This window comes from Actinomadura sp. KC345 (genome assembly GCF_004348515.1).
GTDB lineage: Bacteria > Actinomycetota > Actinomycetes > Streptosporangiales > Streptosporangiaceae > Spirillospora.
Genome location: NZ_SMKH01000002.1, coordinates 1 through 56,625 on the forward strand (window position 1 = coordinate 1; position 56,625 = coordinate 56,625).

A 56,625-nucleotide genomic window follows, 5' to 3' on the forward strand; every position below is an offset into this window, starting at 1 on the left:
GCTATTGCGTGGTGGGGGCGGGCGTGGCAGGCTATTACTGACCGAGCGATAAGTAATTGGGTCTCGGAGGGGACGATGACGACCGACGCGCTGGAGCCGGAGCTGGAGGAGCGGCTTCAGGCGGGGTTCGACGCGACCATCGCGCGGCACGATCGCATCGAGCCGCGGGACTGGATGCCGGACGCCTACCGGAAGACGCTCGTGCGGCAGATCGCGCAGCACGCGCATTCGGAGATCATCGGCATGCAGCCCGAAGGCGCCTGGATCGGGCGCGCTCCGTCCCTGCGGCGCAAGGCGATCCTGTTGGCCAAGGTGCAGGACGAGGCCGGGCACGGGCTCTACCTGTACTCGGCGTGCGAGACGCTCGGGGTCTCCCGTGGGGAGCTGACCGAGCTGCTGCTGTCCGGCAGGCAGAAGTACTCGTCGATCTTCAACTATCCGGCGCTGTCCTATGCCGACGTCGGCACGATCGGCTGGCTCGTCGACGGGGCCGCGATCGTCAATCAGGTGCCGCTCTGCCGGACGTCCTACGGGCCGTACGGGCGCGCCATGATCCGTATCTGCAAGGAGGAGTCCTTCCACCAGCGGCAGGGCTTCGAGTTGCTGATGACGATGATGCGCGGCACCGACGCCCAAAGGGAGATGGTGCAGGAGTCGGTCGATCGGTTCTGGTGGCCGTCGCTGATGATGTTCGGCCCGCCGGACGCCGAGTCGCCCAACAGCGCGCGGTCGATGGCGTGGGGCGTCAAGCGCAACTCCAACGACGAGCTCCGGCAGAAGTTCGTCGACATGACCGTTCCGCAGGCCGAAATGCTCGGGGTGACGCTGCCCGATCCCGGGCTGGCCTGGAACGAGGAGCGCGGCCACTACGACTTCGGCGAGCCGGACTGGGAGGAGTTCGCGGCGGTCGTCCGGGGGAACGGGCCGTGCAACGCGCAACGGCTCGCCCACCGCCAGGCCGTCCACGACGACGGCGCCTGGGTGCGGGAGGCCGCTTCGGCGTTCGCCGACCGGTCCGCTGAGGGAGGTGCCGAGTGAGCGCCGACAGGCGGGAATGGCCGCTCTACGAGGTGTTCGTCCGCGGCAAGCGCGGGCTCAACCACGTGCACGTCGGGTCGCTGCACGCCCCGGACGACGCGATGGCCCTGCGGCACGCGCGGGACGTCTACACGCGGCGCAACGAGGGTGTGAGCATCTGGGTCGTGCGGGCCGACGCGATCACCGCGTCCAGCCCGGACGATAAGGACCCCCTGTTCGCGCCGAGCGGTGACAAGGTCTACCGGCACCCGACGTTCTACGAGATCCCCGACGTCCCGCATATGTGAAGGGGATCAGCATGAGCGACGAGAGCATCTTCGAGGGGCTGATCGGGACCGGGGACGCCTCGCAGTGGGCGTTCGGCACCGACTTCGAGGACCCGCTCGCCGGCGTCGACACGACCGTGCCCGGCGGCGTCGACCACGCCGAACTCGCCATGTACTGCCTCATGCTCGGCGACGACGCCCTGATCATGTCGCAGCGCCTGTCGGAGTGGTGCAGCCGCGCGCCGGACCTCGAAGAGGACATCGCGTTGGCCAACATGGCTCTCGACCTGCTCGGGCAGGCGCGGCTGCTGCTGGCGCGGGCGGCCGCTGCCGATCCGGGCGTTGTGCCCGGTCTTCCGGAAGGTTCGCCGGTTCCTGCGGAGGACGCGCTCGCGTTCTTCCGTGACGCCGGGCAATTCCACAACGTGCGCCTGGTGGAGGTGGCGAACGGCGACTTCGCGCATGTCGTCGTCCGGCTGCTTCTGTTCTCGGTGGCCCGGCTCGCGTTGCTCGAACGGCTTCGCGCCAGCACCGACAGCGTGCTGTCTGCTGTGGCGTCCAAGGGCGTCAAGGAGGTCACCTACCACCGGGACTGGGCGGGACGCTGGTTCCTCACTCTGGCGCAGGGCACGGAGGAGTCGCGTCGCAGGCTCCTCTCGGCGCTAGAGGAGCTGTGGCCGCTCAAGCCTGAACTGGTCTCCACACACCCCCTGGAGCTTTCCCTTGCGAAGGCCGGTGTCGGTGTTGATCCTGCGTCCGTCCAAACCGACGTGGACGCCGTCCTTGACCAGGTGTTCGCCGTGAGCGGTGTCGAGCGTCCTGAGCGTCCGGCCCTTGCCGGTGTCGGCGGACGGACCGGGCGGCACGGCATGCACACCGAGGCCCTCAGCCTGCTCCTCGCCGAGATGCAGGTGGTGGCCCGCGCGCACCCGGGAGGTCGCTGGTGAACGTGAGGGAACGCGCCGCCGAGGCCGCCGGGCAGGTCCGCGACCCCGAGATGCCGATGCTCACCCTCGCCGACCTCGGCGTACTGCGCGACGTCAACGTGGAAGACGGGGTGGTCGTCGCCTCGATCACGCCCACCTACACAGGCTGCCCGGCCATGGCGACCATGCGGGACGACCTCGTCCACCGCCTGAACGACGCGGGCTTCCCCCGGGTCGAGGTGCGGGTCGTCCTCGATCCGCCCTGGTCGAGCGACTGGATCTCCGAGCGCGGCCGGGCCGCTCTGCATGACGCGGGCCTGTCGGCGCCCGGACCGGCGCCCGTGGGCGGCCCCGTGGGCCTCAACCTCGGGCCGACGCGGCGCGCCCCGGCCTGCCCGCGCTGCGGCTCGACGGCCACCCGGCTGACCTCCGAGTTCAGCGCCACCGCCTGCAAGGCCCTCTACCGCTGCACCGACTGCCTCGAACCGTTCGAGCACGTCAAGGAGATCTAGGATGACCACCCCGGCTCCAGCGCGGACCCGGCCGCCCGCCACCTTCCACACGCTGACCGTGGCGGCGGTCGACCACCTGTGCGAGGACGCCGCCGCGGTCACGTTCGACGTACCCGAGGAGCTGCGCGAGGCGTACGCCTTCCGCGCCGGGCAGTCGCTCACCCTGCGCCGGTTCGTCGACGGCGAGGAGCAGCGCCGGTCCTACTCCATCTGCGCCCCGGCCGGTTCCGCGCCCCGCATCGGTGTCCGCGAGATCCCGGACGGGCTGTTCTCCTCCTGGCTCGTCCGCGAGGTGGTGCCGGGGACGCGGATCGAGGTGCAGGCGCCGACCGGTTCCTGGCACGCCGACCCGACGCTCGGCGAGAGGCACCTGTGCATCGCCGCCGGGTCGGGGATCACGCCCATGCTGTCGGTCGCCTCGACCGTCCTGACCCACCCCGGCGCGCGGGTGTCGCTCGTGTACGGCAACCGGACGAGCCGCACCGTGATGTTCACCGAGGAGCTCGGCGACCTGAAGAACCGGTACGGCGCCCGGTTCCAGATGGTCCACGTGCTCTCCCGCGAGCCCCGCGACGTCGAGCTGTTCTCCGGCCGCCTCGACCGCGACCGGCTGCGCCGCCTGCTCACCGACCTCGTCCCCGCCGAGACGTTCGACCACGTGTGGCTCTGCGGCCCGCTGCGGATGATCGAGGACGCGCGAAACGTCCTCGCCGAACTCGCCGTCCCCGCGACCGTGCACGTCGAGCTGTTCTACGTCGATGAGCCCCCGCCGCAGCCACGACGCGACGCCGCCGCCCCTCCGGGCGCGACGACCGAGCTGACCATGGTGCTCGACGGCCTGCGCACCACCTCGACCGTCCCCCGGGACGCGACGATCCTCGAAGGCGCCCAGGCCACGCGCGCCGACCTGCCGTTCGCCTGCAAGGGCGGTGTCTGCGGGACGTGCCGCGCCGTCGTCCGCGAGGGCGAGGTGGACATGCGCCGCAACTACGCCCTGGAACCGTCCGAGCTGGACGCCGGTTTCGTCCTCACCTGCCAGTCCTTCCCGGTCGGCGAGAGCGTCACCATCGACTACGACGCCTGAGCCTCAACGTCTAGGCTTCGTGGCGGGCGAGGCCGTCGAAGGCCAGGGTGGTGATCGTGTCGGCGACGGTCGCCGGGTCGTACACGCCGTCCGCGCGGTACCACTCGACCAGCGAGTTCACCATGCCGAACAGCAGCCGGCTGACCAGCGCGGGCGGCACGTCGTCGCGCAGGGCGCCCTCCTTGACGGCGTCCGCGACGAGCGCGGCGAGCCGGTCGTCGAGCCAGCGGCGCCGCTCCAGCGCGGCCAGCTCGACCCCGCTGTTGCCCCGTACCCGCAGGAGCAGCGTGACGGACGGCTGGTGCGCCACGAGAACCTCGACGCTGTGCCGCACCACCTCGCGCAACCGCCGGTAGGCGGTCGCCCCTTCCCGCTCGCGAAGCGCCTCGGTCACGGTGGCGGTGAGTTCGTCGAGGGCGTCGTCCAAGGCCCGGCTGAGCAGCTGTTCCTTGCTCGTGACGTGGTGGTAGATGGCCGCTTTCGTCAGCCCTAGCTCCTTGGCCAGGTCTCCCATGCTGGTGGCGTCGTACCCCTTGCGGTTGAACAGCTCCACCGCCGTCCGCAGGATCGCCTCCTGGTCATACCCGGGCCGTCCCCGCCGCCTCCGCGGCGGCTCGTCGGACCCGGTCGTCGTCACCCTCGCAGCATCTCACGGCGGCCGAACGCTCACTTCAGCGTGACCGGGAGGTGGTCGACACCGGCGATGAAGCTGGACGTTATGCGCTTGACGTCGCCGTCGATGCGCAGGCGGGGGTGCCTGGTGAGCAGCTCGGTGAGCATGGTGGAGATCTCCAGTTTCGCCAGGCGCGAGCCCAGGCAGAAGTGCGGGCCGGTGCCGAACGCCAGATGGGGGTTCGGGTCCCGTGACAGGTCCGGGACGTGGGGGTCGGAGAACACGGCGGGGTCGCGGTTGGCGGCCGTGTACCAGAGGACGACCTTGTCTCCGGCGCGGATGTGCTGGCCGGCGAGTTCGGTGTGCCGGGTGGCGGTGCGCCGGAACTGCATGACGGGGGAGACGTGCCGCACCAGCTCGTCGGTGCCCGTGGCCAGGCGTTCGGGGGTGCGGGCCAGGTCGTCCCAGAGGCCGTGTTCCTGGAGCGCGATGACCGCACCCGACAGCGAGTTCCGGGTGGTCTCGTTGCCCGCGATGACGAGCAGGATCCAGAACATGGAGAACTCGTCGTCGGTGAGCCGCTCGCCGTCGACCTCGGCGTTGGCGATGGCGGACATGATGTCGTCCGCGGGGCGGGCACGGCGGTCCGCGGCGACCTGCTTGCCGTACTCGACGGTCTCGGCGAACATCGCCACCGCGGCGGACGGGTCGCCGGTCAGCTCGGCGTCCTCGAAGCCGATCATCCCGTCCGACCAGGTGACGATCAGGTGCCGGTCCTCCTCGGGCATCCCGAGCAGGTCCGCCAGGACGCGGGTCGGGAGCTCCTTCGAGACCGTTGTGACGAGGTCCACCGTCCCGGCGCCGGTGAGGTCGTCCGCGATCTCGCGGGCATGGCGGCCGACGGAGTCGCGGAGCGCCTCCACGGCGCGCGGCGTGAACGCGGGCGAGACGATCTTGCGGAGCCGGGAGTGGTCCGGCGGGTCCATGTTGAGCATCATCAGCCGCAGGCCCGCGAGGGTCAGCGCGTCGGCGGTGAACATCTGGGCGCCGCCGAGGTGGCTGGAGAACAGCCCCGGGTTCCGCGAGATCTCGTGCACCAGCGCGTGGCTCGTCACCGCCCAGAAACCGGGGGACGGCGGGGCGGGGAGGCCGCTCGACGCCTCGCTCGCCCGGAGCGCGACCGGGCGCTCGTCCTGCCAGGCGACGGGGGCCGCGGCACGCAGGACGTCGAAGGCGGCGTGCGGCGGGCCCGTCTCGTAGGTGCGGGGGTCGGACAGGTCGGCGCCGCACAGGTCCGCGACCCGGGCGGCCCCTTGCGGAGCGGTCTGTGGCTGCTGTACCTCGGGCAAGGGTCACCGCCGTTGTGCGCTTGTGAACAACCCTGCGACAATACACATTTACTCTTGTGTCTTGTCAAGGGTGGTCGATACGTTGGCCCGGTGCGCACACATGGATGGGGCGGCTCGCCTCCCGCCGGTGACGACGAGGCGGTCGCCCGGATCAAGGCGGCCACGCACCGCTGCGTCCGGGAGCTGGGCGGCGCCACCACCATCGCGCACGTCGCCGCCGACCTGGGGATCAGCCGCCAGACCGTGTACCGCTACTTCCCCGGCACCGACGCGATGCTGATCGCCGCCGCACTCGACGGCACCCACGACTTCCTGGCCCGCCTGTCGCGACGCCTGCGCAGCGTCACCGACCCGGGCGAAGCGCTGGTCGAGGCCGTGGCGTACACCATCCACGAGGTGCCCCACGAGCCGTACCTGCGGCTCCTGCTGGACGTCGAGGGCGGCAACTCCCTGCTGCGCAGCGTCACGTCCGACACCGCGCGGGCCATCGGCCGGTCCCTGCTGGACCAGAGCGCGGTGGACTGGGACGCGTCCGGCATCGGCCCCGCCCCGCGCGGCGACCTGATCGAGTGGACGCTGCGCACCGTGCAGTCCTTCCTCCTCGACCCGGGCGACCCGGCACGGACCCCGCACGAGCTGCGCGCCTTCCTCCGCCGCTGGCTCGCCCCCGCCGTCGCCGCCGCGTCCGGCCCGGCGCCCTCGCAGGCGGCCTCATGACCACCGGCGGCCGCTCGGCCACCGCGGACGGCACCGCGGCGCGCGAACCCGGAAAGCACGAGGCCGCCCTGTTCGAGCGGGACGGCTCCCGCGTCGTCCCGACGGACCGCGCACGCGGCCCCTGGCGCCGGGACGCCCTGCACGGCGGCGCCGTCGCGGCCCTGCTGGCGCACGCGGTCGACGTACCGGGCCGGACGCCCGCGCGCCTCACGATCGACCTGCTCGGCCCCGTCCCCGACGCCCCGCTGACCCTGGCGGTGACGGCGCCGGAGGGCGGCAAGCGCGTGGTGCGCCAGGAGATCACGCTGCTGGCGGACGGCGCACCGGTGGCCCGCGCCCACTGCGTCGCCGTCCGCCGGAGCGACCTCGACCTGCCCGAAGGCGCCACCGACCACCCGGACCCGTTCGCCGGCGCCCCCGTCCCCGACCTGAGCACCCCCACGCCGGGAGCCCGCGAAGCCGTCGGCTGGGACTGCTTCGACTCCAGCGCGATCCGCGTCCACGGGCTGGCCTCGCCCGACGTCGGGCAGGGGGCGGCCGGGCTGTGGGTCAACCTGCTGGTCCCCGTCATCGCCGGTGAGCCGACGCCCGCCATCGCGCGGGTCGCGGCGGCGGCCGACTACGCCTCCACCGCCACGAACATGCGGCTTGACCGGCGGCGATGGAGTTTCATGAACACCGAGCTCACCCTGCACCTGTCGCGCGAGCCGGCCGCCTCCTGGGTCGGCCTCGTCGCCGCCGGCGTGGTCCAGCCCGTCGGCGCCGGGCTCAGCGTCGCCACGATCTACGACTCCGCCGGGCGCCTGGGCCAGTCCGCCCAAGCCCTGGTCGTCGAAGCCCGCGAATCCCGCCCCTGACCGCCGGGCCGGTAGGGTCGGTGGTATGTCCGGTGCTTCGTGCGCGGCCGCTCCCGCCGCGGTGACGAGGGCGCTCCGCTAGCGGCGGGGCGTTCGTCTCACTTCCGTTGAACGTTCCGCCGCTCCGAGTTCGAACCGGAGCGGCACGTTCGTGCTGCTCGGAACCTTCTCTGAGCAACGGAGCGCTTGATGTCCTCGGGCATTCTCTCTTCGCGCCGGGGGTCCCCGGCGCGTGCGTGGCCGGTGCTGTGCTGCATGGCCATGCTGCAGTTCTTCATCGCGGTCGACGTGACCGTGGTCAACGTCGCCCTCCCCTCGATCGGCGCCGGCTTCGGTGCCGACGCGCACGAACTGACCTGGGCCGTGGTCGGGTACACGGTCACCGGGGGCGGGCTGCTCATGCTGGGCGGACGGCTGGGCGACGTGTTCGGCAGGCGCCCCGTCCTCCTGCTCGGCACGGCCGTCTTCGGCGCCGCGTCCCTGCTGGCGGGGCTCGCGCCGTCGTTCGGCGTGCTGGTGGCGGCGCGGCTGCTGCAGGGGGCCGGTGAGGCGATCGCGCTTCCGGCGGCGATGGCGGTGATCGTGCTCATGTTCCCCGAGGGCCCGCGCAGGTCGCGGGCGCTGAGCGTGTGGGCGGCCGTCGCGAGCTGCGGGCTCGTCCTCGGGTTCGTGCTCTCCGGGATCATCACCGAGCTGCTCGGCTGGCGGTGGGTCTTCCTGGTGTCGGTGCCGTTCATCCTGGTCGTGCTCGTCGCGGCGGTCTTCCTCGTGCCGGGTGAACGACCCGCCGAGCCCGCCCCGCTGGACCTTCCCGGTGCGTTCCTGCTGGTGGCGGCTCCGCTGCTGTTCACCCTCGGCGTCGTCGAGGCGGGAGAGGCGGACGGCGGGACGCCGTGGACGCCGCCGGTGGCGCTCGCCGGGGCGGTGGCGGCCGGAGCCCTGTTCATCAGGGTCGAGCGCCGTTCGCGGAACCCGCTCGTGCCGTTGCGGGTCCTCCGTAACCGACCGCGCGTCCTCGCCAACCTCGCCACCGCCCTGCTGAGCGCGGCGCTGTCCACCTCGTTCCTCCTGTTCACCTACTACCTGCAGGACCGGCTGGGTGCCGGCCCGCTCCAGGCCGGGATGACGATGCTGCCTCTGGCGGTCTCGCTGATCGTGGTCTCGGTGCTGGTCCCCCGGCTGCTCGGACGATGGGGCCCGCAGGTCTGCGTCCTGACCGGGATCGGCTTCACCGCGGCGGCGATGGCCGCCATCGCGCTGGTGGCCTCCGTCGGGGCGGCCGGTCCGGCGTTGATTCCGGCCATGGTGCTGATCGCCGCCGGGATGGGCTTCGGGCTCGTCGGGCTCCAGTACGTCGCGGTGACCGGCGTATCCGAGGACGACGCGGGCATCGCCTCCGGCGTCCAGCGAGCCGCCGACCAGCTCGGAGGTTCCACCGGGGTCACCGTCTACGTCGGCATCGGGTTCGCGCCCGCCCTGGACGGCGTCGACCCGTTCCTCGCCGGCAGTTGCCTGGCCATCGCCGGGCTCGCCGTGGCCGGAGTCGTCGCCGGGCGGATCTCCCTGCCCGCCGAGGGGGTGACGCGGACCGCCGGGCCGGAGCCGCGCCCGTCCGAGGAATAGGCCGGGCGCGGCTCTGGGCGGCGGCGCTGGTCAATCCACCAGGAGGTCCCGGGCGATGGAGCCGCCGGGAGCGCCGCCACCCGGGACCGCGAAGACGGCGCTGGACTCGTGCCGGATGAAGCGGGTCAGGCCGTCGGCGCCGTCGAGCTTGCGCTGCACCTGGATGAAGCCGGTCGTCGGGTCGGCCTGCCAGGCGACGAACAGCAGGCCCGCGTCGGGCGCGCCGTCCGGGCGGAGCCCGTCGTCGTAGGAGAAGCTCCGGCGCAGCATCGTCGCCCCGCCGTTGGACTCCGGCGCCGACACCCGGACGTGGGCGTCGCCCGCGATGGCGAGCGCCGCCCCGTCCGGGCCGACCGCCGAGAGGTCCGGACGCGTGGCCTCGGTGCCGCCCGACAGCGGGGCGCCGGTGTCCTTGCGGCGGCCGATCACCCGTTCCTGCTGGTGGCGGGGCAGCCGGTCCCAGTCGTCGAGCAGCATCCGGATCCGCCGGACGACCGCGTACGAGCCGCCGTTCATCCAGGCGTGCGGGCCCGTCCCGGCCTTGACGAAGACCTTGGCGTCGAAGCCGTCCTCGGACGGGCGCGGGTTGCCGCTGCCGTCGATCTGGCCCATCAGGTTGCGGACCGTCCTCGGCCGGTCGGCGGCTCCGCGGGCGCGGTTGAAGCCGCCCATCTGCCAGCGCACCGCCGCCGTGCCGGACGCGGCCTTCACCAGGACGCGCAGCGCGTGCGCGGTGACCAGGGGGTCGTCGGCGCCGATCTGTACCCACAGGTCGCCGTCGCTCCGGGACGGGTCCAGATCGTCGGCGGGGAACGGCGGCATCTCCACCAGCGCGGGCGGCATGCGGTCGCCGAGGCCGGTCTTCGCGAAGAAGGTCCGGCCGAACCCGAACGTCACGGTCAGCGAGGACGGTCCGGCGTCCAGCGCGACCTGGCCGTCGCCGGTGGGCGGACGTCCCGACGCCATCGCCTCGGCCGCCGCCGACCAGCGCCGCAGCAGTCCCGCCGCGGCACGGCGGTCCGCCTCGGGCCGCAGATCGAACGCGGCGAGCCGCCCGCACGCCTGGACCGGGGTGGTGATCCCTGCCTGGTGGCGGCCGTGGAACGGGACGGCCGTGGCGCCGACGGCGCTGAGCGGTTCCTCCCCGTCTCCCGCTCGGCCCCACGCGCTGCCGGTCAGGCCCCCGGCGGTCAGCCCGGCGGCCCCGGCGGCGCCCGCCATGCCGAACAGGCGCCGCCGCGAAAGGCCGGGACGCCCCTCACCCATGCTCGTGCTCCGTCCCGGGAGAGCCGGGCCGGTGGCCCGTCGGCTTGACCGGTGCCCGGACGGTCATGGGCGGCGACGTGGTGAAGCGCAGCGTGAACGTGACGGTGTCCCCGACCTTCGGCATGCGCTTCAGCCTCATCAGCATGAGGTGGTCGCCGCCCATGCTCAGCTCTAGGCGGCCCCGCGCGGGGACGGCCCACGACTCGACCTGCTTCATCTTCCCCTCAGGGGTTGTGGTGTGCAGCTGTACCTCACCGGAGATGTCGCTGGACGCCGCGACCAGCGTGTCGGCGTCCGTTCCGCTGTTGCGGACCGTGAGGTAGCCGGCCGCCATGTCCGGCATCGGCGGCTGCCGGACGTAGGCGCCGGTCACCGTGAGGCGGGGCCCGTCATCGTCCGCGTCCTGTGCGGAGCAGGCGGCGAGAGGGAGGAGGAAGGCCGCGAGGGCGGCGGCGGAGCGCTTCACTTCGCCCCCTTGACGAGCTCGGGCAGCGTGGCGTCGAACTCCTTGGCCGTCGCACCCGACGTGTAGACGGTGTGGACGCTGTCGTCGGCCGGGGAGAACGCCAGAACCTGCGCGCCGTGGTTGACGGTGACGCTCCCGTCGTCCTCCTTCACCGGCGCGTCCACGGAGATGCCGACGCTGCGCGCCGCCTTCTGGATCTTGTCGAAGTCGCCGGTGAGCCCGATGAAGCGCGGATCGAAGGCGGCGAGCCAGGTGTTCAGCCGCTTCGGGGTGTCACGTTCCGGGTCCGTGGTCACGAAGACGACGCGCAGCCGCTCCCGATCCGGTTCCGGCAGCTTCTTCACCGCGTTGGCGATGTCGGCCATCGTCGTCGGGCACACGTCGGGGCAGTGGGTGTAGCCGAAGTACATGAGCATCGGCTTGCCCGCCGTCCGATTCGTCAGGTCGAACGGGCGGCCCCGGTCGTCGGTGAGCGTCAGTCCGGGTTTCGCCAGCGGACGGTCCAGCCGGACGAAGTTGCCCGATGGGGACGACGACTCGGCCGCGGCGGGACGGTCGTCGGCCGGGGCCTCGCCGCAGGCGGCCGAGGCCAGGGAGATCGCCGCGACGGCGGCGGCCAGCCGGGCGGGGACGGACGTCCGGCGGGCGGGTCGTGTGTAGGCACGCGAAAGCACGCGCATGAAGCCTCCGAGAAGAGGACGCCGCGCGGGAACGCCCCGCGGGCGCAGAGGGAGGACGGACGGGGCGCTCCCGTCCGTCATGTCAGCTCAGGTGGCTTTCGGCGTGGGTGGCCCGCGACGGACCACGGCATGACCCAGCAGGACGATTCCCCGTTGCGGGACGTGGTCCCTGAAGTGGCGGGGCATGCGGATTCGCGGTCGCGCCGAGGGAAGCGCGGGCCGCGCGAGCATCACCGCCAGGAGCCCGGTGAGCGCCCCCGCACCGCGCAAGGCGGTTCGCACCGTCCGCCAGATGGCGCGCTCTCCCCGGTGTAGCACCCAGCCGAACAGGAACGCGGCGGCCAGGTGCACGGTGAACATGACCGGATCGGGCATGAGATGCGCGCCCGTGCCGTGGGCGTGGAAGCCCGGGGCCGCCGGAGCGGCGTGGAACCTGTCCCAGCGAGAACAGCGCGTGCAGGACCATCTGCCCGCACAGCAGGGTCGCGGTGATACCCGCACGGGAGCGCTCGCGCCCCGCCAGCGGCATCACCAGGAGCAGCGTCACGAACCAGCCGGCCGCGAGCGAACCCCAGGGCAGCCCGGCACCGGACACCAGCGCGTGACCGGACGCGGACACCGCGACGCAGACGGCCGAGAACGCCGCCGAGCGCAGCGTCCGCAGCCCGGCGTCGGCGCACGTCGCGTCGCCCGCCGCGTCCGTCATCCAGGGCCCCACATCTCCGGCGCGAATACTACAAGCGGTAGTACATCATCCCCGCGTCCGCCGCGGTGGGCGCCCCCGGCCGTAGGGCGGGGCTCAGCCGAGGGCCAGGATCTGCATGACCAGGCGGGCGGTGCGGCCGCCCTCCTCTTCCGCGATGGCGAGTGCGGCGGGGACGTCGAGGTCGTCGAGGAGCGCGCGTGTCGCCGCCGCCTCCGCTCCGGACGACGAGTCGGGACGCCCGGCGCCGAGATGGAGCGCGTCCAGGCGCGCCGCGGCGGTGTCGAGGACGTCCGGCGTGTAGTCCCAGTCGTCCCGCCAGGGGGCGGTCATGAGCATGAGCCGGACGGCAGCCGCGGGGTGGTCGCGGACCAGGTCCGAGACCAGGACCAGGTTGCCGGTGGACTTGGCCATCTTGACGCCGTCCCGCTGGACCATGCCCACGTGCAGCCATGCCCGGGAGAACGGCCGCACGCCGGTCAGCGCCTCGGCGAGGGCCGCCTCGTAGGCGTGGTGGGGGAAGCGCAGGTCGGCGCCTCCGGCGTGCAGGTCCAGCGCCGGGCCGAAGGTCGTCATGGCCATCGCGGCGCACTCGGCGTGCCAGCCGGGGCGGCCCGGACCCCACGGGCTCGGCCAGGCGGGCTCTCCGGAGTTCGAGGGCCGCCAGACCGCGATGTCGAACGGGTGCTCCTTGGCGTGGCTCTCGGGCTCGTCGCCGTACTCGGCCATGAGGTCGTACGCCTCCTGGTCGCCGACCCCCGCACGCCCCGGCACGTCGGCGCCGTGGAAGTAGACCGCCCCGTCCCGGAGGTAGGCGTGGCCGGACGCGAGGAGACCCTGGGCGAGCGCGACGACCTCCCTGACGTGGTTGTGCGCGCGTGGCTGGTGGTCGACGGCGTGGACGCCGAGCGTCTCCAGGTCGCGCTCGAAGTAGAACTGCTGGACGGCGGCGAAACTGTCGTACGGGCTGCCCGCCCGGTCCGCGGCCTGGTGCAGCACGTCGTCGACATCGGTGACGTTGCGGCACACGCGCAGATCGCCGCCCGCGTGCCGCAGGAGGCGGGCCGCGATGTCGGCCCACACGAACGTCCGCGCGTGGCCCAGATGCGTCGCGTCGTACGGAGTGATCCCGCAGACGTACATGCGTGCCGGTCCGACGACCGGTAGCCGGTGGCCACCGATCCGGAGCGTGTGGTCCGGTGCGTTGAGCTCCACGAGATCTCCCGTTCCTCCGGCCGCGCCGCCGTCAGTCCCTCCATACCCCGGTGCGCCGGGGAATGTGCGGGGGCCATCAGCCTGTCAGGCGGTCCCGCGCGGCGTCGATGGCGGTGGCGGGCATGTCGGAGTTCCCGGCCTACGAGCGCACGGCCCCGCTGCTCCAGCGGTTGGAGGACGAGGTCCGGCGGCGCCCCTGGTCGCGCTCCGTCCCGGCCGCGCCCTGACCGGCGCACCCCACCGGACTCGCCCGTCACGTTGCGTAAATAGACTCGCCGGGTGATGTGGACGAGGAAGCGCGAGAACTCACAGACGCGGGCCAGAAGGCGGGAACTCCTCGCTCAGCTGTCCGGGCCGGTGCGGCGCTTCCTGGCGACGGAGGTCGGCGGCGCGGGGCTGCTGCTGGCGGCGGTCGTGGTGGCCCTGGTCTGGGCCAACTCCCCGTGGTCGGACCAGTACGAGTCCCTGTGGGCGACGGAGGCGTCCGTGTCGATCGGGGACGCCGTGCTGTCGATGGACCTCGGGCACTGGGTGAGCGACGGCCTGATGGCCCTGTTCTTCTTCGTCATCGGCCTGGAGGTCCGGTACGAACTCTCCGTCGGCGAACTGAGGGAACGCCGCCGCGTCGCCATCCCCATCGTGGGCGCCATCGGCGGGATGGCGGTCCCGGCGCTCCTGTACCTGCTGATCGCGCCCGGGGGAGAGGCCGCGAACGGCTGGGGCGTGGTCATCGGCACCGACACGGCGTTCATGCTGGGCGCGCTCGCCGTCGTCGGGCCCACGTTCCAGACGCAGCTGCGGATCTTCCTGCTGGCGCTGACGGTCATCGACGACATCGTGGCCGTGAGCGTGATCGGCTTCGTCTACTCGGGTTCCATCCGCGTTCTGCCGCTCATCGGCATGTTCGTCCTCTGCACGGCGGCGGTGGTGCTGAGCCGGCGGGGCGTCTGGCGCGCGGCGCCGTACGTGGCCGTGGTCCTGGTGCTGTGGCTCGTCACCCTCCACGCGGGTCTGCACGCGTCCATCGCGGGCATGCTCGGCGGTCTCCTCGTCCCCGCGTACGCACCCGTGCGCGAGGCGGTCGAGAAGGCGGCCCGGAACGTCCGCGCGTTCCGGCAGTCGCCCATGGCCGACGTGGGGATGACCGCCCGTGTCGGGCTGACGCGTGCCGTGTCGGTCAACGAGCGGCTGCAGACGATCCTGCACCCCTGGAGCAGCTACTTCATCGTCCCGGTCTTCGCCCTGGCGAACGCCGGCGTCGACCTTCGCGGCGGCGTCCTCGGCCAGGCGCTCACCTCGCCCGTCACGTGGGCCGTGGTCGTCGGTCTCGTCCTCGGCAAGCCCGTGGGCGTCGGCCTGAGCGCCGTCCTCGCCACCCGGTTCGGCATCGGGCATCTGCCCCGGGGAGTCAGCGCGGAGCACGTGTTCGGCGGCGCCGCCCTCTCCGGCATCGGGTTCACGGTCTCGCTGCTGATCGCCCGGCTGGCCTTCGAGGACGAGATCCTCCGCGACGAGGCCATCGTCGGCGTGCTGCTGGCGGCCGTGCTGGCGACCCTCCTCGGGTGGGTGGTGTTCCACGCGGCGGCGGTCCTGCGCGGCCAGTCGGAGGCCGACCTCCCGCGCTTCCTCGACCGGCCGGTGGACCCGGAGGTGGACCACATCAAGGGCCCCGCCGACGCGCCGCTCACCCTGGTCGAGTACGCCGACTTCGAGTGCCCGTTCTGCGCCCGCGCCACGGGGACCGCGCTCGAACTGCGCAAGCGGTTCGGCGACGACCTGCGGTACGTCTTCCGCCACCTGCCGTTCCCGGACGTACACCCGTACGCCGAACTGGCGGCCCACGCGGCGGTCGCGGCCGACGCGCAGGGGCGGTTCTGGGAGATGCACGACCTCCTGTTCGCGCACCAGGACGAACTCCAGTACGAGGACCTCGCCGGCTACGCCGCCGACCTCGGCATGGACGTCGAGAAGTTCCTCCGCGATCTCGACGACGAGAAGACGTCCGCCCGGATCCGGGCCGACGTCCTCAGCGCCGAGGCCAGCGGCGCACGCGGCACCCCGACCTTCTTCGTCGACGGCCGCCGCCACACCGGCCCCTTCGACGCCGCGACCCTCGCCGCCGAACTCGAACGCTCCCGCACCGCCCCGACCACACCCGCCGACCGCAAGGAGCCGTGACGCCCGGCGGTTTCCCGCCTCGCGATCCCGTCCCGCCGGATACCGCGCCGCATCCGGCGGGACGAGCCTGGTGCGGGCAGGGTCAGCCGCCGAAAAGGGGGAGGCTGGCTCTGACGGTTTCGATCAGGCCGTAGGCCAGGGGGATGCCGACGATGAGCCAGGCGATGGTGAGGCGTGCCGGGGACGTGGTGGGCGCTGACTCCGGCTCGGGGGCCGGTTCGGGGTGCGTCATTGGTGACCCTCCGGTCAGGTCGCGGGGCTGGCGTCGGGGGTGCGGGGCTCCGCCGCGGGCATGTGGTGGCGTTCGGCGACCGGGCGGATGAGCAGGTTGGCGACGAAGCCGACCGCCAGGACGCCGACCATCGTGAACAGCGCGGGGCGGTAGTCGGCGGCCACGAGTCGGCCGGGCTCGCCCCGCGCGTCCAGGAAGCGGTTGACGATGAGCGGCCCGGCCACGCCCGCCGCCGACCACGCCGTCAGCAGCCGGCCGTGGATGGCGCCGACCTGGTAGGTGCCGAACAGGTCGCGCAGGTAGGCCGGGACGGTCGCGAACCCGCCGCCGTAGAAGGAGATGATCAGGGCGGCGAGGAAGACGAAGAACGCGGTGGAGGAGTCGCCGAGGACGGCGAGCAGGACGTAGGCGACCATCCCGATGCCGAGGTAGCCCACGTAGGTGGGCTTGCGGCCGATGTAGTCGGAGGTCGAGGACCAGGTGAAGCGCCCGGCCATGTTGAACAGCGACAGCAGCCCGACGAACCCGGCCGCCGCGGTCGCCGACACCGTGGTCGAACCGCCGTTCCGGAAGAAGTCGCTGATCATGGGCCCGGCCTGTTCGAGGATGCCGATCCCGGCGGTGACGTTGCAGAACAGCACCGTCCAGAGCAGCCAGAACTGCGGCGTCCTGATCGCGGAGCCGGCCGAGACGCTGTTCGCCGTGACCATGCTCCTGGACCGTTCCGCCGCGGGGTCGAAGCCCGCGGGCCGCCATCCCGGGGCCGGGACGCGGACGTTGAACACGCCGAACATCATCACCAGGAAGTAGGCGACGCCGAGCGTCGCGAACAGTTTGGCGACGGCCGCGCCGGACGGGACGCCCTCGCCGGAGTCGTAGAAGTCCAGCAAGGCGCGGGACAGCGGCGAGGCGATCAGCGCGCCGCCGCCGAAGCCCATGATGGCCATGCCGGTCGCCATCCCCGGCCGGTCCGGGAACCACTTGATCAGGGTGGACACCGGCGAGATGTAGCCGATGCCGAGACCGATCCCGCCGATGAACCCGTAGCCCAGGTAGACCAGCCACAGCTGCCCGGTGGCGATGCCGAGGGCTCCGACCAGGAATCCCGAGGCCCAGAAGCAGGCCGCGGTGAACATCGCGCGCCGCGGGCCGACCCGGTCCACCCAGGTCCCCATGACCGCCGACGCCACGCCGAGCATGACGATCGCGATGGAGAAGATGACGCCGATCGAGGTGAGGCTGACGTCGAAGTGCTCGACCAGGGCGGACTTGTACACGCTGGTGGCGTACGCCTGGCCGATGCACAGATGGACCGCCAGCGCGGCCGGCGGGATCAGCCAGCGGTTGTACCCGGGCGGTGCCACGGTGTGCCGCTGGTCGAGGAACGAGAACGCCACTGCGGACCTCCAAGCGCGGTGGTGGCGGGCTCCCCGATGGTGATGAACATAGACATGATCGTGACGTACGTCAAAGGTCTTGTGGGGCATGGCCGCGAAGGGCGCCGGTCGAATCTTGACTCGTTCAAGAAGATGAGCCAGTCTGTTCGACGTGGCAACACCCGTGGACTTCCGGCGGATGTTGCGCCGGACCGCCTTGCGCGTGACCCGTCCCCGGGTGGCGGTGCTGGCCGCGGTCCACGCGCATCCGCACGCCGACACCGACTCGATCATCGGCGCCGTGCGCCGGGAGATCCCGAAGGTGTCCCACCAGGCCGTTTACGACTCGCTGCACACGCTGACGGCGGCGGGGCTGGTGCGGCGCATCCAGCCGTCCGGCTCCGTCGCGCGCTACGAGGCGCGGGTCGGGGACAACCATCACCACGTCGTGTGCCGGTCCTGCGGCGCGATCGCGGACGTCGACTGCGCCGTCGGCGACGTCCCGTGCCTGACCGCCTCCGACGGCCACGGCTTCTCGATCGACGAGGCCGAGGTCGTCTACTGGGGCCTGTGCCCCCGCTGTTCCGCCGACGACAGCTCCTGATTCACCCATAGCCCGGGAAGGATTTCCATGTCGGAAAACAATGAGCAAGCCGTCACGAACACCGCGAGCGAAGGGGCGTGTCCCGTCGTCCACGGGCGTGCGCCGCACCCCACCCAGGGCGGCGGCAACCGGGGCTGGTGGCCGGACCGGCTCAACCTGAAGCTGCTCGCCAAGAACCCCGACGTCTCGGACCCGCACGACAAGGACTTCGACTACGCCGAGGCGTTCAAGAGCCTCGACCTCCCCGCCGTGAAGCGGGACATCGCGGAGATCCTCACCGACTCCAAGGACTGGTGGCCCGCCGACTTCGGCAACTACGGCCCGTTCATGATCCGGATGGCGTGGCACAGCGCGGGCACCTACCGCGTCAGCGACGGCCGCGGCGGCGCCGGGTCCGGCCAGCAGCGCTTCGCGCCGCTCAACAGCTGGCCCGACAACGGCGGCCTCGACAAGGCCCGCCGCCTGCTGTGGCCGGTCAAGAAGAAGTACGGCCAGCAGATCTCGTGGGCCGACCTGTTCATCCTCACCGGCAACGTCGCGCTGGAGACGATGGGCTTCAAGACCTTCGGGTTCGCCGGAGGCCGCGAGGACGTCTTCGAGCCGGAGGAGGACGTGTGGTGGGGCCCCGAGACCGAGTGGCTCGACGACCGGCGCTACAGCGGCGAGCGTGACCTCGAGAACCCCCTGGGCGCGGTCCAGATGGGGCTCATCTACGTCAACCCGGAGGGGCCGAACGGCAACCCGGACCCGGTCGCCGCGGCCCGCGACATCCGCGAGACGTTCCGCCGCATGGCGATGAACGACGAGGAGACCGTCGCCCTCATCGCCGGCGGCCACACGTTCGGCAAGACGCACGGCGCGGGCGACCCGGCGCACGTGGGCCCCGAGCCCGAGGGCGCGCCGCTGGAGCAGATGGGCCTCGGCTGGAAGAGCACGTTCGGCACCGGCAAGGGCGGCGACGCGATCGTCAGCGGCCTTGAGGGCATCTGGACCGACACCCCGACCGCGTGGGACAACAGCTTCTTCGAGATCCTGTTCGGGTACGAGTGGGAGCTGTTCAAGAGCCCCGCCGGCGCGTGGCAGTACCGGCCGAAGGACGGCGCCGGGGCCGACACCGTCCCCGACGCGCACGACCCGTCCAAGCGGACCCACCCGACCATGCTGACGACGGACCTGTCCCTCCGGTTCGACCCGGTCTACGAGCCGATCTCGCGCCGCTTCAAGGACAACCCGGAGGAGTTCGCGGACGCTTTCGCCCGCGCGTGGTTCAAGCTCACCCACCGCGACATGGGCCCGAGGGTGCGCTACCTCGGCCCGGAGGTCCCGGACGAGGTCCTCGTGTGGCAGGACCCCATCCCGGAGCGGACCTACGAGCTCGTCGACGCCGGCGACATCGCCACCCTCAAGGCGCAGATCCTCGCCTCGGGGCTGTCGACGGCCCAGCTCGTGTCCACCGCGTGGGCGTCGGCCGCGTCCTTCCGCGGCTCCGACAAGCGCGGCGGCGCCAACGGCGCCCGCATCCGCCTCGCTCCGCAGAACGGCTGGAAGGTCAACGAGCCCGACGAGCTGGCGCGGGTGCTGAGCACCCTGGAGGGCATCCAGGAGTCGTTCAACAGCGCCCAGTCCGGCGGCAAGCGGGTCTCGATGGCCGACCTGATCGTGCTCGGCGGGTGCGCCGCGGTCGAGCTGGCGGCCAAGACGGCCGGCCACGACACCGAGGTCCCCTTCACCCCGGGACGGACGGACGCCTCCCAGGAGGAGACCGACGTCGAGTCCTTCGCCGAGATGGAGCCGACCTCGGACGGGTTCCGCAACTACCTCGGCAAGGGCAACCCGCTCTCGGCCGAGTACTCGCTGGTCGACCGGGCGAACCTGCTCACGCTGAGCGCGCCCGAGATGACGGTCCTCGTCGGCGGCCTCCGGGTCCTGGGCGCGAACCACCAGCAGTCGGACCTCGGCGTCCTGACCGAGACCCCCGGGGCGCTGACCACCGACTTCTTCGTGAACCTGACCGACATGGGCATCACCTGGCGGCCCACGTCCGAGGAGGCGGAGACCTACGAGGGCGTCGACGCCTCGGGCGCGGTGAGGTGGACCGGCAGCCGCGTCGACCTGCTGTTCGGGTCGAACTCCGAGCTGCGCGCCATCACGGAGGTCTACGCGTCCGACGACGCGTGGGAGAAGTTCGCCCGCGACTTCGTCGCCGCGTGGGACAAGGTGATGAACCTCGACCGTTTCGAGATCGCCTGATCCGGTGACCCGACGTCAGGGCCGGCCCGCACGGGCCGGCCCTGACGCTTTCCAGCCGGGCGTTCTCAGCCGGACGTTCAGCCGGTCGTCGCCACCGGGCGGCACTGCGGGCACAGGCCCCAGAAGGTGACGTCGGCCTCGTCGACCAGGTAGCCGGCCTCGTCCACCGGCTCCAGGCAGGGCGGGTGCCCCACGGCGCAGTCGACGTCCTTGACCGCCCCGCAGCTCCGGCACACCAGGTGGTGGTGGTTGTCGCCGACGCGTCCCTCGAACCGGGCGGGGCTGTCGCCGGGCTCGATGCGGCGCACGAGCCCCACCGCCGTCAGCGCGTGGAGCGCCTCGTAGACGGCTTGGAGAGAGATGTGGCCGACGCGGTCGCGGACCCCGGAGGCGATCGCCTCGACACCGAGGTGGTCGCCGTCCCGGACGGTCTCCAGCAGCGCGACGCGGGCGGCCGTCACCCGCAGGCCGGCACCGCGCAGCTCCTCGGCCGTGGTCGGGGTCTGGGATGCGGTCATGCGCCGGACCTACCTTCATAAAGCGCGAGCGATTTACGTCAACCGTTGCTCCCAGTCTAGTCCGATGTGGTATATACCCGTCCGTCAAGGTCAACACGGCACGCCGGCCATTCCGGAGCGGTCCCCGCGGTGCGGGAACGCCGAGGCCACGGCCGACTTCCGGGCTGATCGATGAGTTTCCGCGGCGGTCCCGGTCTGACCCGGCATGAACCTTGCACCTGATTCCGCAGACCTGAAGAAGGGCCCCGGGACGGCGGCCCCCGGCACCGCCCCCGGCCGCGGGACGCCCGCCGTGATCCGGTTGCTCGTCCTCGCGACGTTCGTGGTCATCCTCAATGAGACGATCATGATCAACGCGATCCCGCGGCTGATGACCGACCTGCACATCACCGAGCAGGCGGCGCAGTGGCTCTCGACGGCGTTCATGCTGACGATGGCCGCGGTGATCCCGGTGACCGGCTGGTTCCTGCAGCGGGTCACCACCCGCCGGGCCTACGCGATCGCGATGGGCGTCTTCCTCGGCGGGACGGCGCTGGCCGCGGTCGCGCCGGTCTTCGAGGTTCTGCTGCTCGCGCGGATCGTCCAGGCGTCCGGCACGGCGGTGATGATGCCGCTGCTCATGACGACGCTGATGACCGTCGTGCCCGAGCGGGACCGCGGGAGGGTGATGGGCACCGTGACGATGGCGATCTCGGTCGCGCCGGCGATGGGCCCGGCGGTGTCGGGGCTGATCCTGCAGCTCGGCTCGTGGCGGCTGCTGTTCGTGGCGGTGCTGCCGATCGCGGGCCTGATCACCTGGCGCGGCCTGGCCCGGCTGGAGAACGTCGGGGAGCCGCAGGCCTCGACCGTCGACTGGTTCAGCGTCGCCGCCGCGGCGGGCGGGTTCGGGTCCCTGGTGTACGGGCTGAGCCGGTTCGGCGAGGGCGGGACGGCGGTGCCCGCGGTGATCGTCGCCGCCGGGGCCGTCCTGATCGCCGTCTTCGTGATCCGCCAGCTCGCGCTCCAGCGCCGCGACGTCCCGCTCATGGACCTGCGCGTCCTGCGGCACCGTACCTACGCCCTCTCCCTGCTGCTGATGGCGCTGGGGTTCATGGCGATGCTGGGCGCGATGATCCTGCTGCCGATCTACCTGCAGAACCTGCGCGGCCTCAGCCCGCTGGAGACCGGGCTGCTGGTGATGCCCGGCGGTCTCGCCATGGGGCTGCTCGGACCGGTCGTGGGCCGGGTCTTCGACCGCTTCGGCGCCCGCGTGCTGGTCGTCCCCGGGGCGGCGGGCGTCGTGCTCGCGCTGGCCGGGTTCACCCAGATCTCGATGACGATGCCGTACTGGCAGGTGCTCGGCCTGCACACGCTGCTCACGGCCTCGCTGGCCGCGGCGTTCACGCCCGTGTTCACGCTCGGGCTCGGTGCGCTCCCGTCGCACCTGTACTCCCACGGCAGCTCGATGCTGGGCACCCTCCAGCAGGTCGCCGCCGCCTTCGGGACCGCGCTCGTCGTCACCGTGATGGCCGGCCGCGCCGAGACCCGGATCGCCGACGGCGTCACCCAGGCCGTCGCCCAGCTCGACGGGATGCGGCTGGCGTTCGTGATCAGCGCCGCGCTGTCGGTGGTGATGGTCGGGATCGCCCTCCTGCTGCCGAAGCGGGCGACGCCCCCCGCCGAGGTGCCCGAGCCGGTCCCCGCCCCGAAGGCCGACGAGCGGCAGACGTCCGACGACCTGTGCCTTGAGCCGGTCGGCTGAGCCGTCCCACGGCGGCGGCCGGAACCCGCCGCCGGCCCCCCGGTGCGCTCACCGGGGGGCTTTGACGGCCAGGTGGACGAATTCGGCGACGTTGTAGCCGAGGAGGCTCGCCGTGTCGGCCACCCCGGGCGTGCTCAGGAGCATGTTGGCCTCGACCGGGCTGAGGCTGCGATGCCAGCGGGTGTCCGCCCTGGGCTTGTCGTCGTTCCAGTACGCCCGCGCGTGCTCCACGAACGCCTCCGCCTCGGCGCGCCCGTCTCCGTCGAGCCGCTCGATGTGCTGGGCCAGCTGCTCTTCGCCCACGTAGGGCACGAACGAGCTCCAGTTGCCGCCCGTGTCGTGGAGCCTGGTGCCGTCCGGCTCGGCGTCGAGCGGCAGGCGCAGGAAGGCGGCCAGGCGCTTCAGGGAACGCTCTGGGCGCGCCATGTGGTCCTCGTAGCGGATCACCATGTGCGGGAGCCCGAACGTGTTGGCCGTGCGGAGGGCGTCGACGTAGGTGTCGCGCCAGATGTTCGCTCCCTGCCACAGCGGTTCCCCCGTCCGGTTCCGGTGGCTGGTCGCGAAGGCGACGGGGTTGCGGGCGGTGACGATCACGTACAGGGGGGAGCGGTCCGCCCGATCGGGGCTCATCTGCTGGACGGCATGCCGGAGCCAGGCGACGTACTTGCTCCCGTCGATGATCGCCGACGCGCCCAGTGACCGCGCGAGCCGGCCGTGCAGGCCGAGGATGTCCTCGTGGGTCGCGTGCTCCCGGAGGTCGTCGGTGAAGTGGGGGCAGTGCCTGCCGAGCAGGGAGCAGGGCCCGCAGCGCCGGCCGGACGTCGGATGGCTCATGCCGGGGATCTGCGTGAAGTTGTTCAGCTCGCCGGCATAGTGGGCGTTCCTGATGCGGGTGGTCATGTCGCGCCCGATGAGGGTCGACCCCGAGAACAAGGTGCCGACGACGAAGACCGATGTCGGATGCCGATCCGGCGCGTCCACGCAATCCCCCCCGAGATATCTCTTTCACCGGCCGGTAGAACGAGACGGCCGTGCCGGACATTGTGCCCGCTACCAGTGGGTCAGGTGACCAACGAGGACCGCCGGGCGCGCGAGAACCGCCGGGCGCGCGAAAGGGCCGGGCGCGCGAAAGGGCCGGGCGCGCGAAAGGGCCGGGCACCGTCGCCGGTGCCCGGCCCCTTGCGCGACCTAGCGGTTCGCCCGGAGGCGTCCGGTCAGGTCAGTCGAAGTAGTTCGGCTGGGTCTGGGCGTTGAGCATGTCGAGCTTGACGCGCTTGGCCCTGTCGGTGCGACGGTCCCGGATGTCGATGACGTCCAGGCCCATCTGGATGTCGCTGGAGTAGATGAAGCCGTTGTAGTAGTAGGCGGACCAGCTCCCGGCGATGCCCAGCACGTCCGACCACGGGCCGCGGTCGAACCAGGCGATCTCCTTGGGCTTGCGGGAGTTGGTGAAGTCCATGACCGAGATGCCGCCCTGGTACCAGGCCTGGACCATGATGTCCTTGCCCTTCACCGGGATCAGCGAGCCGTTGTGGGCCACGCAGTTCTCGGTCTCGGCGTTGTGGCGCGGGATCTTGTAGTAGCTGCGGAACTTCAGCTTGGCGCGCTTGCCCTTGCCGACGATGTCGTAGATGGCGTTGGCGCCCTTCTCCGGCCCGACCTCCGCGTTGCAGGTGGCTGCGCCGCCACCGCCCAGCTCGTCGGTGAAGACGACCTTGCTGGCGCGGTTGTTGAACGTCGCCGAGTGCCAGAACGCGAAGTTCTCGTCGTCGCGCACGCTGGTGATGGTGCGCGGCTTGAGCGGGTCGGAGATGTCGAACAGCACGCCGTCGCCCATGCAGGCGCCGGCCATCAGGTCCTTCTCGGGGTACGCCGTCAGGTCGTGGCAGCCCGAGGTGGCGCTGGTGCCGTTGGGCCATTCGGTGTCCGGCGGGTCACCGGGGTTGCCGCCGTCCGGGAACAGCACCGGCTCGGCCGCCACGTGCGCCGCGGCCGGGTTGTTCAGCGGGACCTTCACGATCGAGATGAGGTCGTGCGGGGGCTGGCAGTCAGGGAAGGTGCCGTCCGGCCTGTACGAGGACACGTAGATGTAGGCCGTGCCGCGCTTGCCCGGCACGAGGGTGTTGGTGTGCGAGCCGCACTTGGTCTCGACGGCCTTGACGTAGCGCGGGTTGCGCACGTCGCTGATGTCGAAGATCTTGATGCCCTCCCACGCCGACTTGTCGGTCGCGGGCTTGGACACCGACTGGCACGAGTCGTCGCTCCGCGAACTGTCCGTCGACAGGAACAGCAGGTTCCCCTCGATCGACACGTCGTTCTGGGAGCCCGGGCAGTGCACCACGGTGACGACCTTCGGGCGCGACGGCCGGCTGATGTCGTAGACCGTGAAGCCCTCGTAGTTGCCGCCGAAGGCGTACTTGCCCTTGAAGGCCCAGTCCGAGTTGAGGGCGTCGGGTCCGGCGAGCGGCCCCTGCTTGGGGATGTTCGCCAGGTGGTGCATGTTGGGGGTCTTGGAGATGCCGTCGTCCGGTCCGCCGTCGGCCGAGGCCGACGGAACGTACAGGGCCGACATCACGAGCACGATGCCTGAGACGATGCTTACCAGGGTCCTGCGTCTGGTTCTTCGCTTGGAAACGGGCGCCACCCTTGACTCCTTTGTCTGCATGCCCCCCGGCGAACATGTTCCGATCTTCAGGAGTATGAAGGCTTCCAGGGTGGATGCCTAGATCTGAACACATATGTGAGCGTCTCGATATCAAAAGACCCTTTTGTGGCATCCCGCTCCGCGGATACGGTCCGAGGTGGGTGACCGGATGGACTGGGAGGCTCGATGCTGCACCGGATCGCGGTGACGGGGGCGGCGGCCGTGGTGGCCGCCGGCGTCCTTGCAGGGTGCGGCGGCGGTGACGAACCCGAGGCGGCCCCGTCGCGGTCCGTGCTGGTTCCGGGGCGTCCGGGCGAGCCCAACAAGACCGAGCTCAAGGGCCCGCGCAAGCCCTCGGAGCCCACCGCGGCCGAGGTGCGGTTCATGCAGATGATGATCCCGCACCACGCGCAGGCGCTGGAGATGTCCCGGCTGGCCCCGGAGCGCGCGTCCGACGAGCAGGTACGCGCGCTGGCGGACCGCATCGACACGGCGCAGAAGGTCGAGATCGCGGCGATGAAGTCGTGGCTGGAGAAGAACCCCAAGGCCGTCCTGAAGGCGCACGGCGAGAACCACGGGGGGCACCAGGGCGGCATGGCGGGAATGGCCACGCCGGAGCAGCTCAAGCAGCTCCGGGAGGCGCGCGGCGCCGCGTTCGACAAGCTCTACCTGACGCTGATGATCACTCACCACCAGGGCGCGCTCACCATGGTGAAGGACGTCGTGGACAAGGGCTCCGACGTCACCGTCCAGCAGATGGCCCGGGACGTCGAGTCCGGCCAGTCGGCCGAGATCGGCCGCATGCGGGCACTGCTGGAAGGCTGACCGCCGCGTCCTGGCGGCGCGGGATTACCGGCACTGGCCGCGCGTTTCGGCGCGCGACGCGGCCAGTGCCGGAGACTCGTCCCGGGCGGTCGCCCGTTGCCGGCTCCTCGTCGGTCGACGAGGGCGGGCCGACCCTTGCGTGGTGGCCCTGGTCGAGACACTACAGCCTTATTGGCGCTGCGCCAATAGCTGCCCGCGCAAAGGCGGAAAGCGGGAGGGGACCGGCCCGTGGCCGGTCCCCTCTTGCTCAGGTGTCCGCGGTCAGCCCAGGCGGGACTCGATGGCCTCGATGATCCGCGGGCGCATCTCCGCGGCGCTGATGACGGCGTCCACGGAACCGACCTCGACCGCGCGCCGGATGTCGTGCACGCGGTCGAACTCCGCGGCCACCTCGCCGAGCTTCTCCGCGCGGACCGACGCCCGGAGCTCGTCCAGCTCCGCGGTCAGCGCGGCGCGGTCGGCGCCGGTGGCCGGCGCGACGCGGGCCTCCAGGTCGCGCACGCGCGGGTCCGCCGCGGTGCGGGCGTCGACGTCGCGGGCGAACACCACCGCGGCGGCGGGGGCGCCGCCGAGCACCGACGCGAACGAGCCCTCCAGCGCGAGGACGGTCATGTACGGGTTCAGCGCCTTGGAGAACACCACGAACGCGCCGCCGTGGTACCGCGAGATCACGCAGAACACGATCGGCCCGCGGAAGTTCACGATCGCGCGCCCGATCTCGGCGCCGTACTCCAGTTGGAGCTTGCGCATCGACTCGGGCGAGCCGTCGAAGCCCGACAGGTTCGCCAGCACCACCAGCGGCCGGTTGCCGCTGGCCGCGTTGATCGCCCGCGCGGCCTTCTTCGACGACTGCGGGAACAGCGTGCCCGCGGTGTAGGCGTCGGGGCCGTCGGTGGGCGGGAAGCCGCGCCGCGGCAGCGCCCGCGACTCGATGCCGAGCAGGCACACCGGCATGCCGCCGAGGTGGACGTCCTGCACCGCCGCGGTCTCCGCGTCGGCCATGCCCGCCCAGCGTTCCAGCACCGGGTGGTCCTGGTCGGACAGCGCCCGCATCACGGTCCGGATGTCGAACGGCTTCTTGCGGTCCGGGTTCGCCTCGGCGGAGAAGATCTCGCCGACCGTGGTGAAGTCGCTGCCCTCCACGGCATGCGGGAAGGCCGAGATGTCGCGGTCGGCGGGGTCGCTCGTCCAGGCGCGGCGCGGTGCCTCCTCGCCGGGGGCAACGTACGTGTGGTCGTAGTGCGACATCAGCACGTCCCGCGCGGCGGCCAGGTTCGGGGCCCAGTACTGCGCCTGCCCGTTCGGGCCCATCACCCGGTCGTAGCCGCCGATGCCGAAGTTGTCCTCGGCCGACACGCCGCCGGAGAAGTCGAGCGACTGCTTGCCGGTCAGCACCATCGCCGACTCCGGCGTCATCACCAGGATGCCCTTGGTGTGCATGAGCATCGTCGCCTCGGCGTTCCAGTACGGCTGCGCGCCGACGTTGATGCCCGCGACCACGATGTTGATCTCGCCGCCGTCCTGGGTGAACTCGACGATCCGCTTGAGCGCCGCGGCCACCCAGTCCATGTTCTCCGTGCCGGAGTCCATGGAGATCCGCGCGCCGGCCGACAGCGCGTACCACTCCACCGGCACCCGCATCCGCTCGGCCAGGTCGAGCGCCGCGATCACGCGGCGGCACTCCGGCTCCGACAGCGCGCCGAGCGCCTTGGTCGGGTCGCCGAGCAGCACGACCCGGGTGATGCCCAGCGGATGCCGCCGGGTCGTCGTGGTCACCACGCCCGCGACGATCGCCGCGGTGTTGCGTCCCGGCGGCCGCTCGACCGGCACCAGCGCGTGGCCGCCCGCCCCGTCCTCTTCGAGGTCGTGTTCGGCGAAGTCGCCGAGCATGCGGGTCAGCTCGTACGGGTAGACGGTGTTGCGGCTGCTCGCCCGCAGCACCTTCTGCCGGTAGCCGTCGAGCGGCTCGACCGGTGCGTCGGACGGCTCGCCGACCGTCAGCCTCGTCCCGCCGGCGGCGTCGAACGCGATGCGCACGGCGATCTTGCGCAGCTCGCCGGTCGCCGTGTCGCGCTGCCGCCCGATGATCAGCAGCTCCTCCAGCCCGGCGCCCGCGGTGGTCGGCACGACGCGCCTGGCCAGCGTCTCCAGCTCCGCGCGGGTCAGCTCGCTCGGCGGCCAGACGTAGACCACGATCCGGTTGGTGGGGAACCGGTTCTTCGGCGGCCGCAGCGTCCGCGCCCGGCGGATCGAGTCGACGCAGGTGGCGATCGTGTACTCGGCGGTCGGCAGGGTGAGCAGCCTGCCGTCGTGGTCGCGCAGCTCGGTCAGGTCGCGCACCTGCGCGAACGCGACGAGGCGGTCGTCGGACGGGTTCTCCCGCGCCACGCACCGGTAGAGGTAGACCTCCTCGTCCGAGGACGGCAGCCGGGTGAGGTCGAACCCGCTCAGCCGCTCCATCTGCATCCGCTGCGCGATGTACGGGTGCAGGCCGCGGATCAGCCGCTCCTCCGCCATCCCGGTGGCCGACGGGCGGAACGTGAAGTGGTGGTGCATCACCGCGCCGTCCCGGGCCGCCACGGTGGCGGTGAGCCTGCGGATCTGCTCCGGCAGCGGGCGCGCGTTGACGGCCTCGTGCAGGGCGGCGGCCATCGCGTCGAAGTCCTCCGGCTGGTTCTCCCAGGCGAGGTAGATGTCGGCGTCGACGGCGTTCACGCCGTCCGCCAGCTCCGCGAGGCCCCGCAGCGCGCCGTCCAGCGCGTCGTAGCCGACCGCGGCGGACACCAGGTGCGACCCGGCGCGCTCGGCGACCACGAACCCGCAGCCCGCGACCTCGCTCGTGCGGACGCCGGTGAGGCCCTTGTTGCCGTAGTACCGCCGGGTCAGCACCTCCAGCATGACCGCGTTGTCCCGGTCGTCGCGGATGAGTCGCTGGCCGAGCAGCCGCACCAGCGGCTCGGTGCTGCGCACCATCTCGGCGATGCGCTCCGCGCGGTCCGGCGCGTCCGGGTGGGCGTCCAGGTGGCGGAGGTGCCTGCGGACGTTGGCGTAGACGCGGGCCCGGTTGCGGCGCAGCAGCGGCTGGGCGTACCAGGCGAACACCACGCCCGCCGCGAGGTCGTAGACCACGGGGAAGCGGACCTGCGTCGCGGCGATCAGCCGCTCCAGCGCGAGACCGGCGGGCTCGCGCAGCTCCTCGTCCGGCGGCGGCTCCCGCAGCCACGCGCGCAGCAGCGCCGTGACGACCGAGGCGTCGGCGGACGCGCGCTGCTGGGCGAGGAAGATCCGGAACACCGCGGCTTCGAGTTCGGGGGAGCGCTCCAGCTCGGTGACGCCGTAGTGCCCGAGCGCCTTGGCGAGCTTGGCCTGGAACGCCTCCGGCAGCGCCGCCCGCTCGATGTCGAGGCTCTGCAGATAGCTGTGGAAGTGCTCACGGGCGCTGTGGACGTGGCTCTCACCGCCGCCGTCCCCCGCGCCGTCCTCGCCCGCCGGCCGGTTGCGGCTCAGCTCGGCGAGGTCGGCGAACACGTCGAGAAGCTCGACCTCCTGCGCCAGCGTCCGGTGGCCCTGCTCGGCCGCCGCCCGCCGCGCGGCGAGGTAGTCGTCGAGGACCCGGTGCCCGTCGTGCGGGTCGGCGTCGAAGCCCAGCAGCAGGCTGCGCAGGCCCGCCTGCCCGCGCGCGGCGCGCTCCCGCGCCGGGACCTCCGCGGGCGCGGCGGGCAGGTCCAGCTCGACGGCCCCGGCCGCCGGGGCGCCGGTCCCGTCGCCGACCCCGTCGTCCCCGGAGTCGTCGGCGAGCGGCTCCAGCCGCAGCAGCGGTGCGCCGGTCTCCACCTGGCTGCCCACCGCGACGACGCATTCCTTCAGCCGCGCCTTGAACGGCGCCCGCAGCACCGTCTCCATCTTCATGCTCTCCAGCACCAGGACGGGCGCGCCCGCCTCGACCTCGGCGCCGACCTTCAGCGGCGTGTCGACGACCAGCGCGGGCGCGGGGGAGCGGACGACGCCGCCCTCGTCGCGGCTGATCCGGTGGGTCACGCCGTCCACCTCGACCAGGTGGACGGGCCCGTGCGTGCCGGTGAGCAGGTGGTACCGGGCGCCGTTGACGACGATCTGCCCGGTGTGCCGGTCGAAGCGTTCGAGCTCGACGTCGGCGGTCCGGACCCCGTCCCCCGTGCCGTCCCCCGCCTCGACGCCGACGCGGAACAGGTGCGCGCCGGTCCGCGCGACGCGCACGCGGTAGGCGGCGCCGCGCAGCTTGAGCTCCAGCGGCCGGCCGCTCTCGTGCTGCACCTGCGGGCGCCCGCCGAACGCCGTGGACAGCAGCCGCTGCCGCTCGGCGCGCTCCTCCTCCTCGTACGCCTCGATGGCGGCCGCCGCCAGCGCGACGGCCGAGTGCCGGTGCGAGACGAGCCGGCCCTCGCCGCGGACGCGGTCGATCCAGCCGGTGTCCGCGCTCGCGTCGATCACCTCTGGCTGGTCGAGCAGGTCGAGCACGAAGCTCTTGTTCGTCGCCCCGCCCTCGATGATCACCGAGGTCTGCGCCATCGCCCGGCGCAGCCGTCCGAGCGCCTCGTCCCGGTCCCGCCCGTAGGCGATGATCTTCGCGATCATCGAGTCGAAGTCGGCGGGGATCACGTCGCCCTCCCGGACGCCGGTGTCCACGCGGATGCCGGGCCCGGCGGGCAGGTCCAGCCGGGCGATGCGGCCCGGGGCGGGCGCGAAGTCGCGGTCCGGGTCCTCGGCGTTCAGCCGGGCCTCGATCGCGTGCCCGCGCTCGGCCGGCGGCGCGCCTTCGTGTTCCCGCTCCCCGAGCTTTCCGCCGGACGCGACGTGCAGCTGCGCCTTGACCAGGTCGAACCCGGTGGTGGACTCGGTGATCGGGTGCTCGACCTGGAGCCGGGTGTTGACCTCCAGAAAGGCGAACAGCTGGTCGCCGGGGTGGTAGAGGAACTCGACGGTCGCCGCGCCCCGGTAGCCGACCGCGACGGCCAGCCGCTCGGCGGACGCCTTGAGCTCGGCCGCCTGCCCGGGGCCGAGCACCGGCGACGCCGACTCCTCGATGACCTTCTGGTTGCGCCGCTGCACCGAGCAGTCGCGGACGCCGAGCGCCCATGCGGTCTCGCCGTCCGCGATCACCTGGACCTCGACGTGCCGGGCACCGGTCACCAGGCGCTCCAGGAACACGACGCCGCTGCCGAACGCCCGCGCGGCCTCCTGGCTGGTGCGCTCGTAGGCGTCGGCCAGCTCGGCCTCGTTCGTGATCACGCGGATGCCGCGTCCGCCGCCGCCCGCGGTCGCCTTCAGCATCAGCGGGTAGCCGACCTCGGCGCCCGCCGCCAGCGCGGCGTCCAGCGTCTCGACCGCGCCGCGGCTCCACGGCGCCACGGGCACGCCGACCTCCTCGGCGAGGAGCTTCGCGCCGATCTTGTCACCGAGCCTGCGCATCGCCTCCGCGCTCGGCCCGACGAAGGTGACGCCGACCCTCGCGCACAGCTCCGCGAACGCCGGGTCCTCGGCGACGAAGCCCCAGCCGACCCACGCCGCGTCGGCCCCGGTCTCCACCAGCGCGCGTTCCAGCACCTCCAGGTCCAGGTACGGCCGCGCGGCCGCGGGACCGAGGTCGTAGGCGGCGTCCGCCTCGCGCACGAACGTGGCGGTGCGGTCGACGTCGGTGTGCAGGGCGACGGTCTCGATCCGCGTCCCGGTCTCCGCGGCGATGTCCCGTACGGCGTGGATGAGGCGCATGGCGGCCTCACCACGGTTGACGATGGCGACACGACTGAACACCCGGCCGAACCCTCCTGTAACCGACACTGTCCCGTGACAGACATTGCGCAGGCCGCGAGACGGCGGCCGACCGTGTTCACCTTTCCCTCTACCGGCCCGTAGCGCCATGTCGGTGACAGAGCACGCTGAGCGCCCCCAGTTGTGGGAAACCTGCAAAAGCCCCAGCCGCCCGCGCGCGGTGCGGGCGGGCGGTCAGCGGGGGGTGAACGTGCCGTAGGCGCCCTGATGGAACAAGAGCGGGGTGTCGCCGTCGCCCGGCTGCAGGTGGGTGACCCGGCCCACGACGATGTGGCGGTCTCCGGCGTCGTGGAGCTGCTCGGTGACGCAGTCGATCCAGGCGACGGCACCATCGATGATCGGGTTGCCGGCGGGGGAGGGGGACCAGCCGATGTCGTGGAACTTGTCGGTCCTGCGCATCGCCACGGCGCGGCAGACGTCCTCCTGCCCGGCGGACAGGACGTTCACGCAGAAGCGTTCGCCCGACTCGCGCAGCGCACGCCATGAGCTGGAGTTCTTGTCGGGCAGGAAGGCCACGAGCGGCGGGTCGAGCGAGACCGACATGAACGAGCCGACCGTCATGCCGATGGCCGTGCCGGCCGGGTCGAGCGCGGTCACCACGACGATGCCGGTCGGGTAGTGGCCCAGCACCTGCCGGAAGCGCGCCGGGTCGATGGCCGGCGGGCAGGCCCCGTTGGCTGTCAGGGACATGACAGGAACTCCTCCCTGTAGCGATCACTACAGTGAATGCCATGCGAAACCCCGAGGTGACAACCGTCTCTTTCGCGCCGGGCGCTCAGCCGGCGTCCGCGACCGCCTGGTCGACGATGGCCACGACGATCGCGATGAAGTCGTCCGGGTCCCAGTCGTCGTGGATCTGGTGGGTCAGGAAGAGCCCGTCGGTCGAGGCGAGGACGACGCGGGCCAGGTCCATCGCCAGCTCGGGGTGCCGGGCCTGCAACTCGGGGCCGAAGTACGAGGTGAACCAGGCCGCGATGCTGCCCGCCACCGCGTCGCGGGTGGCGAGGAAGTACTGGCGTGCCTCCGCCTCCACCTCCCGCGACTCCAGCAGCAGCATGTGGCCGATGCGGAGGAAGTCGGGCGCGTCCGGCAGGGTCCGCACCGACCGCGCGAGGATCGCGTGCAGCCCCTCCGCCAGCGGGCGCTCGTCGCGCGGATCGCGCTCCCAGCGCGGCTGCGCGGCGATCCACCGCTCGAAGCTGTGCCGGACGACCTCGGCGATGAGGTGGTCCTTGTCCCGGAAGAACCAGTAGACGGAGCTGGCCGGCAGGCCGGAGCGCTTGGTGACCCGGGAGATCGTCGTGCCCTCGTAGCCGCACTCCGAGGCGATCTCGGCCGCCGCCGTCAGGATGCGGACCCGGGAGACCTCCCGGTCGTCGGCGGAGCGGGACGCGGACGCCATCGTGCTCACGCCGCCTCACCGAGCCAGCTCATCGCCTGCGCGTGCACCCCGGCCGCGATCAGGTCGACGAGCCGCTCCAGGTTCCAGTTCCGGCCCGAGTGGACGCCGATGTAGAGCCCGTCCATGACCGCGAGGTGGAACCGCGACAGCCGGTCGGCGACCTCCCGCGCCCGCTCCGGCGAGTCGGCCGGGAGCACCTGCTCCCACCAGTCCCGGATGGCGGCGCGGGTCTCGGCGCGCACCTCGATGTAGCGGCGCCGCGCGGCCGGCTCCTTCGGGCGGTTCGCCAGGCCGAGCATCAGCCCCAGCCGCCAGAACTCCGGCCGGACGGTGATCGCGCGCGAGGCCCGCTGGAGCCGGTCGCGGATCTCCTCGGCGGGGTCGGACATCCCGACCCGCTCCTGCCAGGTCGGCGCGGTCTCGCGCCAGCGCCGGTAGCTGAACTCCAGGGTCTCGGCGAGCAGTTCGTCCTTGTTGCGGAAGTGCCAGTAGACGGAGCTGGCCGGCAGCCCGGTGGCCTCCGTCACCGCGGCGATCGAGGTGCCGTCGTAGCCGCGCTCGGCGGCGATGGCGAGGGTCGCCTCAAGGATCCGAAGCCTGGACTCCTCGCCCTGCTGATGGCGTCGCGCAGTCTTCCGCATCCGCACATTATCCTCTGGCCTTCAGCGACCCGGCTCCAGCGGGGCTCGTGCCGACCATCCCATCACGAGCGGTGTTCCTTCACGTCCATGGAGTGCTCACTCTATTCAGTGTAGTGATCGCTATAGAGTTCGTTGCGGAGTCACGGCCGGGCCCGGGTGCACGAATGAGGTTGCACGGTGCGGGGTGATCTAGAAGGGTCTCCCGGGTGGAGCCCCTCACCCCCTCCGATCCCGCCCGGATCGCCTCGTACGAGTTGCTGGCGCGGCTCGGTGCCGGTGGGATGGGGCTGGTCTACCTGGCCCGCTCGCCCGGGGGACGGCTCGTCGCGGTCAAGGTCATCCACACGCACCTGACCGACGACCCGAGCTTCCTGCAGCGCTTCCGGAGCGAGGTCCGCGCCGCCAGGGCGGTCAGCGGCTTCTTCACCGCTCCGGTCATCGACGCCGACACCGACAGCCGCCCGGCCTGGCTGGCGACCGCGTACGTCACCGGCCCCGACCTCGGCGCCCTCGTCACGTCCCGCGGACCGCTGCCGGGGACGTCGGTCACCGCTCTCGCGGCCGCGCTCGCCGAAGCGCTCAAGGCCGTCCACGCCTCCGGGGTGGTCCACCGGGATCTCAAACCGTCCAACATCCTGCTCGCCCAGGACGGGCCACGGGTGATCGACTTCGGGATCGTGCACGCGCTCGACGGTCCCGCGACGCTCGGCGGGCTGGTCGGGACGCCAGGCTACATGTCGCCGGAACAGGCCGGGGGCGGAGAGATCGAACCGGCGAACGACGTGTTCGCGCTGGGCGGCGTGCTGTACTTCGCCTCCACGGGCCGTCCGCCGTTCGGAACCGGCGACCTTCCCGTGATCCTGCATCGCGTCGTCCACGAGGAGCCCGATCTGGCCCTGGTCCCGCCGGCGCAGCGGGATCTGGTGGCCCGCTGCATGGCCAAGCGGCCGTCCGAGCGCCCCAGCCCGGACCAGCTCCTGGACGCGCTGGCGGCCTCGATCGCGGCGGCGGACCACGTGGACTGGGCCGGGCTGTACGGCACGGTGATCGACGCGTACGCCACCGAGACCGCGGCCTACACGAGTGTCGAGCCTGCTCCTGCTGTGGATCCCGAGCCCGGCTCGGAGCCGGATCCCGATCCGGAGCCGAGGCGGACGGTCCGACTGGAACCGGATGAGACGGTACAGCCGGAATCAGCGCGCAAGCCCGATCCTCGGCCGCCCGCCTCGCCCGCGGGCCCCCGTCCGCGTTCCCGCAGGCGGCGCTGGGCGTTGCTGCCGGTCGTCGGGTCAGTGGTCGCGGTCGCGATCGCCCTGGCCTCGGGGGACGCGGGACAGGGCGCGGGCTTCAGGCCGTGGTCCGTCGATGACGTGCGCGGACGTGCCGTCGTGTCCGATGGGCTGGTGTACGTGGGCAAGGCGGACGGCTCGGCCGCCTATGACGCGCGGACCGGCCGTCAGCGCTGGGAGTCCAAGACCGGTGCGGAGGAGGCGGCGGGGGGAGTGCACGGCGGCGTGCTCTTCGTCCGGAGTGCCCGACGGCTGAGCGCCCTCGACGCGCGCTCGGGGAGGCGGCGCTGGCAGGCCCCGCTGAGCGAGGACGGCTGCCTGACGGAATCACCGGACCCCGCGGGCCGCGTCATGGTGGCGGAGAAGATCGACCGGGGGAACGCGCCCGATCGGCTGCGACTCTCCGCCTTCGGGTCGGCCGCCGGGAAGCCGCTCTGGAGCAGGACGCTGGGGCGGAGTCACTGCGGAGGCGACCTGACCGTCGGCGGTGGCCGTGTCAGCCTGGTCGAGCGCCGCGCGAGCGGATCGGAGGAGGAGCACCTGGTCTCCATCGCGATCGGCTCTGGCGAAAGCTGGAGCGTCCCCACGGAGCGCGTCCAGGCGATGGCGGCCGACGACACGAACGTCTACACGGTCGTCCGCGGCGGTGACGAGCGGTACCGGGTCCACGCGTACGAGGCCGGCACCGGGCGTTCGCGGTGGGACGTCCGGCTCCCGGGATCGGGCCTCGAAATGTACGTTGCGGGCTCCCGCCTCTACGTGCTCGGCAACGACGGGTTCTACGCCCTGGACGCCGAGGACGGACGTCGGCGCTGGACGTCCACCCTCAAGACGGAGGGCTCCGGAGAATTCCTCGTCATGGGGAGCACCGCCTACGTGTGGTGGGACGACACCGAGCACGGCCCTTTCCGCACCAAGGTGCGGACCGCGATGTCGGCGATCGACCTCACGAACGGCCACCGCCGGTGGTGGAAGCGAACCGACTCGCGCGCGGACATCGCCTGGGCCGACGACCGCACCGTCTATATCGCCTCCTTCAGGGAACGCCGCTTCCGGCCGGACGACAACGCGCTCATCGCCCTCCACACGCGAACCGGCGGCGAACGCTGGCGCCGGGACATGGACGTCGACGACGTCGTCGTCGCTTCGTCCGGAGTCCTCTACGTCCGCGACGGCCATACCCTGGAGGCCATCGACGCGGCGACCGGCGAGGGCCCCTGAACCGGCCCGGTTCCGTACCCGTCCGGGCCGGGCAGGGACCTCGGGCACCGCTGCCTGTCGGCGGGCCGCTTCGGAATTCGAAGAAATGCGGGAGGGCTCCATGGAGCGGTATCTGACGTCACTCGGCGAGATCCACCGGTCGGTCGGCCACCGGAAGATCGCCAGAGGAGAGGGCCGCAGCGCCGTGGTGCGACGGCACTACAGGACGCCGATCGAGGACGTCTGGCGGGCCTGCACCGAGCCGGGCCGGGTCAGCCGCTGGCTCGCCGGGCCCGAGGGCGACCTGAGGGAGGGCGGTACGTATGTTCTGCCGGGGCACGCGCATGGAGGAATCCTGCGGTGCCACGCCCCGCGCACCCTCACGCTGAGCTGGATCTACGAGGACTACCCGGCCGACGAGCTGGAACTGCGGCTCAGTCCTGCCGACGGCGGCGGCACGATTCTCGAAGTGGAACACACGACGGTCGACGAGCCCGCGGCGCTGGCCGAAAGCCTGACGCAGGTGGGCGTCGGCTGGGAGAACGGCACAGACCATCTAGAGGAGTACCTGCGCGGGGATCTCCCGGACGCGCCCCGGCAGGCGAAGCAGGAGCCCGGCGAAGACGAGGCGCTCCGGATCACCGAAAGCGACCGGCTGTGGCGGGAGGTCATCGCCTCCGCCCTGGTCTCCGGCGGCTAGTGCGATGACGAGCCGCCTGGCGCCGCGTCCGCCATGGCCCGACGTGAGGGCAGTCGGAGGCCGAAGCGGAGAGCCCGGCCCATCCGCCCGGCGAGCCGGGACGGTCAGCGCTCCGGGTGTCGCTTGACCTGCTCGATCAGGCTGGCGAACTCCGCAATGGACAGGGTGAGGCGCCCGCCGTCCGGGTTCTTGCTGTCTCGCACCCCGATACCGGCCCCTGGCGCAAGTCGCCCCAGCTCAACGCAGTGCTCGTCGTCCGCTCCGCCACTATGGGTGCTCTTGCGCCACTGCACGATCATTCGTAGCTCTCCAAGTACCGCTTGATGATCTCGCGGGAAGCCTCAAGGGAGGCCGCCTTCGCGCCGATACGATCGAACTTAACCGACAATTCGCGTACCTCGCCAGGCGTTTCGATCAAGCGGCCACCGTTCTGGGCGCCCGAATAGGCGATGTCGCGGCTCTCCAGGCTGAGGATCTGCAGCGACCCGTCAACACCCAGGTGAGCGCCCGACTTGAACGGGACGATGCGTAGGCTGACCTGCGGCAGGTCGGCCATGGCGAGCAGGTGCTCCAACTGCGCCTTGTGCACTTCCGGGCTGCCGACTTCCCGTGCCAGCACACTCTCATCGACCGTGGCCCACATCTCGATCTCTGTCCCCCGCTCGAAGAAGGACTTCTTCCGAGCGACACGCCTCTCCATCGCGGCCTCGAAGTCCTTCGGTGTGCCGGACTGGACATAGGCCCAGGTGTATTCGTCGGTCTGGAGGGCTAGCGGGATGACCTGACCGTGGTAGGTCTTGATCAGATTCGCCTCCTGCTCGTACTTGACGAGCTGCTTTCCCCAGTTGGGGTCGTGGGCCATTCGGGCAAACCAGAGCAAGAGCTGAAATAGCAGACCCGTCCCGAAGTGTCGGTCGAGTGCCCGGACATGGTCGTCCTGCAGGCGCCGCCGACCCGCCTCGAAGTTGGATACAGTTCCCCGCGTTACCCCCATGACCTCCCCGCATTGAGTCAGCGACAGACCCATTTTCTCCCGCCAAAATCGCAGGTAGAAGGCCAGGAAGTACCACATGGAGATCTTGGGGTCGAGCGGCTCGCGAACGAGTGGCATTGCTTCCTCCCTGTATTCATCTTCGGTGACTACAGGAAAAACATAGAACGCTCGGTGATCCTTGTCACAGAAATTCGGAATCTCGGGCAAGGACGGGACGATGGCGATGACGGCGACCGAAGAGTCGGTCATGCCCCTTATGGGGACACCGGCCGCAGTGGGGCTTGCGCGCACCTTTGTGGATACACGAATCCGCAAATGGGACTATTTCCACATTCTCGACGGCGCGCTTCTCGTCGTCTCGGAGCTCGTGACCAACGCGGCCCGTCAGACGCCGCGCGAGGAGATCCGCCTCCAGCTCAGCAGGGACGCGTACGGCGTCATCATCGCCGTCTGGGACGCGGCCCACGAACTGCCCCAGGCCAAGCCGATGACCGAACTCACCCTCGAAGACCTCGACCTGTCCGAGGAAGCCTTCGACGACAACGGTGGCTGGGGCCTCCACATCGTCCAGGCCCTGTCCTCCGATTGCGGCGTCGTCCGCGACCCCGCCGGAGGCAAGTGGATCTGGTGTCGAATGCGTCCGTAGCGGTGGGCGCAGACAGGCGACACGATCGGCGCGGCCAACGCCCCGGCGGGCGCCGCCGAAACGACGACGACATCGCCTTCGTCGATCTCGGGTCGCATGGCGGTGAGGTCGCCGGGGTGGGCGTTTCCCAGAACGGCTCCTTGCAGCGCGTCCGGGCGGACGCCGTCGTGCTGGCCGCGGACGGCTTCGCGGCCGATCGCGGCGCCCTGGCCGCGTCGCTGAGCGGGACGGCCGAGGAGACCGAGCGCGCCCTGGCTCCGCTGCCGGGCCGCCGCCCCCTCACCGCGCCCTATCACTTCGCGTGGGTCACCCACGGGCTGCTCGCCACGCAGGGCGGCCTGGAGATCGACCCGTCCGGCCGCGTCCTGGACGGTGCCGGCGCACCGATCCCGCGGCTGTTCGCGGGCGGCGGCACCGCCTGCGGCTGGCCGGCCCGCACTCGGACGGCTAGCTGTCCGGCAACGGCCTCCTGTCCGCGTTCGGCATGGGCTGGATCGTCGGCAACGCCTTGGCCGCCGGCTGAGGACACGCGCTCCGGCACGTTCCGGCAGGTCAAGGCCCTTGATGTCCTGTTTGCAATCTCTTGGGGCTTTGGTACCGTCTGCCGGGATTTGCAACGCCGAGTCCGCGACCAGCGCGGAACCGGGGAACCAGCGCGAGCGTCGTCCAGGCCGATCCGCCTGTGGCGCCTCGCAGGGGTGAATCGACGCCTCCTTGCCACGTGAGGAATGTCGTAGGGCGACTTCCACGCCCGAATCCGTCAGCTAACCCGGTAGGCGGCATGGAAGGAGCAGATGCCGTGATAGGTCGGCATGCCAAGAAGAAGACCAACCCCGCGCCGGTCATGGGCGTCGTCCTGGCGGGACTGTTCGCCGGGTCCCTCGCCCTGGCGCCGCTGGACGGAGGTTCCGGGGGCTCGGAGGCCTCGGGAGGCTCCAGCGGCCCCGACCGGACGAAGGTCTCGGCGGACCGCGCCGAACCGTCCCCCTCCCGGAAGGCCGAGAAGGCGCCGAGCAAGCCGCCGGACGACTGCGAGCCCTCAGAGGCCACGGACCACGGGTATTCCAACGGCCGGATCCCGACCAAGGAACTCTGCCCACTGCCCCAGGACGACGAGTTCCTGCGGGCCGACGCCGCGGTGGCCTTCTACAAGCTCAACGTCGCCTACGAGGAGCGCTTCGGCGAGCAGATGTGCGTCCGCAGCTCCTACCGCAGCTACGAGAAGCAGGAGGAGCTGTACGAGAGCATGCCGTCCGGCATGGCGGCGGCGCCCGGCAACAGCAAGCACGGCATCGGCATCGCCGTCGACCTGTGCGACGGCGTCCAGGACGACGACTCGCCCCGGTTCGCGTGGCTGGAGGACAACGCCGAGAAGTACGACTGGCTCCACCCGGACTGGGCCTACAGCAGCCCGTACGAGCCGTGGCACTGGGAGTTCGACGTCGGCCAGGACTAGCACGCCGCGATTCACCGGGTGCGTTGACTTGCGGCGTGTTGTTGTTATGAGCGCGTCGAAAACAACAACACGCCGCAAGTCAACGAGATGTGGCTCGGTCCTCGGTGACTAGGGGCGAGTGCGGCGGGACAGGGCCGCGGCCTGTCCCCGGCTGCGCAGCCCGAGTTTCCTGCTGACGTGGGATTTGACGGTGTGCTCGGAGACGACGAGCCGCTCCGCGATCTCGCTGTTGCTCAGGCCGTCCCCGATCAGGTGCAGGACGTCGTGCTCGCGCGGCGTGAGGTCGTGCAGGCGGGCCAGGTCGGCGGGGTCCGCCCGCCTGGCCCGCCGGTGGGCCGCGTAGCCGTCGATGACCCGGCGGGCGACGCTGGGACTCAGCGCGCCGTCGCCGCCGGCGGCGGCGCGCACGGCGGCCAGCAGCTCCTCGTACGAACTGCTCTTCAGCAGGAAGCCGCTGGCCCCCTGGGTCAGCGCCTCGTCGATGTACTCGTCGAGGTCGAAGGTGGTCAGCATCAGGACGCGGGTGCGGTCCAGGGCGCCGGCGCGGGCGAGGCGGCCGAGCGTCCACAGGCCGTCGTGCCCGGGCATGCGCACGTCGAGCAGCAGCACGTCCGGCCGCAGGTCGCGGCAGAGCCGCAGGGCGTGGTCGCCGTCCCCGGCCGTGCCGGTCACGGCGATGTCGTCCTGGGTTTCGAGGATGGCGCGCAGCCCGTCGCGGACGACGCTCTCGTCGTCGGCGATCACGACGCTGACGGGGCCGTCACCGGGCGGCATCGCGGGTCCCCTCGACGCTGCGCGGAAGGGTGGCGCCGAGACGGAACCCGCCGTCCGGTGCCGGTCCGGCGTCCAGGTCGCCGCCGAGCGCGGCGACGCGTTCGGTGAGCCCCGCCAGGCCGAGCCTGGGGCCGGGTCCCGCCTGCGCCGGGCGGGGCGGCGGGCCGGAGGTGATCTCCAGGTCGACGACGTCCGCTCTGACGTCCAGGCGGACGGTGGCCTCTGCTCCCGGCGCGTGCCGGCGCGCGTTGGACAGGCTCTCCTGGACGATCCGGTATCCGGCGAGCTGGACGGGGCGGGGCAGCTCGACCACCGGGAGGCCGCGCTGGACGACACGAAGCGCATCGTGCCTCTCGTCCTGCTCGCGGTCACGCTGATCCTCTGCCTGCTGCTCCGGTCGATCCTCGCACCGCTGATGCTGCTCGCCACGGTGGTGCTGTCCTTCGCCGCGTCGCTGGGCGTCTCCGCCCTGGTCTTCACCCACCTGTTCGACTTCGGCGGCGTGGCGGCCGACCTGTTCATCTACATATTCGTCTTCCTCGTCGCCCTGGGCGTGGACTACAACATCTTCCTCATGGAACGCGTCCGCGAGGAGAGCCGCCGCGTTCCGACCGCCGAGGCCGTCCGCCGCGGGCTCGCCGCCACCGGCGGCGTCATCACCGCCGCGGGGCTCGTCCTCGCCGGCACCTTCGCCGCGCTCGCCCAGATCCCCGACGTGACCGTCGCCCAGGTCGGCATCGCCGTCGGCACCGGGGTCCTGATCGACACCTTCCTGGTCCGCGCCCTCCAGGTCCCGGCGCTGGCCACGCTGCTCGGCGACCGCACCTGGTGGCCCGCCCGGCGGGCAAAGAACCTGCATCCACCTATTGAATATAACCAATAGGTGTCTTAGGTTCGTTGTCACGCCTCCGCACACCCTGGAGTCCACCGAATGTCCTTTCTTCACCGCCCCCACGACAGGCGTCCCGCCAAGCTCACCGCGCTCGCGGCCACCGCGGCGCTGGCCCTGACGGCCCTCGCCGGCTGCGGCTCCGGCGAGGGCGAGGTCTCCGCCGACGGCGTGGCGAAGGTGAAGCTCGGCGTCATTCCCATCATCGACATCGCCCCGGTGGAACTGGGGATCAAGAAGGGCGTGTTCAAGCGCCACAAGCTGGAGGTCACCACGCAGGCCGCCCAGGGCGGCGCCGCCATCGTCCCCGCCGTGGTCAGCGGCGACTTCCAGTTCGGCTACTCCAACATCGTCAGCCTGCTCATCGCCAAGGAGAAGGGCGTCCCGGTCTCGATGGTCTCGGTGGGGGCCCGCGCCTCCGACGACGAGATGGACGACGGATCCGGGCAGCTGATGACCGCCGACCCCGCGATCACGAAGGTCGCCGACCTCAAGGGCAAGAAGATCGCGGTCAACACCCTCAAGGGCATCAACGAGGTCGCGGTGGCCTCCAGCCTCAAGAAGCACGGGGTGCGGCGCGGTGACGTTCAGCTGGTGGAGGTGCCGATCCCCAACATGCCCGCCGCCCTCAAGGACGGCCAGGTGGACGCCATCATGGTCAGCGAGCCGTTCATCTCGATGGCCGCGAAGCAGGGCGCCGAGCCGCTGCCCGTCAGCTACGCCAGCATGGGCAAGAAGCTGCCCTTCGCCGCCTGGTTCGCCGCCGAGCCGTACGCGGCCAAGAACCCGAAGGTCGTCGAGCGCTTCACCGCCGCGCTGAAGGAGTCCCTGACCTACGCCGAGAACCACCCGGACGAGGCCCGCGCGGCGCTGAACGGCTACCTGAAACTGGACGCCGGCCTCAGCGAGGAGGTGACCCTGCCCGGCTGGAACCCCGAGGCCGGGCAGGCCGACATCGCCCCACTCGCCCAGCTCACCGTCGACTCCGGCCTCATCAAGAGCACCGATCCGCTGAAGGAGCTGCTCGACCGGTGACCAGGAGGGAAGGCAAGGAGGGCGACGTCTTCGCCGGCACGCTGGCGGAGCTGACCTGGCACGAGGTCGACGAGGCCGCCCGGACCGGCGCGGTGCTGCTCTGGGCCTTCGGCGTGATCGAGCAGCACGGGCCGCACCTGCCGACGGGCACCGACGTCTACCTCCCCGGCGCCCGGCTGCGCGCCGTCCGGGCGCTGCTGGCCGACCGCGGCGTGGAGGCGCTGATCGTCCCGCCCTACTACTGGGGCGTCAACGTCGTGTCCGGGTCCTTTCCCGCGTCCTACAGCGTGCGGCCCGAGCTGATCCGGGAGGTCATGGTAGACCTGCTCGGCGGCATGGCGCGCGACGGCTTCCGGCACGTGTTCTGCTTCTCCGGCCACGGCGACGCGCTCCACAACCGCACGGTGCACGACGGGATACGGTCGGCCTGCGAACGCACGGACGCGGACGCGAGCTTCGTGACCGAACCGGCGCTGGCCCGGCGCATCGGCCTCGACCTGGACGACCCGTACCTGACGCTGTCCGGGCCGGACGAGCCGCCGCCGGACGGCCCGGCCGACGTCCACGCCGGCAACTGGGAGACGTCCCTGATGATGCACACCCACCCGGAGCTGGTGCGCGAGGAGGTCCGCGTCCGGCTCGCGCCCAGCGGCCTGGGCCCCCGCGAACTGACCGTCTGGCGCCAGGGCCACGAGCACGCCCGCCGCGTCACCCCCGACGGCTACCTCGGCGACCCGGCCGCCGCCGACGCCGCCGAGGGGCGCCGCATCAACGCCTCCACCGCCGAACAGGCCGCCGACGCCATCGTCCATCGACTACGGGGAGCCGCATGACCTCGCAGACCGCTCTGCTCGTCATCGACATGCAGAACGACTACTGCCATCCCGACGGCGTGTTCGCCCAGGCCGGGCTCCGCGTCACCGGCCTGGACGCCCTGGTCGGGCAGGTCAACACCCTCGCCGCCGCGGCACGCTCCGCCGGCCGCCCCGTCATCTGGGTGCGGATGGAGTGGACGGAGGACGCCGAGGTCGGCCTCCTCGCCGAGCGGAGCCCGTTCCTGCGGGCCCGGGGCCTGCGGCGCGGAACGTGGGGAAGCGAACTGCTCGGCGGCCTCGACCGGGCGCCGGGCGACCATGAGATCGTCAAGTCCCGCTTCGACGCGTTCCACGGCACCGGGCTCGACGAGCTGCTGCGCGGCCTCGGCGTCGGCACGCTGGTGATGGCCGGAGTGCGCACCGACTTCTGCGTCGAGTCGACCGTCCGCGCCGCGTTCTTCCGCGACCTGCGCGCGATAGTGGCGCGAGAGGCCGTCGCCGGATATGTGGCGGACCTGCACACGGCCAGCCTGCGCCTGATGAACACCGTCTTCGCCGAGGTCGTCCCTGTCGGGGAGGCGGTCGCGCGGCTCAGCCCGGCGCGGCCGGGAACAGTCCCGGATTCTCCAGATCGGCGCTGATGTCGGCGGGGATCCCCCCGTCGATGCGGCGGGCGTCCCAGTCGCTGTTCAAGGCGTCGGGGGAGCCGCCCCATTTCCCGTCCAGCCGGACGTCGTCGCCCGAGCGCTCGATGGCGAACCTGACCTGCCCTGTGGCCTCGGTGCCTTCACCTTCCGTATAGGACGCGTGGATGGATGAGCCGTCCCCCTGGATGGCGCCGTGGATGCGGCTCTTGCCCCGGAACCGGTAGATCATCCACACCTCCTCGCCGTCGACGCGGACGTACATGTCGCCGTAGCTGCTCGTGTAGTGCCCGTCGAGGTAGGAGTGATCGGTCCCCAGCAGGCGCGGGACGGCGAATGCGGCGATCACGGCCGCGAGCGCGACACCGGCGGCGATCACCCCGAACAGGACGGCGCGGCGCCGCGGGCGCGGGGCGGGGACGTCGACCCGCGTACCGGCGGGCAGGGTCGGCGCGGCCCCGCCCTGGCCGCCCGCCACCGGGCTCGGCCCGTCCGGCCGATGCTGGGACGGCGGCAGGCCGCCGACGTGCCGCGGAGGCGGTGCCGGGGGCGGCAGCCGCCCCGGCGGCGTCCCTGGAGGCGAAGTCCCTGGAGGCGAAGTCCCTGGAGGCTGGGGCGGCTCGGCGGCATACGGCCACGCCCCCGCGTCCGCCGCGGTGCGCGGGGTGCCGCTCCCGCCCGCGGCGGCCGCGGGGTCGCCGCCCGCGACGCCGAGCCGGGAGAGCAGGTCGCGCGCCGTGGGACGCCGGGCGGGGTCCTTCTCCAGCGCCGCGACGATGACCTCGCGCAGCGCGCCCTCGATACCGTCCAGGTCGGGTTCGCGGTGCACGATCCGGTACGCGATGGCCGGGACCGGGCCGACCCCGAAGGGGCCGCGGCCTGTCGTGGCGAAGGCCATGACGGCGCCCCAGGCGAACACGTCGCCGGCCTCGCCCGCGCTCGCACCCTCGAACAGCTCGGGTGCCATGTACGCGGGCGTCCCGACGAGCTGACCGGTCTCGGTGAGACCGAGCGTGGTGTCCAGGGCGCTGGCGATGCCGAAGTCGATCACGCGCGGGCCCATCCGGCTCAGCAGCACGTTGCCGGGCTTCAGATCGCGGTGGACCACCCCGGCGCCGTGGATGGCCGCCAGCGCGGCGGCCATGCTGACGCCCAGCTGCTCGACCTCGGCGCGGCGCAGCGGGCCGCCCTCCTCGATCGCCTCGCCCAGCGTGGGGCCGTCGATGTACTCGGTGACCAGGTAGGGGTTCGCGGCGTCCGGGTCGGCGTCCAGCACCTCGGCGGTGCAGAACCGCGGGACCTTGAGCGCGTGCGCGGCCTCGTGCCGGAACCGTTCGCGGAAGGCGCCGTGCCGGGCGTGGTCGGAGCGGACGACCTTGATCGCCACCAGCCCGCCGCCCGGACCGGGCCCGCGTCCGAGATAGACCGACCCCATTCCGCCCTCTCCCAGGAACCCGGCCACCTCGTACTCGCCGATGCGTTCCGGATCCCCGGCCCGCCGGGGGACGGCCTTGGAAGGCAGGGAGCTCGCGGACGACGGGTCTTCGGACATTGGTGCTCCTGGACCGGGGGGTAAGGCAAGTGTCCAGTATTCCGAACCGGACTCCCTGACGCGGCCACCGGTCGCCATGCGGTCCAAACGATTCCCCCGCGACCGGCACGAATGCGACGCTGAAGCCATGGACGAAAGGCGCCTGGTGGATGCGGCCAGGCTGGCGGTCGCCGAAGGTTCCCGGCAGGAGCGGTACGAGGCGCTCGGCGCTCTCTCCGATCTGCTGAGAGGAGCCGCCTTCACCCAGGATTCGGCCGAACGGGTGGCGGCTTTCCTCGTGGAGGTCGCGCTGACCTCCCGATACGAGGACGATCGTGAAGAGGCCCTCCACGCCCTGGGAGATGCCGGCTATGCCTGGCCCTACCAGTTGGTGAAGCCCTTGGCCGACGCCGTACCTCCGATGGGCGGCGCCGAGTCGGATCATGTCCAGGCGATCCTGGAGAACGCCGAGCACGAAGACGCCGGCGGATCAGCGGGCTCTTAGGTCTGCCCGAGGCGCCGGCCGGGCACCCGGTGGTCGTGGGTGAGGGCGTGGAGACGGGTCAGGTCGTCGAGGGCCGGTCTGCGCGGCGACCTCGGTGTCGAGCCGGGGCTCGAGCTGCGCGAGGCCGAGCGGAGCGTCCTGGCGGGCGAGTTCTTCCAGAGCGTCTTCGTCTCCGCCCAGAAGCAACGCGAGCCGCACACCGGCTGAGCGGCCGGTGTATGTTGCATGTTGAAACGTCATTCCGAGTGGCGGAACAACGAGCCGGAGGGTGCGCTTTGCCGGGCAGGGGTGGGCGGTCATGACCGCCGAGGATCTCGGGCGCTACGACGTCATCGTGGTCGGCGCCGGCGTGGGCGGGCTGTGCGTGGCCATCGAGGCCGCGGCGGTCGGCGCGCGGGTGCTGGTCGCTGAGAAGACCGAGCGGGTCGGCGGGATGCTGCACATATCCAGCGGCGAGTTCAGCGGCGCGGGCACGCGCAGGCAGGCCGCGCGCGGCATCGAGGACGATCCCGAGCGCCACTGGCAGGAGGTCATGCGGCTGTCGCACGGACGGGCCGACCCCGACCTCACGTGGCGGACCGTGCGCGCCCAGGGCGAGACGGTCGACTGGCTGGACGGCCTCGGCTTCGACTTCCACCCCGAGACTCCCGGGTTGGTGCACGGGCACGAGGTCTACTCGGTGCCCCGCACCTACTGGGGCGTGAACCAGGGCGACTCGCTGCTGCGGGTGCTGGAACGCGAGCTGGCGCGCTGGACTCCGGAGCAGGTGCGCGTGCTCACCGGCACCCGTGTCACCGGCGCCGTCCAGGACGGCGCCGGCCGGGTCGCCGGCATCACCGCGGTCCGCGACGGGACGCACGAGATCGCCGCGCACGCGGCCACCGTGGTGCTGGCCACCGGCGGATACGACGCGGAGCCCGGGCTGCGCAACCGCTTCCTGCCTCCGGGCTGCGAGGACGCGATGATCGCCTGCCTCGACCACGCCACCGGCGACGGGCTCAGGCTGGCCGAGGGACTGGGCGCCGCCGTCAGCGGCAACGGGATCTTCCTCCCCGTGATGGGGCTGATCCCCGATCCCGGACGGCCCGGCTTCGCCGTCGACTACCGGGAGGCGTTCATCGAGCTGGCGCCCGCGTACCGGACGCCCCACGAGATCTGGGTCAACCGCGCCGGCGAGCGATTCGTCCCCGAGGACGGGACGAGCCCCGAAAGGCGCGAGCGGGCCCTCCTTGAGCAGCCCGGCCTGGCGATGCACATCGTCTGGGACGAGGCGACCGCACGCGAGGCGGAACCGCTCATCAGGAACGGCGCGGGCGGCTGGACCCGCGAGCGGTTCCTGGCCGAGCAGGAGAGCGGCCGCTGGATCGTCACGGCACCGACACCGGAAGAGCTGGCGGTGCGGCTGGGCGTGGACCCCGCCGGACTGGCGGCGACCCTCCGGCGCTACAACGAGGCGGTCCGCGCCGGCCACGATCCCGACCAGGGCAGGACCACGCTGCCGATGACGATCGACTCGCCCCCGTACTACGGCATCACCTCCACCGCCGCCTCGCTGCTCAGCAGGGACGGGCTCCAGGTGACCGGCGACCTGGCCGTGGTCGACCGCGACGGTCGTCCGATCCCGGGCCTGTACGCGGTGGGCGAGGTACTGGGCAACGACGTCTTCGCCGGAGACAACTACGTCGGCGGCATGAGCGTGACACCCGCGATGACACTGGGCCGCGCGCTCGGCCGCGCCCTGGCCGCGGAGGCTTCCTAGCGCGGTGACCACGAACGTCGACCGGGTCGCCATCTCGTTGACTTGCGGCGTGTTGTTGCTTTCGACGCGCTCATAACAACAACACGCCGCAAGTCAACGCACCCGGTGACCCTTGGGGGAGCGCACTAGCGGTCGCCTCAGCGGCGGCGGTAGAACTCCAGCAGTTCCCCGTCGCGGCCCAGGAACGTCTGGACCGCGGCGGGGCCGTAGGGAGGAACGTCCAGCTCGACCGGGTCGCAGACCGGGACCGCGCCGTGCGCGGCGAGCAGCCCCGCGGTCGCGGGCAGGTCGTCGGTCTCCAGCGAGACGGACAGGAGACCGGTGTTGGGCGGGACGGCGCGGTCGCGCTGGTCGCGGCCGGGGAAGCCGACGTACTGCGCGATCTCCACGCGGCCGTTCATCGTGCCGCCGGGCATGTACATGTTGATGTTGTGCAGCGAGGTGCCCGGCGGGAGGCGGAAGAACGCCTCCATGCCCTCGATCACCTGGTCGTACATCGGCTCGAAGCCGAGCGCCCCGTAGAAGCCCATCGCCGCCCGCGCGTCACCGACGTGCACCGCGACCGTCTGAAGCTCGCTGGGAGAGCCGTCGTACTCGGCGAGCGGGGAGCCGTCCCGCGCTTCGAGTTCGAAGACGTCGAGGATGACGCCGTCGGGGTCGTACGACAGCGAGTCCCAGGCGGCCAGCTCCGGAGTCACCGTCCAGCGGGTGGGCTCCGACTTGGCCCTGCCTCCCGCCTCGCGTAGCCGGTGGACCGTGGCGCGGACGTCGTCCACCCGGATGTTGAGCGCGTAGTGGCCGTAGTCCTGGGCGCGCGAGTAGTCGCCCCAGATCCGGTCGCCCGGGGCATCGAAGCTCACAAGGCGCACCAGGCCGGTCGTGGCGCCCTCCGGTCCCAGCACGACCGTCCGGCCCGTCAGCCCTGCGGGCATGCGCCACGCACGCTCGATCTCCGGACCCCCGACCGCGACCTCCGGCCCGGCCACGTAGCCGAACACGTCTCGGTAGAACGCGACCGACCGCTCCAGATCCGACACCGCCACCGTCGCCACCCGCAGCTCACTGATCAAACCGACTCGCCCTCAGCTGTTCCGTATATTGAAACGATGTTCCAATATATCCACCGGAGGCGGGAGGTCAGCAGGGGCCTTCGTCGATCGACGTCGAGACCGCGACCAGGGAACGCGTGGCGGTGGACTCGGGACGCCGGTCGGCGTAGATCGTCACGCAGACCGGGTGGTCGCCGTCGGCGTTCGTGATCTCGAACGGCATCCCGTTCGCCAGGGGACCGGACTCTGGCCGGACCACTTGAGGCTCTACGTTCCGGCGCCCGGCCCCGGTCTCACGCACGTCGATCTCGGGCGGTCGGGGCTGGAGTCCGACCAGCTCCGGGACCTGTTCGAGGACGAGGTCGTGGGGCCGTCCGACGATCTCGATCCTGGTTCCATGCTGCTGCCCTGGGCCTCGACCGGCACGGGGGTCACGCTCTACTGGCAGGTCTCACCTGGGACGCCGACTGGTTCGTACCCGATCCGGGTCTCGGACCGGAGCGGCGACGTGTGGGAGAGGTACGACCTGCTCACCACTGAGCTTCTTCTGGGAATCGCCCAGGGCGAGGTGCACAGTGAGCTGCTCAACGAGTCGTGGATGGAACGCGACCTACTTTTCAGGCCCTATATCAACGAGTAGCGCGACCTGAGCACCAGGCGGAGCCACCGAGCAGGCCGACGCGCGCGGTGTCGGGGACGTTGGTCGCTAAGTCTAAAGTTCCCAGACTCACTCGCGGGCAATCTGCTGGCATGCAGGAACTTTTGGGCTTGAGTCTTGACGTGTCCCAGTAAACATCGTTCTATTAGTCACAGGCAACTTGTGATCTAGCCCACGCCAGATGGCCCGGCGACGACGCTGACGGGTCCCGACTCCACCCCCACCCCACATCGGAAAGTCGGTACGGCCATGCCCGGAACGAGATCCTCCAGATCCGCCGTTCTCCTGATCGCGGTGCTCGTGCTCGCCGAGACGGTGTCGGCGTTCGAGACGACGATGTCCGTCCAGCTGCTCTACGCCCAACTCCCCTTCTTCGGGTCCGACATCAACAAGCTCACCTGGATCGTGACCGCGTACATGCTGGTCGCGGCGGCCGCCACGGGGGTGTGCGGTCGCCTGGGCGACCAGTTCGGCCGCGCGCGGGTGCTCAACATCGTGCTGCTGATCTCGGCGGCGGGCTCCGCGCTCAGCGCGATCGCCCCCAACCTGGAGATCCTCATCGTCGGCCGGGGCCTGCAAGGGGTGTCCGGCGCCGTGCTGCCCCTGGTGATCGGGCTGGCGCGCGAGATCCTGCCGAAGGAGAAGGTCACCACCGGGATCGCCGTCGTCAGCGCGTCGGCGCTCATCGCCGGAGCGTCGGGCATGCTCGTGTCCGGGTTCATCCTGGATCACTTCAACTGGCGCTTCATCTTCTGGACCGCGGTGATCCTGGCCGCGCTCGCGATGGCCGGGATCCGTGCCGTCATCCCCAACTCCAAGGCCGCGGACGCGGACCCCGGGAGGGTCGACTACCTGGGCGCCGCGCTGTTCTCGGTGGCCATCGGGACGACGCTCTACGGCGTCACCAAGTCGAGCGAGTGGACGTGGGGCGACTCCCGGACGCTGGGCTTCCTGGGCGTCGGGCTTGTCCTGCTCGCCCTGTGGACGGTCTGGGAGCTGCGCGTGGAGCACCCGATGATGGAGGTCCGGCGGTTCGTCAATCCCAAGTTCGCGATCGGGATGCTCGCCACGGTGATCATCGCCTTCGGGGTCTTCGGGCTCAGCCAGGTCATGCCGACGGCCGTCCTGCGCACCCCGACGGAGATCCCCGTGCCGGGCGGCGCCCCCATCGAGCTGCCGGTCGGGCTGGGACTGACGGCGACGATGACCGGGCTGGTGGGCGGCCTCGGCGCGCTCATCGGGTTCGCCATCTCCCCGCTGCCCGGCCGGATCTCCCGCCGCTACGGCGCGGCCCGGACGATCATGATCGGGTCCGTGGTCGCCGTGGGGGCCTTCTGGTCGGTCATGTCCCTCCACACGTCGCTGGGCGGCTTCATCGCCTTCACGATCATCAGCTCGATCGCCGTCACGTTCTGCTACGGCGCCCTGCCGACGCTCATCGCCGAGTGCGTCCCGCCGGAGGAGACCAGCGCGGCCGTCGGCATGCAGGCCGTGGTGCGGACGACGTTCCAGGGCGTCGCCGCGTCCTTCTCGGGGGTCTTCCTGGCACGGGGCGAGATCATGGTCGGTGATCACGCCTTCCTGAGCGAGCAGGGCCTGGAGACCCTCGCCGTCGCGGCCATCGTCGCCTCCGTCATCGGGTTCGTGCTCGCGGTCGCGGCGTCGCGCTACCGCGACTCCATGCTCAACGACCGGGACGACGGAGCCGTCCCGGCCGCCGGGCCCAAGGCGGCCGTCCAGATCGACTGAGAACCACGATCGACGCTGCACCGATCCGCACCACATCGAGAGGAACCGATGGACAGCACCCTCCCGCTCGCCGATGTCCGTGTCCTGGAGTGCACCGGGGGCATCCCGGGCGCGTACTGCGGAAAGATGCTCGTCGACGCCGGTGCGCAGGTGGTGAAGGTCGAGCCCCCGGACGGTGACCCGCTGCGCTCCTGGAGCGCGTCGGGGGATCTCGCCCTCGGGCCGGGCGAGCACGCGCCCCTGTTCCAGTTCCTCGCGGCGGGCAAGCGGTCGGTCGTCTCGGACGACGCCGGGTCGCCCGCCGTCCACGACCTGGTCCGGGGCGCGGACATCGTGATCGTCGACGGGACGGGGGGCTGGGACCTGGCGCGGATGCGGTCCCTCTCGGCGGGTGACGAGAGCGTCGTCATCAGCATCACCCCGTTCGGCACCGAAGGCCCCTACGTCGACCAGGGGGTGCAGGCCAACGAGTTCATCCTCCAGGCGCTGTGCGGGTCGACCGGGAGCCGCGGCTGGCCCGGTGAGGAGCCGCTGCAGGCGGGCGGCCGGACCGGCGAGTGGGTGGCGGGGGCGTACGCCGCCTTCGCCGCCGCCGCCGGGATCCGCCGGCTCCGGCGGACCGGCCGGGGTGACGTCTTCGACGTCTCGATCTACGAGGCGATGATCGTCACCATGGGCGGTCTCGGCGCCGTCGCCGCGGGCGTCCTCGGCGAGGACGCCCCGGCGGCGGCCAGGAGCCTGGAGATGCCGTCGATCGTGCCCACCGCGGACGGCCTCGTCGGCTTCTGCACGATCACCGCGCAGCAGTTCGCGGACTTCCTCGTCCTGATCGACCGCGCGGACCTCCTGGACGACGCCGACCTCGCGTCGTTCGCGGGCCGGACTCGGCGGCGCGACGAGTTCCTGGAGATGGTCCACGGCTGGGCCTCCACCCGCACCACCGCCGAGATCGTGGAGCTGGCGGCCGCGCTGCGGATCCCGGTCGCCCCGATCGGGACGCCGGAGACGCTGGCCGAGATCGACCAGTTCCGGGAACGCGGCGTCTTCGTCAAGAACGCGCTGGGCCACCTCCAGCCGCGGGTCCCGTACCGGACCAGCGCGTTCGAGGCGTCCCCGCCGGGAACGGTGCCGGACCCCGGCCGGGACGCCGGCGAGGTGCGCTGGCCGGCGCGCGAACGTCCGGCAGGCGAACGTCCGGCACGGCAGGGCACACAGCCGGACCGGCGGCCGCTGGACGGGGTGCGGGTCGCCGACTTCACCGCCTTCTGGGCCGGTCCGACCGCCACCCAGCTGCTGGCCGCGTTCGGCGCCGACGTGGTCAAGATCGAGGGGCTGCGCCGTCCCGACGGCATGCGGTTCTCCGGTGGACGGCCGCCGAGCGTCGACCAGTGGTGGGAATGGGGGTCGGTGTTCCTCGCCAGCAACAACGACAAGCGCGGGATCAGCCTGGAGCTGAGCGATCCGCGGGCGCGGGACGTGGCCCTGAAGATCATCGGTGGCAGCGACCTGGTCGTCGAGAACTTCTCGCCGCGCGTGATGGCGAACTTCGGGCTGGAGTGGCCGGACGTCGCGGCGGCCAACCCCCGGGCGTGCATGGTGCGGATGCCCGCGTTCGGGCTCGACGGCCCCTGGCGCGACCGGGTCGGGTTCGCCCAGACGATGGAGCAGGCGAGCGGCATGGCCTGGATGACCGGGCACCCGGACGGCCCGCCGATCATCCCGCGCGGCGTCTGCGACCCGGTCGCCGGCATCCACGCGGCCTTCGCGGCCGTGGTCGCCCTGGAGAGCCGCGATGCCACCGGCCAGGGGGTGCACATCGAGGGGACCATGGTCGAGGCCGCGCTCAACGTGGCGGCCGAGGCGCTACTGGAGCACTCCGTCCGCGGCGTCACCCTGCGCCGCGACGGCAACCGCGGGCCGGGCGCCTCGCCCCAGGGCGTCTACCGGACGGCCGGAGCCGACGAATGGGCGGCGATCGCCGTGACGGACGACGCGCAATGGCCCGCGCTCGCCGCCGTCATCGGCCGCCCCGACCTGGCGGACGACCGCGACCTGGCGACGCGGTCCGGCCGCCGGGCCCGCGCGGCGGAGATCGACACGGCCATCGCGTCCTGGGCGGCGGGCGTCGACGTCGAGGCCGCCGTCGCGGCGCTCCGCGCGGCGGGCGTCCCGTCGGCCAGGGTGACGCCGCCGAGCGACCTGCTGGCCGACGAGCATCTGCGCGCTCGCGGGTTCTGGGAGAACGTCCGGCATCCGGTGGCGGGCGAGTTCCGCTCGACGGGGCTGCCGTTCGGGTCCCGGACCGTGGCCTCCGGGTGGGTACGGTCCGGGGCGCCGCTCTACGGCCAGCACAACCACGAGGTCCTGGCGGAGATCGGCCTGGGCCGGAGCGAGATCGAGGCGCTGGAGGAGGACGGGGTCATCGGCTCCCGGCCCGCCGGGCTCTGACGGGCCTGCGGCGTCCCGGCGAGGACTACGATCGCTGGCAGGACGACGGCGATCGGCGGGAATGACGACGTGGGACTCGACGAGGCATCGCGGGAGGCGGACGAGGCCGCCGCGCGGGAGGGCGCCGCCGATCCCGGCTACCCGGATCTGCCGACGACGGCGTACCTCGTCCTCGGCATGCTGATCGTCAACGACGAGTCGCTCACCGCGGGCGAGATCAAGGTGCGCTCCCAGTACACGGTCGGCCACTTCTACTGGGCCCCGGCCGTCAGCCACATCCGGCGGGAGCTGACACGCCTGATCGAGCACGACATGGCGGCCGAGCGCACGATCCACGTCGGCAAGCGCAAGATGACGGTCTACGAGTCGACCCCGCGGGGCGAGCGTGCGCTGCGCGCGTGGGCCGAGGCCCTTCCGGGGGACGAGCCGGTGATGATCAAGCATCCGCTGATGCTCAAGATCTGGCTCGCGGGGGACACCGAACCGGCCGTGGTCCTGGAGGCCATCGACCGCTACCTGGAGACCGTCCAGAAGTCGATCGACGAGCTGATGTGGGCGCAGGGCAGGAGCCGGGAACTCGGGCTGCTGGAGGAGATGAGGTCGAGGTACCCGCTCCAGGTGGCGACCTACACCCTGCGCTCGCTGTACGCCGAGATGGCCAACGTCCGGCAGCTCCGCGACGAGATCGAATGGAACCTCGGAGACGCCTACCAGCGGCACGCCGACCACCCGAAGACGGCCATACGCCGCAGGGTGCGGCCGGAGGCCGGGGACGACTGACCTCCGGCCGCGTTCCGGCCGCCGAGGGGCGGGTCAGTCGCTGGCGGGGAGCGGCTTGGCGTCCTTGACCACGAGCGGGGTGTCGCCGTCCGACAGCGAGCCCGCACCCGGGCTGGTCACCAGGACTTCGAAGGAATCGTCGTCCGGGTGGGTGTAGCGCTTGCCCAGCAAGGAGCCCTCGTCGAACGGACTGTGCGGTTCCCCCACGGTCGCGCGGTCGGCCGACAGGGACATCGGAACTCCGCCGCACCGCAGGTCCAGGCCCGGCGGCCCCGGCCGGACCACGATGACGCCGGTGCCGCACACCTGGCTGTGCAGGCGTGTCCCGGGCTTGATGATGTCGCTCAACTGCTTCTCCTGTCTCGATCAGGCGTGTGTGGGGGAGTGGAGCCCGGCGACGATCTCTCGGCGCAGGAGCTTGCCCGTCTGGGTGTAGGGGAGCTCTTCCCTGAACACGACCTCGTCAGGCGTGCGGGAGCCGCGCAGCCGCGACCGGACGAAGGCGCGCAGCTCCGCGGCGAGGTCGTCACCGGCCCCTCCGTCGGGGACCACGACCGCCACCAGCCGTTCCCCCCAATGGGGATCGGCCGCTCCGACCACGGCGGCCTCACGGACCAGGTCATGGGCGAGCAGGACGTCCTCGATCTCGGCCGGCGCGATGTTCTCCCCGCCGCGGATGATCGTGTCGTCCGCGCGTCCCTCCACGTAGAGGTAGCCGTCCCCGTCGAGGCGCGCGAGGTCGCGGGTCGGGAACCAGCCGCCGGCGTCCAGGACCGAGCCGAGCCCGGTGTACTCGCCGGAGACCTGCGGCCCCCGGACCCACAGCTCGCCGACCGTGCCGCCGGGCACCGCGCGGCCGTCCTCGTCCCGGATCTCCGCCTCGACGCCGGGGACGACGCGGCCGACCGAGGCGAGGCGGTGGGTCTCCCCCGAGGCCATCGCCTGGCGGTGGTCCTCGGGGCCGAGGACCGCGATCGTCGAGCTGGTCTCGGTGAGGCCGTAGGCGTTGACGAAACCGGTCGCGGGGAACGCCTCCAGCGCCCGCGCGAGCACCGGGAGCGGCATCCGCGCACCTCCGTAGGCGAGCGTCGAGAGACCGGGGCAGTCCGCCGGGCGGTCCCCGAGATGCTCGACGATGCGGGCCAGCATGGTCGGCACCACCATCGCGTGGCTCACCCGCCGGTCGCGGACGACGCCGAGCCACCCCTCCGGGGTGAAGTCGGTCAGGTAGGCGGTCTTGCGGCCGGAGTAGGCGTTGGTGAGCACGGCCCCGATCCCGGCGATGTGGTACGGCGGGACGCTGAGCAGCGCGCACTCGTCCTCCGCCGCCGCCGCGCCGAACTCGACGGTTCCGAGGACGTAGGAGAGCAGGTTCGAGTGCCGCAGGACGGCGCACTTCGGCGCCGCCGTCGTGCCGCTCGTGAACAGCAGGAGCGCGGGGCTCTCCTCGGACACCTCCGCGGGCCCCGCGTCTGACGCCGCCTCCGACGCGTCCCCGGCTCCCGGCGCCGCGACGATGTCGAACCACTCGCGGGTCGTCATCGACGCGACCACGTTGCCGGGCGGTCCGACGCGCTGGGACGGGTCGGTGACGAGCACGGGCGCGTCCAGGCGGGCGATCAGTTCGCGCAGGGCAGGCTCGGACAGGCGGTAGTTGAGCGGAGCGAACGGGACTCCGGCGCCGGCCGCGGCGAACAGCAGCGCGGGAACCGCGGGGGAGTTGGCGCCGACGAACGCCAGCGTGCGGGCGCCCCGGCGTCTCAGCAGCGCGCTTCCGGCGTCGGCCAGCCCGGCGAGGCCGCCGAAGGTCGTCGGCTCGCCGGCGGCCGGCAGCAGGGCGGCGCGGTCGGCGCCCGCCTGCGCGGCCATGTCCAGGATCAGGCGGATGGTCATGCGAACTCCCGGGCTCGTCCCACCAGCTTTCTTAAACTAATAGTCCCTCATGATGGTCACACAGCGATCTGCAAAGCGCCAGTTCTCCGGACAATCGACCCTTGACAGTCCGGAAATCGCTAAGTCTAATAGTGCGTAGCCGTTAGTGATCTACGGCACATGGCTCGACCTTCAAGGAGACCGAGTGAGGGCATCGAACCGCCGGGCCGTCATCGCCGGGGTGCACAACACCCGCCAGGCGCGCCGCCTGGAGGAGGAGACCTCCCGCAGCCTCATG

Annotated in this window: 53 protein-coding genes and 1 riboswitch (1 of these 54 only partly in view); of the genes, 29 read left to right on the forward strand and 24 right to left on the reverse strand. The window is 71.8% G+C overall.

Translation table 11 applies throughout. The annotated features are described in order from the left end of the window. Window positions 1–75 precede the first annotated feature (75 nt). Genes paaA through paaE form a run of 5 tightly spaced genes read left to right on the forward strand, consistent with a single transcriptional unit; the run spans window position 76 to window position 3,826 of the window. Window positions 76–1,038: a 1,2-phenylacetyl-CoA epoxidase subunit PaaA gene (paaA, locus tag E1281_RS00450; protein ID WP_131875077.1), complete on the forward strand. Its 963-nt coding sequence runs from the start codon at window positions 76–78 to the stop codon at window positions 1,036–1,038. Continuing rightward, entirely contained in the window at window positions 1,035–1,325 is a 291-nt protein-coding gene (gene paaB, locus E1281_RS00455; RefSeq protein WP_131875078.1) for a 1,2-phenylacetyl-CoA epoxidase subunit PaaB, read from the forward strand. Before paaA ends, paaB begins: the two co-directional genes overlap by 4 nt. A gap of 11 nt (window positions 1,326–1,336) precedes the next feature. Continuing rightward, window positions 1,337–2,251: a 1,2-phenylacetyl-CoA epoxidase subunit PaaC gene (gene paaC / locus E1281_RS00460; RefSeq protein ID WP_131875079.1), complete on the forward strand. Its 915-nt coding sequence runs from the start codon at window positions 1,337–1,339 to the stop codon at window positions 2,249–2,251. Further along, a complete protein-coding gene (gene paaD / locus E1281_RS00465) occupies window positions 2,248–2,742 on the forward strand; it encodes a 1,2-phenylacetyl-CoA epoxidase subunit PaaD (RefSeq protein ID WP_279433571.1) in 495 nt (164 codons plus the stop codon). Before paaC ends, paaD begins: the two co-directional genes overlap by 4 nt. Window position 2,743: 1 nt before the next feature. Beyond that, entirely contained in the window at window positions 2,744–3,826 is a 1,083-nt protein-coding gene (paaE, locus tag E1281_RS00470; RefSeq protein ID WP_131875081.1) for a 1,2-phenylacetyl-CoA epoxidase subunit PaaE, read from the forward strand. Between the two features lie 10 nt (window positions 3,827–3,836). Here the strand turns inward: paaE and E1281_RS00475 are convergent, their stop codons facing one another. Next, window positions 3,837–4,463: a TetR/AcrR family transcriptional regulator gene (locus tag E1281_RS00475; protein ID WP_131875082.1), complete on the reverse strand. Its 627-nt coding sequence runs from the start codon at window positions 4,461–4,463 to the stop codon at window positions 3,837–3,839. Between the two features lie 29 nt (window positions 4,464–4,492). Continuing rightward, a complete protein-coding gene (locus E1281_RS00480; RefSeq protein WP_207943015.1) occupies window positions 4,493–5,788 on the reverse strand; it encodes a cytochrome P450 in 1,296 nt (431 codons plus the stop codon). A 90-nt stretch (window positions 5,789–5,878) separates the two neighbouring features. On the opposite strand from E1281_RS00480, the gene E1281_RS00485 reads away from it, so the two are divergent. The 3 genes from E1281_RS00485 to E1281_RS00495 all read left to right on the forward strand — a co-directional run bounded on the left by E1281_RS00485 (window position 5,879) and on the right by E1281_RS00495 (window position 8,985). Then, window positions 5,879–6,505, forward strand: a complete 627-nt coding sequence (locus tag E1281_RS00485) for a TetR/AcrR family transcriptional regulator (protein WP_131875083.1) — start codon at window positions 5,879–5,881, stop codon at window positions 6,503–6,505. Then, entirely contained in the window at window positions 6,502–7,362 is an 861-nt protein-coding gene (locus E1281_RS00490) for an acyl-CoA thioesterase domain-containing protein (protein WP_131875084.1), read from the forward strand. Before E1281_RS00485 ends, E1281_RS00490 begins: the two co-directional genes overlap by 4 nt. A 255-nt stretch (window positions 7,363–7,617) precedes the next feature. Beyond that, window positions 7,618–8,985 carry an MFS transporter gene (locus E1281_RS00495; protein ID WP_131875085.1) on the forward strand — a complete coding sequence of 456 codons (1,368 nt, stop codon included), beginning with the start codon at window positions 7,618–7,620 and terminating at the stop codon, window positions 8,983–8,985. Window positions 8,986–9,015: 30 nt separating this feature from the next. Here the strand turns inward: E1281_RS00495 and efeB are convergent, their stop codons facing one another. The 4 genes from efeB to E1281_RS00520 form a co-directional block, all read right to left on the reverse strand. Then, the gene (gene efeB / locus E1281_RS00500; RefSeq protein ID WP_131875086.1) at window positions 9,016–10,251 is read right to left on the reverse strand and encodes an iron uptake transporter deferrochelatase/peroxidase subunit; all 1,236 of its coding nucleotides are present in this window, start codon (window positions 10,249–10,251) and stop codon (window positions 9,016–9,018) included. Continuing rightward, entirely contained in the window at window positions 10,244–10,717 is a 474-nt protein-coding gene (locus E1281_RS00505) for a copper chaperone PCu(A)C (RefSeq protein WP_131875087.1), read from the reverse strand. The genes efeB and E1281_RS00505 overlap by 8 nt, the downstream gene beginning before the upstream one ends. Beyond that, window positions 10,714–11,397: an SCO family protein gene (locus E1281_RS00510; protein ID WP_131875088.1), complete on the reverse strand. Its 684-nt coding sequence runs from the start codon at window positions 11,395–11,397 to the stop codon at window positions 10,714–10,716. Before E1281_RS00510 ends, E1281_RS00505 begins: the two co-directional genes overlap by 4 nt. Before the next feature lie 799 nt (window positions 11,398–12,196). Next, window positions 12,197–13,315 carry a class I tRNA ligase family protein gene (locus E1281_RS00520; RefSeq protein ID WP_243716431.1) on the reverse strand — a complete coding sequence of 373 codons (1,119 nt, stop codon included), beginning with the start codon at window positions 13,313–13,315 and terminating at the stop codon, window positions 12,197–12,199. Window positions 13,316–13,597: 282 nt separating this feature from the next. Here E1281_RS00520 and nhaA point away from each other — a divergent pair, with 282 nt between their 5' ends. After that, window positions 13,598–15,493, forward strand: a complete 1,896-nt coding sequence (gene nhaA, locus E1281_RS00525; protein WP_131875140.1) for a Na+/H+ antiporter NhaA — start codon at window positions 13,598–13,600, stop codon at window positions 15,491–15,493. An 82-nt stretch (window positions 15,494–15,575) separates the two neighbouring features. Here nhaA and E1281_RS39850 read toward each other — a convergent pair whose 3' ends face one another. After that, window positions 15,576–15,725 carry a hypothetical protein gene (locus E1281_RS39850; protein ID WP_165958721.1) on the reverse strand — a complete coding sequence of 50 codons (150 nt, stop codon included), beginning with the start codon at window positions 15,723–15,725 and terminating at the stop codon, window positions 15,576–15,578. A gap of 14 nt (window positions 15,726–15,739) precedes the next feature. Continuing rightward, a complete protein-coding gene (locus tag E1281_RS00530) occupies window positions 15,740–17,122 on the reverse strand; it encodes an OFA family MFS transporter (RefSeq protein ID WP_243716433.1) in 1,383 nt (460 codons plus the stop codon). 178 nt (window positions 17,123–17,300) lie between these two features. On the opposite strand from E1281_RS00530, the gene E1281_RS00535 reads away from it, so the two are divergent. Beyond that, on the forward strand, window positions 17,301–17,705 hold the full coding sequence (locus tag E1281_RS00535; RefSeq protein WP_207943024.1) for a Fur family transcriptional regulator: 405 nt from the start codon (window positions 17,301–17,303) through the stop codon (window positions 17,703–17,705). A gap of 27 nt (window positions 17,706–17,732) precedes the next feature. Then, on the forward strand, window positions 17,733–19,955 hold the full coding sequence (gene katG / locus E1281_RS00540) for a catalase/peroxidase HPI (RefSeq protein WP_131875091.1): 2,223 nt from the start codon (window positions 17,733–17,735) through the stop codon (window positions 19,953–19,955). Between the two features lie 77 nt (window positions 19,956–20,032). On the opposite strand, the gene E1281_RS00545 is transcribed toward katG, so the two are convergent. Continuing rightward, entirely contained in the window at window positions 20,033–20,473 is a 441-nt protein-coding gene (locus tag E1281_RS00545) for a Fur family transcriptional regulator (protein WP_131875092.1), read from the reverse strand. A gap of 205 nt (window positions 20,474–20,678) precedes the next feature. On the opposite strand from E1281_RS00545, the gene E1281_RS00550 reads away from it, so the two are divergent. Beyond that, the gene (locus tag E1281_RS00550; RefSeq protein ID WP_131875093.1) at window positions 20,679–22,214 is read left to right on the forward strand and encodes an MDR family MFS transporter; all 1,536 of its coding nucleotides are present in this window, start codon (window positions 20,679–20,681) and stop codon (window positions 22,212–22,214) included. Between the two features lie 48 nt (window positions 22,215–22,262). Here E1281_RS00550 and E1281_RS00555 read toward each other — a convergent pair whose 3' ends face one another. Both E1281_RS00555 and E1281_RS00560 read right to left on the reverse strand, forming a co-directional pair. Next, a complete protein-coding gene (locus E1281_RS00555) occupies window positions 22,263–23,195 on the reverse strand; it encodes a hypothetical protein (RefSeq protein WP_131875094.1) in 933 nt (310 codons plus the stop codon). A gap of 238 nt (window positions 23,196–23,433) precedes the next feature. Then, window positions 23,434–24,786 (reverse strand): hypothetical protein, encoded by a 1,353-nt coding sequence (locus E1281_RS00560; protein WP_243716435.1) that lies wholly within the window; start codon window positions 24,784–24,786, stop codon window positions 23,434–23,436. A gap of 258 nt (window positions 24,787–25,044) precedes the next feature. Between E1281_RS00560 and E1281_RS00565 the strand changes: the two genes are divergently transcribed. Beyond that, the gene (locus E1281_RS00565; RefSeq protein WP_131875096.1) at window positions 25,045–25,683 is read left to right on the forward strand and encodes a DUF305 domain-containing protein; all 639 of its coding nucleotides are present in this window, start codon (window positions 25,045–25,047) and stop codon (window positions 25,681–25,683) included. Window positions 25,684–25,944: 261 nt separating this feature from the next. Here the strand turns inward: E1281_RS00565 and E1281_RS00570 are convergent, their stop codons facing one another. The 4 genes from E1281_RS00570 to E1281_RS00585 form a co-directional block, all read right to left on the reverse strand. After that, window positions 25,945–31,473: a carboxyl transferase domain-containing protein gene (locus tag E1281_RS00570; protein ID WP_131875097.1), complete on the reverse strand. Its 5,529-nt coding sequence runs from the start codon at window positions 31,471–31,473 to the stop codon at window positions 25,945–25,947. A 192-nt stretch (window positions 31,474–31,665) separates the two neighbouring features. After that, a complete protein-coding gene (locus E1281_RS00575; protein ID WP_131875098.1) occupies window positions 31,666–32,181 on the reverse strand; it encodes a flavin reductase family protein in 516 nt (171 codons plus the stop codon). 85 nt (window positions 32,182–32,266) lie between these two features. Then, on the reverse strand, window positions 32,267–32,893 hold the full coding sequence (locus E1281_RS00580) for a TetR/AcrR family transcriptional regulator (RefSeq protein ID WP_131875141.1): 627 nt from the start codon (window positions 32,891–32,893) through the stop codon (window positions 32,267–32,269). Window positions 32,894–32,898: 5 nt separating this feature from the next. Further along, a complete protein-coding gene (locus tag E1281_RS00585; RefSeq protein WP_131875099.1) occupies window positions 32,899–33,534 on the reverse strand; it encodes a TetR/AcrR family transcriptional regulator in 636 nt (211 codons plus the stop codon). A gap of 206 nt (window positions 33,535–33,740) precedes the next feature. Between E1281_RS00585 and E1281_RS00590 the strand changes: the two genes are divergently transcribed. Both E1281_RS00590 and E1281_RS00595 read left to right on the forward strand, forming a co-directional pair. Continuing rightward, entirely contained in the window at window positions 33,741–36,044 is a 2,304-nt protein-coding gene (locus E1281_RS00590; protein ID WP_131875100.1) for a PQQ-binding-like beta-propeller repeat protein, read from the forward strand. A 100-nt stretch (window positions 36,045–36,144) separates the two neighbouring features. After that, entirely contained in the window at window positions 36,145–36,723 is a 579-nt protein-coding gene (locus tag E1281_RS00595) for an SRPBCC domain-containing protein (protein WP_165958722.1), read from the forward strand. Between the two features lie 104 nt (window positions 36,724–36,827). Here the strand turns inward: E1281_RS00595 and E1281_RS00600 are convergent, their stop codons facing one another. After that, window positions 36,828–37,022 carry a DUF397 domain-containing protein gene (locus tag E1281_RS00600; protein ID WP_131875102.1) on the reverse strand — a complete coding sequence of 65 codons (195 nt, stop codon included), beginning with the start codon at window positions 37,020–37,022 and terminating at the stop codon, window positions 36,828–36,830. Continuing rightward, window positions 37,019–37,966 carry a helix-turn-helix transcriptional regulator gene (locus tag E1281_RS00605; RefSeq protein ID WP_131875103.1) on the reverse strand — a complete coding sequence of 316 codons (948 nt, stop codon included), beginning with the start codon at window positions 37,964–37,966 and terminating at the stop codon, window positions 37,019–37,021. The genes E1281_RS00600 and E1281_RS00605 overlap by 4 nt, the downstream gene beginning before the upstream one ends. Here E1281_RS00605 and E1281_RS00610 point away from each other — a divergent pair. Both E1281_RS00610 and E1281_RS00620 read left to right on the forward strand, forming a co-directional pair. After that, the gene (locus E1281_RS00610; protein ID WP_131875104.1) at window positions 37,935–38,363 is read left to right on the forward strand and encodes an ATP-binding protein; all 429 of its coding nucleotides are present in this window, start codon (window positions 37,935–37,937) and stop codon (window positions 38,361–38,363) included. The two genes, E1281_RS00605 and E1281_RS00610, sit on opposite strands and share 32 nt — an antisense overlap. Window positions 38,364–38,970: 607 nt before the next feature. Further along, window positions 38,971–39,156, forward strand: a riboswitch (cyclic di-AMP (ydaO/yuaA leader). Window positions 39,157–39,162: 6 nt separating this feature from the next. Beyond that, window positions 39,163–39,819, forward strand: coding sequence for a M15 family metallopeptidase (locus E1281_RS00620; protein WP_243716436.1), 657 nt, complete (start codon window positions 39,163–39,165; stop codon window positions 39,817–39,819). A 108-nt stretch (window positions 39,820–39,927) separates the two neighbouring features. Here the strand turns inward: E1281_RS00620 and E1281_RS00625 are convergent, their stop codons facing one another. Both E1281_RS00625 and E1281_RS41630 read right to left on the reverse strand, forming a co-directional pair. After that, a complete protein-coding gene (locus E1281_RS00625) occupies window positions 39,928–40,593 on the reverse strand; it encodes a response regulator transcription factor (protein ID WP_131875106.1) in 666 nt (221 codons plus the stop codon). Continuing rightward, window positions 40,580–40,906, reverse strand: coding sequence for an ATP-binding protein (locus E1281_RS41630; protein ID WP_243716438.1), 327 nt, complete (start codon window positions 40,904–40,906; stop codon window positions 40,580–40,582). Before E1281_RS41630 ends, E1281_RS00625 begins: the two co-directional genes overlap by 14 nt. 33 nt (window positions 40,907–40,939) lie before the next feature. On the opposite strand from E1281_RS41630, the gene E1281_RS41635 reads away from it, so the two are divergent. From E1281_RS41635 to E1281_RS00645, 4 genes are read left to right on the forward strand one after another with little or no spacing between them, the layout of a single operon-like run. Further along, window positions 40,940–41,476 (forward strand): MMPL family transporter, encoded by a 537-nt coding sequence (locus E1281_RS41635; protein ID WP_243716439.1) that lies wholly within the window; start codon window positions 40,940–40,942, stop codon window positions 41,474–41,476. Window positions 41,477–41,524: 48 nt separating this feature from the next. Then, window positions 41,525–42,517, forward strand: a complete 993-nt coding sequence (locus E1281_RS00635) for an ABC transporter substrate-binding protein (RefSeq protein WP_131875107.1) — start codon at window positions 41,525–41,527, stop codon at window positions 42,515–42,517. Further along, complete coding sequence (locus tag E1281_RS00640) at window positions 42,514–43,350, forward strand: creatininase family protein (protein ID WP_131875108.1); 837 nt, start codon at window positions 42,514–42,516, stop codon at window positions 43,348–43,350. Before E1281_RS00635 ends, E1281_RS00640 begins: the two co-directional genes overlap by 4 nt. Next, window positions 43,347–43,973 (forward strand): isochorismatase family cysteine hydrolase, encoded by a 627-nt coding sequence (locus E1281_RS00645; protein WP_131875109.1) that lies wholly within the window; start codon window positions 43,347–43,349, stop codon window positions 43,971–43,973. The genes E1281_RS00640 and E1281_RS00645 overlap by 4 nt, the downstream gene beginning before the upstream one ends. Here E1281_RS00645 and E1281_RS00650 read toward each other — a convergent pair. Continuing rightward, window positions 43,924–45,528, reverse strand: coding sequence for a serine/threonine-protein kinase (locus E1281_RS00650; protein ID WP_165958723.1), 1,605 nt, complete (start codon window positions 45,526–45,528; stop codon window positions 43,924–43,926). The two genes, E1281_RS00645 and E1281_RS00650, sit on opposite strands and share 50 nt — an antisense overlap. 127 nt (window positions 45,529–45,655) lie before the next feature. Between E1281_RS00650 and E1281_RS00655 the strand changes: the two genes are divergently transcribed. From E1281_RS00655 to E1281_RS00660, 3 genes are all read left to right on the forward strand, one after another. Then, window positions 45,656–46,012, forward strand: coding sequence for a hypothetical protein (locus E1281_RS00655; RefSeq protein ID WP_131875111.1), 357 nt, complete (start codon window positions 45,656–45,658; stop codon window positions 46,010–46,012). A 39-nt stretch (window positions 46,013–46,051) separates the two neighbouring features. Further along, window positions 46,052–46,219, forward strand: a complete 168-nt coding sequence (locus E1281_RS39855; protein WP_165958724.1) for a hypothetical protein — start codon at window positions 46,052–46,054, stop codon at window positions 46,217–46,219. Between the two features lie 91 nt (window positions 46,220–46,310). After that, window positions 46,311–47,771: an FAD-dependent oxidoreductase gene (locus E1281_RS00660; RefSeq protein ID WP_131875112.1), complete on the forward strand. Its 1,461-nt coding sequence runs from the start codon at window positions 46,311–46,313 to the stop codon at window positions 47,769–47,771. A gap of 137 nt (window positions 47,772–47,908) precedes the next feature. On the opposite strand, the gene E1281_RS00665 is transcribed toward E1281_RS00660, so the two are convergent. After that, window positions 47,909–48,841, reverse strand: a complete 933-nt coding sequence (locus E1281_RS00665) for a VOC family protein (RefSeq protein ID WP_131875113.1) — start codon at window positions 48,839–48,841, stop codon at window positions 47,909–47,911. Between the two features lie 67 nt (window positions 48,842–48,908). Beyond that, window positions 48,909–49,043: a hypothetical protein gene (locus E1281_RS42445; RefSeq protein WP_279433572.1), complete on the reverse strand. Its 135-nt coding sequence runs from the start codon at window positions 49,041–49,043 to the stop codon at window positions 48,909–48,911. 36 nt (window positions 49,044–49,079) lie between these two features. Between E1281_RS42445 and E1281_RS00670 the strand changes: the two genes are divergently transcribed. The 4 genes from E1281_RS00670 to E1281_RS00685 all read left to right on the forward strand — a co-directional run bounded on the left by E1281_RS00670 (window position 49,080) and on the right by E1281_RS00685 (window position 54,455). Continuing rightward, window positions 49,080–49,460: a hypothetical protein gene (locus tag E1281_RS00670; RefSeq protein WP_243716440.1), complete on the forward strand. Its 381-nt coding sequence runs from the start codon at window positions 49,080–49,082 to the stop codon at window positions 49,458–49,460. Between the two features lie 267 nt (window positions 49,461–49,727). Next, the gene (locus E1281_RS00675; protein ID WP_131875114.1) at window positions 49,728–51,227 is read left to right on the forward strand and encodes an MFS transporter; all 1,500 of its coding nucleotides are present in this window, start codon (window positions 49,728–49,730) and stop codon (window positions 51,225–51,227) included. Window positions 51,228–51,275: 48 nt separating this feature from the next. After that, the gene (locus tag E1281_RS00680; protein WP_131875115.1) at window positions 51,276–53,675 is read left to right on the forward strand and encodes a CoA transferase; all 2,400 of its coding nucleotides are present in this window, start codon (window positions 51,276–51,278) and stop codon (window positions 53,673–53,675) included. Between the two features lie 69 nt (window positions 53,676–53,744). Then, the gene (locus E1281_RS00685) at window positions 53,745–54,455 is read left to right on the forward strand and encodes a MarR family transcriptional regulator (protein ID WP_131875116.1); all 711 of its coding nucleotides are present in this window, start codon (window positions 53,745–53,747) and stop codon (window positions 54,453–54,455) included. A gap of 33 nt (window positions 54,456–54,488) precedes the next feature. Here the strand turns inward: E1281_RS00685 and E1281_RS00690 are convergent, their stop codons facing one another. Next, complete coding sequence (locus E1281_RS00690; RefSeq protein ID WP_131875117.1) at window positions 54,489–54,803, reverse strand: hypothetical protein; 315 nt, start codon at window positions 54,801–54,803, stop codon at window positions 54,489–54,491. Between the two features lie 18 nt (window positions 54,804–54,821). Further along, window positions 54,822–56,348, reverse strand: coding sequence for a fatty acid--CoA ligase family protein (locus E1281_RS00695; protein WP_131875118.1), 1,527 nt, complete (start codon window positions 56,346–56,348; stop codon window positions 54,822–54,824). Window positions 56,349–56,532: 184 nt separating this feature from the next. Between E1281_RS00695 and E1281_RS00700 the strand changes: the two genes are divergently transcribed. Continuing rightward, window positions 56,533–56,625 carry the start of a thiolase family protein gene (locus E1281_RS00700; protein WP_131875119.1) on the forward strand. It continues 1,071 nt past the right edge of the window, so 93 of the gene's 1,164 nt are visible here — the first part of the coding sequence; it begins with the start codon at window positions 56,533–56,535; its stop codon lies beyond the right edge, outside the window.

Bases quoted from the DNA above. Each gene is read 5' to 3' on its own strand.
- E1281_RS00645 (WP_131875109.1), top strand. From the start codon at position 43,347: ATGACCTCGCAGACCGCTCTGCTCGTCATCGACATGCAGAACGACTAC.
- E1281_RS00585 (WP_131875099.1), bottom strand. From the start codon at position 33,534: ATGCGGAAGACTGCGCGACGCCATCAGCAGGGCGAGGAGTCCAGGCTT.
- E1281_RS00565 (WP_131875096.1), top strand. From the start codon at position 25,045: ATGCTGCACCGGATCGCGGTGACGGGGGCGGCGGCCGTGGTGGCCGCC.
- E1281_RS00510 (WP_131875088.1), bottom strand. From the start codon at position 11,397: ATGCGCGTGCTTTCGCGTGCCTACACACGACCCGCCCGCCGGACGTCC.
- E1281_RS00495 (WP_131875085.1), top strand. From the start codon at position 7,618: ATGGCCATGCTGCAGTTCTTCATCGCGGTCGACGTGACCGTGGTCAAC.
- E1281_RS00580 (WP_131875141.1), bottom strand. From the start codon at position 32,893: ATGGCGTCCGCGTCCCGCTCCGCCGACGACCGGGAGGTCTCCCGGGTC.
- E1281_RS00560 (WP_243716435.1), bottom strand. From the start codon at position 24,786: ATGTCGGCCCTGTACGTTCCGTCGGCCTCGGCCGACGGCGGACCGGAC.
- katG (WP_131875091.1), top strand. From the start codon at position 17,733: ATGTCGGAAAACAATGAGCAAGCCGTCACGAACACCGCGAGCGAAGGG.
- E1281_RS00545 (WP_131875092.1), bottom strand. From the start codon at position 20,473: ATGACCGCATCCCAGACCCCGACCACGGCCGAGGAGCTGCGCGGTGCC.
- E1281_RS00650 (WP_165958723.1), bottom strand. From the start codon at position 45,528: ATGTCCGAAGACCCGTCGTCCGCGAGCTCCCTGCCTTCCAAGGCCGTC.
- E1281_RS00550 (WP_131875093.1), top strand. From the start codon at position 20,679: ATGAACCTTGCACCTGATTCCGCAGACCTGAAGAAGGGCCCCGGGACG.
- E1281_RS00610 (WP_131875104.1), top strand. From the start codon at position 37,935: ATGGCGATGACGGCGACCGAAGAGTCGGTCATGCCCCTTATGGGGACA.
- paaA (WP_131875077.1), top strand. From the start codon at position 76: ATGACGACCGACGCGCTGGAGCCGGAGCTGGAGGAGCGGCTTCAGGCG.
- E1281_RS00635 (WP_131875107.1), top strand. From the start codon at position 41,525: ATGTCCTTTCTTCACCGCCCCCACGACAGGCGTCCCGCCAAGCTCACC.
- E1281_RS42445 (WP_279433572.1), bottom strand. From the start codon at position 49,043: ATGCCGTTCGAGATCACGAACGCCGACGGCGACCACCCGGTCTGCGTG.
- E1281_RS00655 (WP_131875111.1), top strand. From the start codon at position 45,656: ATGGACGAAAGGCGCCTGGTGGATGCGGCCAGGCTGGCGGTCGCCGAA.
- paaC (WP_131875079.1), top strand. From the start codon at position 1,337: ATGAGCGACGAGAGCATCTTCGAGGGGCTGATCGGGACCGGGGACGCC.
- E1281_RS00625 (WP_131875106.1), bottom strand. From the start codon at position 40,593: ATGCCGCCCGGTGACGGCCCCGTCAGCGTCGTGATCGCCGACGACGAG.
- E1281_RS00680 (WP_131875115.1), top strand. From the start codon at position 51,276: ATGGACAGCACCCTCCCGCTCGCCGATGTCCGTGTCCTGGAGTGCACC.
- E1281_RS00490 (WP_131875084.1), top strand. From the start codon at position 6,502: ATGACCACCGGCGGCCGCTCGGCCACCGCGGACGGCACCGCGGCGCGC.
- E1281_RS00535 (WP_207943024.1), top strand. From the start codon at position 17,301: ATGTTGCGCCGGACCGCCTTGCGCGTGACCCGTCCCCGGGTGGCGGTG.
- E1281_RS39850 (WP_165958721.1), bottom strand. From the start codon at position 15,725: ATGACGCACCCCGAACCGGCCCCCGAGCCGGAGTCAGCGCCCACCACG.
- nhaA (WP_131875140.1), top strand. From the start codon at position 13,598: ATGTGGACGAGGAAGCGCGAGAACTCACAGACGCGGGCCAGAAGGCGG.
- paaE (WP_131875081.1), top strand. From the start codon at position 2,744: ATGACCACCCCGGCTCCAGCGCGGACCCGGCCGCCCGCCACCTTCCAC.
- E1281_RS00675 (WP_131875114.1), top strand. From the start codon at position 49,728: ATGCCCGGAACGAGATCCTCCAGATCCGCCGTTCTCCTGATCGCGGTG.
- E1281_RS00660 (WP_131875112.1), top strand. From the start codon at position 46,311: ATGACCGCCGAGGATCTCGGGCGCTACGACGTCATCGTGGTCGGCGCC.
- E1281_RS00695 (WP_131875118.1), bottom strand. From the start codon at position 56,348: ATGACCATCCGCCTGATCCTGGACATGGCCGCGCAGGCGGGCGCCGAC.
- E1281_RS00595 (WP_165958722.1), top strand. From the start codon at position 36,145: ATGGAGCGGTATCTGACGTCACTCGGCGAGATCCACCGGTCGGTCGGC.
- E1281_RS00575 (WP_131875098.1), bottom strand. From the start codon at position 32,181: ATGTCCCTGACAGCCAACGGGGCCTGCCCGCCGGCCATCGACCCGGCG.
- efeB (WP_131875086.1), bottom strand. From the start codon at position 10,251: ATGGGTGAGGGGCGTCCCGGCCTTTCGCGGCGGCGCCTGTTCGGCATG.
- E1281_RS00600 (WP_131875102.1), bottom strand. From the start codon at position 37,022: ATGATCGTGCAGTGGCGCAAGAGCACCCATAGTGGCGGAGCGGACGAC.
- E1281_RS00605 (WP_131875103.1), bottom strand. From the start codon at position 37,966: ATGACCGACTCTTCGGTCGCCGTCATCGCCATCGTCCCGTCCTTGCCC.